The following is a 57057-nucleotide window of genomic DNA, read 5'->3' on the forward strand; positions in this document are numbered from 1 at the left end:
TGTTATAATTCGCTTCATTGTGTCGCCTGGCGACCTCTCATTACGTGAGCGAGAGACGATGTTTGATAATTTAACCGACAGATTGTCGCAAACCCTGCGCAATATTAGCGGCCGTGGACGGCTGACAGAAGACAATATTAAGGACACCCTGCGTGAAGTTCGCATGGCACTGCTGGAGGCTGACGTTGCGCTGCCCGTAGTCCGTGAGTTTATAAATCGCGTCAAAGAGCGTGCGGTGGGACAGGATGTTAATAAAAGTCTTACGCCCGGTCAGGAATTTATAAAAATTGTTCAGAATGAGCTGGTCGCCGCGATGGGATCGGAAAACAACACGCTCAATCTGGCCGCACAGCCACCTGCCGTAGTGTTGATGGCAGGTTTGCAGGGTGCAGGTAAAACAACCAGCGTTGGTAAACTGGGTAAATTCCTTCGTGAAAAGCACAAGAAAAAAGTGCTGGTTGTTTCTGCTGACGTATACCGTCCCGCGGCAATTAAACAGCTGGAAACGCTGGCTGAACAGGTTGGAGTCGACTTCTGTGCCTCCGATCTGAGCCAGAAACCCGTTGATATTGTAAAAAATGCACTACAGCAGGCGAAGCTGAAATTTTACGATGTGCTGCTGGTTGATACCGCGGGTCGTCTGCACGTAGATGAAGCGATGATGGACGAAATCAAACAGGTTCACGCCGCGATTAACCCGGTTGAAACCCTGTTTGTGGTTGACGCCATGACCGGTCAGGATGCTGCCAACACGGCGAAGGCGTTTAACGAAGCGCTGCCGCTAACGGGGGTGATACTGACCAAGGTTGATGGTGATGCCCGTGGCGGTGCAGCGCTGTCAATCCGTCATATTACCGGCAGACCGATTAAATTTATGGGGGTTGGTGAAAAAACGGAAGCCCTTGAGCCGTTCTACCCGGACCGCATCGCCTCACGTATCCTCGGTATGGGCGATGTACTGTCGCTGATCGAAGATATTGAAAGCAAGGTTGACCGCGCCCAGGCAGAGAAACTGGCCAGCAAACTGAAAAAGGGTGACGGTTTCGACCTGAATGACTTCCTGGAGCAGCTAAAGCAGATGCGTAACATGGGTGGTATGGCCAGCCTGATGGGCAAACTGCCGGGGATGGGACAGCTGCCGGATAACGTCAAGTCGCAGATGGATGACAAAGTGCTGGTACGGATGGAAGCAATGATCAACTCCATGACCCGCAAAGAGCGCGAAAAGCCAGAAATCATCAAAGGCTCCCGTAAACGTCGTATCGCCACCGGGTCAGGAATGCAGGTGCAGGATGTCAACCGCCTGTTGAAGCAGTTTGACGACATGCAGCGAATGATGAAAAAAATGAAGAAGGGCGGTATGGCGAAGATGATGCGTGGCATGAAGGGGATGATGCCGCCGGGCTTCCCCGGTCGCTAAATCAGTCACGCGAATTAGATTGCTTTTTGCGCCAAAATGAGTAAAATTTTCGGGCTTTTTATATTGCATCCGGGCCCCGTTCCCTCAATGGGGCCCGGTTGTTTTATTCACTAAAGAGGATGTTATGGTAACAATTCGTTTGGCACGTCACGGCGCTAAAAAGCGTCCGTTTTATCAGGTAGTCGTTACTGACAGCCGTAATGCTCGTAATGGTCGCTTTATTGAGCGCGTTGGTTTCTTCAACCCGATCGCATCTGGTCAGGCTGAAGCACTGCGTCTGGATCTGGACCGCATTGAGCACTGGGTTGGCCAGGGCGCTACTCTCTCTGATCGCGTTGGTGCGCTGATCAAAGAAGCTAAGAAAGCAGCTTAATCTGTCACGGTGGTCAACATGAGCAAGCAACTCGCCGCGTCGTCGCCCATTAACCCATTAATTATGGGAAAGATGGGATCGGCCTACGGTATCCGTGGTTGGCTCAAAGTGTTTTCCTCCACCGAAGATGCCGAAAGCATTTTTGACTATCAGCCATGGTTTATTCAACGGGCGGGTCAATGGCAGCTTATCGAGCTGGAAGGCTGGAAGCGCCACAATCAGGACATGATCATCAAAGTCAAAGGCATTGACGATCGTGATACTGCGGGTCTGCTGACTAACTGTGAAATTGTCGTGGATTCTGAGCAGTTGCCTGCGCTGGACAACGGTGACTATTACTGGAAAGACCTTATTGGCTGCCAGGTGGTTACCCCCCAGGGCTATGAACTCGGTAAAGTCACAGAGCTGATGGAAACCGGTTCTAACGACGTTCTCGTCGTGAAGGCGAACCTGAAGGATGCATTTGGTGCGAAGGAGCGGCTGATTCCGTTCCTTGATGGACAGGTTATCAAGAATGTCGATCTCACTACCCGCACTATTCAGGTAGATTGGGATCCTGGTTTTTGAACCCCGAACAAAGCAGTAATACGCCGGTACAGTCGATGTGGATAGGCATTATCAGCCTGTTCCCTGAGATGTTCAGCGCGATTACCGACTACGGGGTAACTGGCCGGGCAGTAAGAAATGGCCTGCTCAGCATCCAAAGCTGGAGTCCTCGTGATTTTGCTCATGACCGGCACCGAACCGTGGACGAACGTCCTTACGGTGGCGGACCGGGGATGTTGATGATGGTTCAGCCCTTACGGGATGCCATCCACGCAGCAAAAGCAGCGGCAGGAGAGGGCGCTAAGGTGATTTATCTTTCGCCTCAGGGGCGCAAACTCGATCAAAATGGGGTTTGCGAGCTGGCGACCAGTCAGAAGTTAATTCTGGTGTGTGGTCGTTACGAAGGGATTGATGAGCGCGTAATTAAAACCGATATCGATGAAGAATGGTCGATTGGTGATTATGTACTCAGCGGTGGGGAGCTGCCAGCAATGACGCTGATTGACTCGGTCGCCCGGTTTATACCCGGCGTACTGGGGAAGCAGGCGTCAGCCGAAGAAGATTCGTTTTCCGACGGACTGCTGGATTGCCCGCACTATACCCGCCCTGAAGTGTTGGAAGGAATGGAGGTTCCGCCAGTTTTACTGTCGGGCAACCATGCTGAAATTCGCCGTTGGCGCCTGAAACAGTCGCTGGGCCGTACCTGGCTCAGAAGACCTGAACTTCTGGAAAACCTGGCTCTGACTGAAGAGCAAGCAAGGTTGCTAAATGAGTTCCGTGCTGAATTCATCCGGCAACATAACGATGATGGGCAGCCTGACACGAGTCGCGGCGCCTGAATATCAGTTTACCCAGGATAAGAGATTAAATTATGAGCAACATTATCAAGCAAATCGAACAAGAGCAGATGAAACAGGACGTACCTTCATTCCGTCCGGGTGATTCCGTGGAAGTGAAAGTATGGGTCGTTGAAGGTTCAAAGAAACGTCTGCAGGCATTCGAGGGCGTGGTTATCGCTATTCGTAACCGCGGTCTGCACTCTGCATTCACTGTTCGTAAAATTTCTAACGGCGAAGGTGTTGAGCGTGTATTCCAGACGCACTCACCTGTTATCGACAGCATTACTGTTAAACGCCGTGGTGCCGTACGTAAGGCCAAACTGTACTATCTGCGTGAGCGTACCGGTAAGTCTGCACGTATTAAAGAACGTCTGGGCGCTAAAGCAGCATCCTGAGTTAATAGTGAATAAGGGGCTGGCCGAAAGGCTGGCCCCTTTTTTTATGGTGCGATTTATCAACGGGAGATTAACCCTGAGTGGCTTTAATCAGCTCAACTACCAACGGTGAGACTTCCTTTCGAAGTGCCGCACGTTCAGACTGAAACAGGGTGGCGACGAAGTATCGATGATCGGGCAGTTCGATACCGCGCACATCCCCCTCTCGATCCCATGCACTGATACGCAACGGAAAATTCTCCAGTTCAGCGATAAAATCCGGGTTAACACCAAAATTGCAGTGATAGCCTTCGTACGTACTGAGTTTGCCATAAGCATGGGCAATGACGGTGCTTTTACCGATTACGATATCACCGGTCTTTTCTACCAGGGAGCAGCTTAACGGTATAATCACCAGACGCCCTTCGCTGTCGGTCTCTGCGTGAGCTGCATCGGCCCAGCCCATGACATTGCGGGCATATTCCACCATGGCGTACTGAAAGCCACCGCATGAACCAAGAAACGGCACGTTATTCTCACGGGCATAAGTGATAGCCAGAAATGCGCCATGATCGTTTTGGTAGGGGCTTCCGGGCACTACCCAGATGGCGTCAAAACGCTTTAAAACGGCGGAGTTGGTGATGGATTCAGTTGGTAGCCACTCTGCCGTCACGGGCAGGTTCAGGGAGGCAGCGGCCAGTTCAACAGAAGGGGGGATAGACTGGTGAGCAATCGCAGCTGAACAATAATCACCAACAAGGGCAAGGCGGACGGGGGCGGTCATTTTTATTTCCTGTTCAGGTAAATAAGGAGGCTACAGTATTCATTACAGGTTAGCAATATTACCCTTTTTTCCCGATCCACCGCCTGCCTCCATATCGGAGAAGCACTGATAGCCTGAGACATAATCGATGGCCAATCGGGCATTAAAAAGTCCGGGCCTTCTTGCCCGGACTTTATCATTAGCGACCACCAACTGTTACGACATGCGATTGACTACCATCTGCAAATGCTCAGTCAGGCCTCGCTTTAAACGTCCCGTAAACGGGCTTTCCGTCATTCGGCAAGCCAGAGTGAAGCGGCATCGACCGGATTCCAGGTTGGGGACATTGCGGTATGTGCCACCCGGCAGATCCACACTCTGTTGTTATACAGAACCTTATCGCCGATCCTGTAGGCTGTGCCTAAAGCCCACGCAGGATAATGTGCAGAAGCATGAGTGGTAAGAGACAGTGTATTGCTTTGATCTGACAGACGCCCCTGGGTATCGCGGGCGATAACAAAATAGCGGTAACGGGTATCAGGGGATAGTCCTGCATCATGATAAGTTAGCTGAGAGGCGGGTACTCTCACCAGTGCATTGATGATACTGTCGCCCTCTCCGCGGTAAATACTGTAATCCTGTATCGCACTCGTGCCGGAAGATGTTCCCCATGCCAGGCTGATACTGTTATCGGTTACTGACACTGAGTGTAAATTACGCGGTGCCGTTGGCGCGGAGTCAGGTACTTCGGGGGTTGTGGTCTTCGCCGTGATGCCCGCAGATCGTGCAGACTCAAGGCCGTTACTGTCAACAGCGCTCACCGCGTAGCTGAACTGAGTATCTGGCATAAGCCCGGAATCTGTATAGCTGGGATCTGTACTGGTATTTAGCAAACTGCCGTCACGGTAGATACGATAACTTTTTACCGGGGCATCGAGCCTGTTCCAGGTCAGGGAGATACTGTCAGTAGTGGCACTGGCTACCCTCAGTCCCGCAGGAGGGGGGAGGATAAGCTGGCTTTCGTCGTCAGCGATTTCACCATTAACGGTATATGTTAGTGGGATACGGGCGGGTTCGATGGTTCGGCTGGCGATCACATTGCCATTGCATACCAACCTGACGGTTCTTATTTCATCAGACTCTGCAATATTAATGTGGAATTTATTCATGGCGTTGCTGGTAAGGCGGATATTTTCCAGCTTAAATCGCTGAATGTTACTGCCAGTTTCTACCCATAATTGGCAGTCAGCATCGTCAGTTACATTACTATTATCGGCGTAGATAAAACCATAGGCTCCGTGCATGGCAGGATAAATATAGCCAGGCAATACCTCCTTGGGATCGTAATAACCTACCAACGTGGTGACGGGCACGCCAAAGGATTCAGGCTTATGATTGCGGGTGATATCTTTCAGTAGCGCGATTTCACGCCAGCCGTGTCCTCCTGAAATGTAGTGTTTACTTTCACCATAAGGTATACGCATATTCAGGCCGTTTACATGGACCGTTACGGGAAGTACTGCGTTATTTTCAATAGTAATGACCCGCTCCCCACTCACCTGCGATGTAACGGGAAAGTGGATATCTCCTGCCCAGTCATTTTCTTTCATCACGATGCGCACGACGTCGTTGCTGGTAAGATAACCCACTAAATCGTCCTGACTCACAGCATTATTAGAGGCAACCGTGCTGCTCATGTTCATATCGACGATGATGCATTCGGTCCATACTGAAGCATTGGATATATAACTTCTTCTGAATCCTCCTGGGATGGGGATAGCCTGGCCATTAATGTTCAGCTGACTGACCCATAGAGCGCTGCTCCTGACTGTGATAATCCGCTGATTATTAGCCTGTGAAGCTGGAGGCACATTCACTGAGTGAGCCCAGCTGCCGTCGCGCATTTCTACCAGAACCATGTCCGAATGGGTAAATAACTGAGTGAGTGCATTTGCACTCAAATCGCTGTTAGCGGCGGTGGTTGCGTTGATTATATTTTGCTTGAGGGCATAGGGTTCCATGCGCCGGGTGATGCTGTTCCATTTTTTAAAGCCCGTGCTGGAACCGGGGGAAAATACCGCTTTATTTTCCAAAAAATCCTGAATAATCTTAGCGACATAAGGTGTGTAAAGGGTAAAGCGGTTCAGTGAACACAGTGGTTCACCACCCGACATGGCGTCAAATCCGAAAGATCTTCCATGAAAAGGTGCCTGGCAGTGTGATGCCATGCAGGATGACTGATGATCAACTACCGCCCGGAAATTGGGTATGAAACGGTTCAGATCCTTGTCCCAGCCCCAGGTGGAGTTGGGTGCGTCGGCAGACCGGTGAACCGAACCGATAAACCCGCCAACGAAATGTCCTAACCCGTAATTATGGCCAACTTCATGGCTGAACTCATTGCCCAAAGACTCGTCAAGCGTCGCCGTACCGGGACCACCGTAACCACCGTGTACCTGGAGACCATTGCTGTAAATGCCGCGGCTGTTATGAGCGGTTACCTGAGCAACAGTATAAGGCGTCCATTCACCTTCGCCTGGTGAACTGTTGATGCCATAATTTGCATGATTGATACCAAGAGAAATAAGTTCTCTGGTAATACGTTGCCACATGGTTCCCTGGTGCCAGGCCCCAATGCTTGGGTCTGAGGTGGTCAGTAAGGTTCCGTCAGGCAACATGACTTCCGTCAGATGAAGCGACTGATAATTACTGACTGTCAGTCTGGATAGCGGCACAGTCTGAAAATATTCCCGGTGTGCCTGAGGATCCTTTGCAAAGGCATACTCATCGCGAGGTGTGGTCAACATGCCGATGTCGATAGTGTGAATCAGCAACTCACCAGGAGCACCAACGTTTATATTGTTTAGTTTTCCACTTTGGTTACTGCTGTCAAACTGCATGCTGATACCTGGTTTGATCCACAAAGCAGGAACTTTAGCGCTCCAGGTATTTTCAGCATAGATAATACCCTGATTAAACAGTTCAGCATCCAGGATCCACTGGCCGGATATAAATTTAAATTTCCCGTTATTTTTATCTGAGATAACCGCGCGCCGACCACTGAAGATAACATTTGAAGTAAAGACCGCAGTAGAGCTGATATAAACTACCTTTCCTTCCAGAGCTGGGTTATTTGGTAAGTAAATATCCCTTGTCCAGTGACCATTCCCGGTACGGATTTCAATGAAGGTATGTTGCTGCAATAGCTGTAAGAGATAAGAAGCGGAAGGGTTATTCAGAGCATTAATTTCAGTGTTACTGGTAATAGTATGGGTGCTGCCGGGTAGAGGCGTGAAATCAATATTATCAGGTATATTGTCGATATGGTAAGTCGTGTTGGGTAATTCTTCAGGCTTTTGTAATTGAATAACCCCAACGGTTTCACCATCTACACCGGTGACCGTCAGGCGTAAGGTTTCTGTATTATTCAGCGGTTTGACCAGTACCAGTGTTTCACGGTGTGCAACCAGATGGGGCTGTGGATCGCTGGGTACAGGTGTGCTGGGAATAATCTGGCTTTGTGCAAATTTAACGTTGGCAGCCAGAGAGCCTTCTAAATCATTGTTATTATTGCTGTTATTGAAAACCAGTTTTTCACTTTTTATCCCGGAAAATTTACTGAACATTCCTTCACTTATTATCATGACTAATCCTTAATGTAAAATTATCTCAACTGGTTCTTACTTATTAAAAAAGTAAGTAAGAACATTTTTTCATGGCTATGAGAAACATTGTGATGATGCATGCTTATTTTTAATTCCTGATCAAAATTAATCAATTTCAAAAATTTTCATCCCGTATCAAAAAAAGCATTCCCATGAAAGTTAAGGCTTATATTTAATGATTCGGTATGATGCGTTTTTTAGCATGGTGAAATGCGTGATAAGAGTCTACCGGCTTAAAATGGCACTATTCTGGCCACCTTAATAAATTACGGTAGCGAATTGCAGATAAATAACTGGAGAATGAAACCTGCTCGCCATGCAATACTTTTCCGGTAAAGAGGCCAATACCGGAAGTAATTATGTTTTATGGGGATGTTGATGGCGGTGAAAATGACAGACAGCTGTGTCGACAGGGCCCTGGCCAGGACGATTAATCCATGTTTAATCGTCATAAATTCATCACCACATTTCATTGCCAGGCGGCAGCTGGCAATGTTTCCGTTGCGGTGAGAATTTCTACGACATTCCTCTCAGTACTTTGCCCTGCAAGGTTAAGCAGGTAGTGAACAGCCTTGCTGGCAATCCTCCTGGCACTGCACGTTACTCAACAGGCCAACTGAGCAGTGATTTTTTTGAGCCGGTGTTACACACTGGGATTCAGATATTAGAAAGTAAAAAAAAGTTGCCACTCAGCAACAAATTTTCATTTAGGTGTAATGTAAACTTTACATTGATATTTTTTATTTTTTCTTTGTAAATTATTGATATATGTTATTTATTTTATAAATATCCTTATGTGGCAATAAAATTTGTACGTGTACAGGTTTATGTCTGTACCTTTTATGATACAGTTTTCGTCAGCTTACCAGGGGCCAACCTGAGTAGAAAAAGATAAACAGGATAATGACTATGCAAAAAGACGCGCTGAATAACGTACACATCGCAGAAGAACAGATTCTTATTACTCCTGAGGAGCTGAAGAAAAAATTTCCTCTTTGCGCTGCCCAGGCGGAACAGATTGCCGCTTCCCGTCAGGTGATTTCTGACATTATCAGTGGCAAAGATCACCGCCTCCTGGTGGTGTGTGGCCCCTGTTCCATTCATGATACCGAAGCTGCCCTCGACTATGCCCGTCATCTGAAGACTCTCTCCGGGGAGGTAAAGGATCAGCTGTTTATTGTTATGCGCGTCTATTTTGAAAAACCCCGCACAACAGTCGGCTGGAAAGGGCTGATTAACGATCCCTACATGGACAATTCATTTGATATGGAAGCGGGTCTGCATACAGCACGCCGGCTACTGTTGGATCTGGTAGAGATGGGGCTGCCGCTGGCAACCGAAGCACTCGATCCTAACAGCCCGCAATATCTTGGCGATCTGTTCAGCTGGTCTGCCATCGGTGCCCGCACGACAGAATCCCAGACTCATCGTGAAATGGCGTCAGGATTATCAATGCCTGTGGGTTTCAAAAATGGTACTGATGGTAGTCTGGGCACGGCGATCAATGCCATGCGAGCAGCTGCGATGCCACACCGCTTTGTGGGCATTAACCAGAGTGGACAGGTGTGTCTGCTGCAAACTCAGGGAAATCCTGATGGTCATGTGATCTTGCGGGGGGGGAAATGTCCGAATTACGGCCCTGAAGATGTAGCTCAATGTGAAAAAGAGATGAGCCAGGCGGGACTCCATCCCTCCTTGATGATAGATTGCAGCCATGGCAATTCTAACAAAGACTTCCGCCGCCAGTCCGGCGTGGCCGAGTCTGCCGTCGCGCAAATTAAAGACGGCAACCGTTCAATTATTGGCCTGATGCTGGAAAGCCATCTCCATGAGGGTAATCAGTCTTCTGAACAACCACGAAGTGAAATGCATTACGGTGTTTCTGTGACTGATGCCTGTATCAACTGGGAAACAACGGAGAGCCTGCTGCGTGAAATCAATCAGGACCTGAGGGGAGTGCTGGCGGCGCGTCTGTCGCAAGAGGATTAATTATGGTGGCTGAACTGACCGCACTACGCGATCAAATTGATGAAGTTGATAAGGCGCTGCTCGATCTGCTGGCCAGGCGGCTACAGTTGGTTGCCGAAGTGGGTGAGGTGAAAAGCCGGTATGGATTACCCATTTATGTCCCTGAGCGGGAAGCCTCGATGCTGGCTTCCCGCCGCAAAGAGGCTAAATTGCTGGGCGTTCCACCCGATTTGATTGAAGATGTACTGCGTCGGGTCATGCGTGAGTCGTACTCCAGCGAAAATGATAAAGGCTTTAAAACGCTGTGTCCTGGGCTGCGTTCCGTTGTTATTGTTGGCGGTAAAGGCAAGATGGGACGTCTGTTTGAGAAGATGTTAGTTTTGTCAGGATATCAGGTGAAGATACTTGATAAAGAGGAGTGGGCTCAACGGAATACTCTGCTGGCAGATGCCGGTATGGTGATTATCAGCGTGCCAATCCATCTGACAGAAGAGGTGATTGCTGCACTGCCGACGTTACCGGATGACTGTATCCTGGTCGATCTGGCATCGGTAAAAAATAGCCCGTTGCAGGCAATGCTGGTAGCACACAGTGGGCCGGTGCTCGGTCTGCACCCGATGTTCGGCCCTGACAGTGGCAGCCTCGCCAAACAGGTTGTGGTGTGGTGCGATGGCCGACAACCAGAAGCCTACCAGTGGTTTCTTGAACAGATTCAGGTATGGGGTGCCAGGCTGCATCGCATCAGTGCTGTTGAGCACGACCAGAACATGGCGTTTATTCAGGCCTTGCGCCATTTTGCGACTTTCGCTTACGGGTTGCATCTGGCTGAAGAGAATGTACAGCTTGAGCAGCTTCTCGCTCTGTCGTCGCCCATCTACCGCCTTGAACTGGCGATGGTGGGAAGATTGTTTGCACAGGATCCGCAACTGTATGCGGACATTATTATGTCTTCAGAAAACAATCTGGCACTGATTAAACGTTACTATCAGCGTTTTGGCGAGGCGATAAAATTACTGGAGAAGGGCGATAAACAGGAATTTATCAACAGCTTCCGTAAGGTAGAGACCTGGTTTGGTGAGTATGCACGCCGTTTCTTACTGGAAAGCCAGACTCTGCTGCGTCAGGCGAATGACAGCCGTCAATAAGGAAAATTGGTCGTTCGCAAATCAGCGTTGTGGTCATTTTTCTTTCACAGTCTTAACCGTCCAGCCCCCAATTTGGGGGCTGTTGCAGGTCTGTCTGCCAATCAGATAGCGTTGGCTTATCGGCTGTCTCGGAGATTACTCACTGCTATTTGTGTTACCGGCACCGCTTGGCTTACGGCGTTTACCTATATTTTTGGTATCGCGATGACGTTTTTTGATACGGGGCTTAGCCGCTTCACTGTTTTTTTCTTTCTTCTCTTTACGTTTTGCCAGTGCTTTCTTTGATGGCTTACCGTTCTGTTTTTCACTCGGGGCACGGGTAGTTGGCCGTAATTCGTCAATGATCCGTGCTTTCAGAGGCTCATTGATATAGCGACTGATTTTACCCAGCAACAGGTGGTCGTGTGCTTCCACCAACGAGATGGCTTTGCCTTTTTTACCGGCGCGGCCGGTGCGACCGATGCGATGCAGGTAGGTATCCGCCGTGCGGGGCATATCAAAATTAAAGACGTGGCTGACGTCATCAATATCGATACCGCGGGCAGCCACATCGGTAGCGACCAGCACATTCACACGACCATCAACTACCCGCTTGATTGCTTCATTTCGCTTATATTGTTCCAGTTCACCTTCCAGATAACTGGTACCGATCCCGGCATCACGCAGCCAGCCACACAGTTCGTGAACCCGCTCACGTTTACGCACAAAGATGACCGAGCGGGTGACCTCAGGCTGCTTGAGCAGATGGATCAACAACGCGGTCTTGTGTGCCGTATCGTCAGCGCGGTAATACCACTGCTGAATTTTTTTGCGTTCACGACGTGCGGGATCGGCTTCAATCTCAACGGGGTCGTTCAGCAGGCGCTCGGAAAAGTCTTTGATTGCCTCGCCTTCAAGCGTGGCGGAAAATAACAGCGTTTGCTTACGCCAGCGGGTTTCAGCAGCAATGGTTTCGATATCATGAGCAAACCCCATATCCAGCATACGGTCTGCTTCGTCAAGGATCAGCGTTTCAACTGCCCGGCAGTCAAAATTTTCTTCTTTAATATATTGCAACAGGCGGCCGGTGGTGGCGACCACCACATCCTGGTTCTCACTGAACACCTCAGCATGATTCATATAGGCAACGCCACCTGTGATGGTCGCAATGTCAAGATGAGTATGTTTTGCCAGTTCGCGAGCCTGATCTGCAACCTGCATGGCCAGTTCGCGGGTAGGTGTCAGCACAAGAATACGTGGCGGGCCTGATTTTTTACGCGGAAAATCGAGTAAATGTTGTAATGCAGGCAGCAAGTAGGCGGCCGTTTTGCCTGTACCGGTTGGTGCCGAACCGAGAACGTCACGACCCTCCAGTGCAGGCGGGATTGCAGCGGCCTGAATGGCAGTAGGGCGGGTAAAGCCCTTTTCCTGCAAGGCATCCAGCAGGCTTTCATCAAGTTCTAGTTCGGAAAAAGTGGTTACAGTCATGGTCTACCTCAGCTTGGGGCGCTGATTATAGACAGAATGAACAGGATCTTCATCTGTTTGTGTGCCCTGAATGACTTTTCCTCAGACATCAATTGTCCTATGCTAGCGCCGTTTCCTTTGCAGGCCAGTAAAATGTCTCAACAGAAAGTGGCTCTCCGCGCCGACGGTTTTACCTTTAAACAATTTTTCGTTGCCCACGATCGTTGTGCAATGAAGGTCGGTACTGATGGCGTGCTGCTGGGTGCCTGGGCTCCGGTTGCGGGCGCCCGGCGGATATTGGACATCGGCACCGGTAGCGGCCTTATTGCGCTGATGCTGGCACAGCGAACCACACAGGACGTGGTTGTTGATGCTGTTGAGCTCGACGAGCAGGCTGCTGGTCAGGCGCAGGAAAATGCGGCGGCATCCCCCTGGGCCGAACGGATTAATATCTGTCAGGCTGATATTTTGCCGTGGGCGAAAAATTGCGAACATCGCTACTCGCTCATTGTCAGCAATCCACCCTATTTTAGCGCGGGCGTTGCGTGTGCGACACCTGAACGGGCGGCAGCACGTTCCACCGCCGGGCTGACGCACGATGCGCTTCTGACATGTGCTGGCGAACTGATCGCCGAAGATGGCTATTTTGCGGTGATTCTGCCTGAACCCGCAGGCAATGCGCTGGTTGCGATGGCAGAGCAGCAAGGCTGGTATCTGCATTTGCGTACCGATATATCTGACAATGACCGACGTCCAGCAAATCGTGTACTACTGGCGCTTTCCCCTGTACCGGGCGAACCGTTTATCGATCGCATGACCATTCGTGGGCCAGATCGACGTTATTCCGAGGCGCATTGCAGCCTGACGAGAGATTTTTACCTGTTTCGTTGATTATGGCACCAGTATTGTTGGCGTTGCTTTACTGAACTTCTGCGGATAGTCCAACGTATAGTGCAGGCCACGGCTCTCTTTCCTTGCCATGGCACAGCGAACAATCAGTTCCGCAACCTGAACCAGATTACGCAGTTCCAGCAAACTGTCGGAAATATGAAAATGAGCGTAGTATTCGTCCATCTCCTGCTGAATCAGGGTAATACGACGCCTGGCGCGCTCCAGACGTTTAGTGGAGCGAACTATCCCGACGTAATCCCACATCAACAGCCGCAGCTCATGCCAGTAGTGCTGTATTACCATTTGCTCATCTGAATCATCCATCCGCCTTTCATCCCAGTCCGGCAGTGCATAAGATGATGTCACGGTTGGTAAATAGTGCTGAATATCTTCTGCTGCCGACCAGGCATAAACCAGACACTCCAGCAATGAGTTGGAGGCCAGACGGTTGGCACCGTGTAAACCGGTGCAGCTGACTTCTCCTGCGGCATAAAGACCACTTAAATCGGTTCGGCCCTGCTGGTTGACCATCACTCCGCCGCAGGTGTAATGGGCTGCCGGAACAACAGGGACTGGCTCTCTGGTCAGGTCAATGCCGAGAATTCGCAGTTTCTCGCTAATGGTCGGGAAATGGGCACGAATAAATTCGGCTGATCTGTGGGTGATATCAAGAAACATGCAATCTGCACCCAGACGTTTCATTTCGTGATCAATAGCACGCGCCACGATATCACGGGGAGCGAGTTCGGCGCGCGGGTCGTAATCAGGCATAAATCGCGTGCCGTCAGGTCGTTTTAATAGCGCTCCCTCACCGCGCAGAGCTTCCGTCAACAGAAAGTTCGGCGCATCAGGATGAAACAGGCAGGTTGGATGAAACTGATTGAACTCAAGATTTGCCACACGGCAACCCGCACGCCACGCCATGGCGATGCCGTCACCGGTAGCGACATCCGGGTTCGTGTTGTACCGATAAACGTTGGCTGCTCCGCCCGTTGCCAGCACAACAGCGCGGGCACGACAGGTTTCTACCTTCTGGCGTTTTCGGTTCCAGATATATGCACCAATGACGCGCCGTTTACCCGGCAGACAAATTCGGTCAGAGGTAATAAGGTCAATCGCATTGCGGTGTTCGAACAGATGAATATTAGGATGACGTAGCGCCTGAACGACCAGCGTATTTTCCATTGCGCGGCCAGTTGCATCTGCACTGTGCAGGATGCGACGGTGGCTGTGGCCGCCTTCACGCGTAAGGTGGTAAGCATTTTCGTGGCTTTCTTTATCAAACGACATGCCATTATCGATCAACCACTCCACGCAGTGCCTGGCATTACGCGTGATAAATGAAACGGCCTGACGATCACAGAGGCCGTCACCGGCTGTCAACGTGTCCGCGCTATGTGACTCTGTGCTGTCGCGTTGGTCAAAAACGGCGGCAATACCCCCCTGAGCATAAAAGGTGGCACTTTCGTTCACCGGCCCCTTACTCAGTACGGTAACCTGGTTTTTGTCGGCCAGTCGGAGTGCCAGTGAGAGCCCGGCGGCACCACTGCCGATAATCAAAATGTCACAAGTGTAATCCGAAGAAGAGTTCATTTTGTTTAATTTACTAAACAAGTTGTGTGTGGAGCATACCACCCAACTTTTTTTGGTAAAAAGTCTTTTTGTTATTTTTTAAGCCTGTTGGCTGCAATCATGGAGATAGAGGTCCAGAAATCAGGCAGGTTTCTCATTTTTTGGTAAAAAAAGGTTTAATATTGCGAACAGCTTTAAATGCGCGTGATTTAAAGATGAAAAAACAGGCTTCATGGGGTAATCTGCGGCGTTAATGAGAGGCTATACGCCAGGGGATAATCATATTGAAGACGCGTTGGCCCCTGACAGCACAAATCATAAAAACGACCGCGGGTTTCATCTCACCCTGCATCTGCAATATAAATACAACAGCGCAATGGAACTTCACATATGATAATCACTCTAAGCGCAAGCTTGCTCGACAGATATAGGGTGTTGTTGGGTGTTGGGAGTCGCGTGGAAATATATTGGGGGAGACATTACCTCGGATGAGCGAGCAGTTAACGGATCAGGTTCTCGTAGAGCGAGTTCAGAAGGGAGATCAGAAGTCATTCAATTTACTGGTTGTACGTTACCAGCATAAAGTGGCGAGCCTGGTTTCCCGCTATGTCCCTTCGGGAGATGTGCCTGATATAGTCCAGGAATCATTTATTAAGGCGTATCGTGCGCTGGAATCATTCCGTGGCGACAGCGCTTTCTATACATGGCTCTATCGTATCGCCGTGAATACGGCCAAAAATTACCTTGTGGCTCAGGGGCGCCGTCCACCTTCCAGTGACGTGGACGCTATCGATGCTGAAAACTTCGAAAGTGCCAGTGGATTGAAAGAAATTTCGAACCCTGAGAACTTAATGTTGTCTGAAGAACTGAAACAGATGGTCTTTCGCACCATAGAGACATTACCTGACGATCTTCGTATGGCAATCACTCTACGTGAGCTGGACGGTCTCAGCTATGAAGAAATAGCGGCTATCATGGAGTGTCCGGTAGGCACGGTGCGTTCGCGAATTTTTCGTGCCCGTGAAGCTATTGATAATAAAATTCAACCACTTATCCAGCGCTAGCAATAGCGTATACAGGAAGGGTATTGAGGCATGCAGAAAGAGCAACTTTCCGCTTTAATGGACGGCGAAACTTTGGATAACGAAGTTTTGTCCGCACTGTCTAAAGATGTCGGGCTACAGCAACACTGGGAAAGCTATCACCTCATCCGTGATACCCTGCGTGGCGAGATTGGACAGGTTATTCATTTTGATATCTCAGCCCGAGTGGCGGCAGCGATTGAAAATGAGCCGTTGAACAAAACCTCCCGGCTAATCCCTGAGCAGCAACCCACACCAGAACGTTACACTCACATGCCTTTCTGGCATAAAGTGCGTCCGTGGGCTGCTCAGATAACTCAGGTGGGCGTTGCGGCCTGTGTTTCTCTGGCGGTGATTGTAGGCGTGCAGCATTACAACCAGCCTCAGAGTGCACAAACACAGTCTGACTCTCCGGTGTTTAATACGCTGCCAATGATGGGACAGGCTTCACCTGTGAGCCTTGGCGTGCCGTCTGAAAATGTAATCAGCAGCAATGCACCTCAGCAGGTGCAGGAACAGCGTCGCCGCATTAATGCGATGCTTCAGGATTATGAATTGCAACGTCGCTTGCATTCTGATCAACTCCATTTCGATCAGAATACAGGTCAGCAGGCGGCTGTTCAGGTTCCGGGTAATCAGTCGTTAGGAATTCAGCAGCAGTAATGAAGCAGCTTTGGTGTGCCATCAGTCTGATGGCTGGTAGCCTGATACATTCCAGCGTTGCCCTGGCGGAAACCACCCCCGGGGCTTTATTGCAACAAATGGAGCAGGCCAGCCAGTCTCTCAGTTATGAACTTGCCTATATCAACGTCTCAAGACTTGGCATCGAATCACTGCGTTATCGACATGCTGTGTTGAATAACCAAGTCTACGCCCAGCTTTTGCCTATGGACGGTCCACGTCGTGAAATTATTCAGCGTGGCAATGAAGTCAGCTACTTTGAGCCAGGTCTGTCGCCCTTCACCCTGACAGGAGAGCACATTGTTGATGCACTACCTTCACTGGTGTATGCGAATTTCCCGAAGCTCGCCGCCTTTTATGATTTTGTCCCGGTGGGACGAACCCGCATTGCCGATCAGGTGTGTGAGGTAATAAGAATTGTCGCGCGTGACGGTACCCGTTACAGCTATATCGTCTGGCTCGACACTGATACACGTCTGCCGTTGCGCGTCGATCTCCTCGATCGCGATGGTGAAACGTTGGAACAGTACAGGGTGGTGAGCTTTGCCGTCGATGATGGCGTGCAGAAAATAATGCAGGGATTGGAAAAGGTAAATCTTCCTCCCTCCATGCCTCTACCCAGCAATGAAAAAGTCAATTTTAGCTGGACGCCTGGCTGGCTGCCGGAAGGGATGAAGGAAGTGATGCAGAGTCGCAGACAGATCCCCTCACTGAACAAACCCGTTGAGTCACGCCTGTATTCGGATGGATTGTTTAGCTTCTCAATTAACGTTACCGCGGCAGATAAAAACAGCAATTCTCAGCTCCTGCGCACCGGGCGTCGCACGGTCCAGACTGCAGTACGTGACAATACAGAAATCACGGTGGTTGGCGAATTGCCCCCATCTACTGCCAAGCTTATAGCGGATGGCATCAACCTGAGATCGGCACAATGATGAGAGAATGGGCCACGGTGGTTTCCTGGCAGGACGGCATCGCAACACTGCACTCAGAAATGAAAACCTCCTGTAGCAGCTGTTCAGCGCGGAAAGGCTGTGGCAGCCACATGCTTAATAAGCTTGGACCAAAAAACGCTCACGTGATGAAAATCGCCAGTGCTGAACCTCTTAAACCGGGGCAGCGCATTGAAGTGGGTATTGAAGAGAAAAGCTTACTGAGTTCGGCGGTGTTGATATATATGACACCTCTGCTAGGGCTGTTCCTCTGTGCAGGTCTGTTTCAGATGCTGTTTCAGAGCGACCTTGCTGCCGCTGCCGGGGCTGCCCTGGGTGGATGCGGAGGCTTTATCGTGGCAAAAGGTATTTCAGCCTTGTTAAGTAAATCAGCCTCCTTTCAGCCGGTGATCCTCAGTGTTTCACTGCCACCAGATGTGTTAAACGTCCGCTCTTGATCTGCTTTCAGTTTGCTGTCGCTGTTGGGGTAGCAAACTGTTTCTCGCTTCTCTCTGTCCCACATTTTTCAAATGTTTATTAACCTGCGCCGGCATGAAGTGGTTTATTAACTGCGAATATGGGCAACTTCATTTCCCGTCTCTTTTGAAAATGTATGAAATTTTCTGACACATATTGTTTTAAATTTAACAACATCGTAGCATGCATGCTCTCTGGTGATAATGATTATCATTAGGATTGACTGTGGGGGTGTTATGTCGTTGTTTTTGGCGAGATGTGGAGTTTTTTTCGCTGGCCTGATGTTGGCCGGAAGTGCGTTGGCCGCACCATTTGTGGTGGAAGACGTCAGCGGGCGCAAGGTAGAAATTAAATCAGAAGTTAAAAGGGTTATTCTTGGCGAAGGTCGACAGATTTATCTGCTGGCGGCATTTGATACCCAGGATCCTTTTAAACGTGTGGTTGGATGGCGCGATGACCTGCCAAAGGCAGATTTCGACAGCTATCAAAATTATAAAAACAAATACCCGCAACTTTTGAAGCTGCCAACTTTTGGTGGCGCAAAAGAGGGAACGTTTAACGTAGAACAGGCATTGACGCTGCACCCCGATCTGGTGCTGATGAATCTTGAGTCAAAAGCGGCAACAGACGAAGGAAAGTTGATTGAAAAGCTCGATCGGTTAGGCATCCCCGTCGTCTTTATTGATTTCCGTGATAAGCCCTTCGAAAATGCTGATAAAAGTATCAGGATAATGGGACAGTTGCTTGGCAAGCCACAACGCGCAGAAGAGATCATCGCATTTCGTAACAAGCAGATAGCGATTGTACAGGACAGGCTCAGGAATTATCACGGCAAGAAACCAACGGTTATGCTCGACCGTGCCGGTGGCTACAGCGATGAATGCTGTATGTCATTTGGTGATGAAAACTTCGGCCGTATGGTGGAAGTGGCCGGTGGCATTAATATCGCCAAAAATCTGATCCCAGGTACGTTTGGCACCCTCAATCCTGAACAGATTATCAGCGCCAGACCCGATGTAGTCATTGTGACGGGCGCCAACTGGAAAAATTACAATACGGCGAACGGTTGGGTAGGTGTTGGGCCCGGTGCGGACCTGACGCTGGCAAAACAGCGACTGACTGCATTGATGGCTCGTCCTGCGTTCAGAACACTGCCGGTTGCCACTAACGGAAATGCCCATGCAATCTGGCATCAGTTTTATGACAGTCCGTATAACTTTATTGCAATACAGGTCATGGCGAAATGGCTGCATCCCGATCTGTTTGCCGATATTGATCCTGATGCTACGTTCCGTGAGTTCCATCAGCGCTTTCTGCCGCTGGATTACCAACCTGGTTACTGGGTGACGTTGCCCGCTAAACCTTAATCTTGTGGTCGGTATGTCTACGGTTTGACTTGCTTTTAAGGCTGCTTTGGCAGCCTTTTTAGGCTTAAAATCATGGCAAATGGCACGGGTCTTATCCAAATGAAGACAAATGAATATTTCACCTCCTTTTCATGTCCTGATACCGAATCTGATACGTTCTGATATATGTGAATTCTTTCGTGATGGGGGCTAACAGTGTAAGATGCGTGCTCATTAACGGCGGGTGGATGTAAGCCGATGCTAATGGCTGTTTCCATCGCGAGAATTAAATCGTACGTTTTAAGCGAAAAATCCATATAAATGAAGCACATAAGAAATTTTTCTATCATTGCTCATATCGATCATGGCAAATCGACTCTTTCCGATCGGCTGATCCAGATTTGCGGTGGTCTGACCGAACGTGAAATGGCAGCCCAGGTTCTGGATTCAATGGATTTGGAACGTGAACGCGGTATTACTATCAAGGCGCAAAGCGTGACGCTCGACTATCACGCGCCAGACGGTGAAACTTACCAGCTCAATTTTATCGATACGCCCGGCCATGTGGACTTCTCCTATGAAGTTTCCCGTTCGCTGGCGGCCTGTGAAGGTGCACTGCTGGTGGTTGATGCCGGTCAGGGGGTTGAAGCACAGACGTTGGCCAACTGCTATACCGCGATGGAAATGGATCTGGAAGTGGTACCGGTGCTCAACAAGATTGACCTTCCGGCAGCCGATCCCGATCGCGTTTCCCAGGAAATCGAAGATATCGTTGGTATTGATGCTACTGATGCGGTGCGCTGCTCGGCTAAAACCGGAGTAGGTGTGCCGGATGTGCTCGAACGCCTGGTCCGCGATATTCCTGCCCCCGAAGGTAACCCGGAAGGGCCGTTACAGGCGCTGATCATTGACTCCTGGTTTGATAACTACCTCGGCGTGGTTTCTCTGGTTCGAATCAAAAATGGCACCTTGCGTAAAGGCGATAAGGTGAAAGTGATGAGCACCGGACAGACTTACAATGCCGATCGTCTCGGGATCTTTACACCTAAACGTGTTGATCGTGATGTGCTGAACTGTGGCGAAGTAGGCTGGCTGGTCTGTGCAATTAAAGACATTTTGGGCGCGCCGGTGGGGGACACGCTGACGCTGGCCCGTAATCCTGCGGAAAAAGCGCTGCCGGGCTTCAAAAAAGTGAAGCCACAGGTTTACGCCGGGCTGTTCCCCATCAGCTCTGACGATTATGAAGCTTTCCGGGATGCATTGGGTAAACTTAGCCTTAATGATGCCTCTCTGTTTTACGAGCCAGAAAGTTCCACCGCATTGGGTTTTGGTTTTCGCTGTGGTTTCCTCGGCCTGCTGCATATGGAGATTATCCAGGAGCGGCTGGAACGCGAATACGATCTGGATCTGATCACCACTGCGCCAACGGTGGTTTACGAAGTGCTTACCACTTCCCGTGAAACGCTTTACGTTGACAGCCCGGCCAAGTTACCCCCACTCAATAACATTGAAGAATTGCGTGAGCCTGTTGCGGAATGCCATATGCTGTTGCCGCAGGAATATCTGGGTAATGTCATTACCCTCTGCATCGAAAAACGGGGTGTGCAAACCAACATGGTCTATCACGGTAACCAGGTTGCGCTCACTTACGAGATCCCGATGGCGGAAGTGGTTCTCGACTTCTTTGACCGGTTGAAATCCACCTCTCGCGGATATGCTTCGCTGGATTACAATTTCAAACGCTTCCAGGCTTCCGATATGGTACGTGTCGATGTCCTGATCAACAGTGAGCGCGTCGATGCTCTGGCATTGATTACCCACCGTGACAACTCGCAATATCGTGGCCGGGATCTGGTGGAGAAGATGAAGGATCTTATTCCTCGTCAGCAATTTGATATCGCGATTCAGGCGGCGATTGGTAATCACATTATTGCCCGTTCTACCGTGAAACAGCTGCGTAAAAACGTACTGGCTAAATGCTACGGCGGCGATGTCAGCCGTAAGAAGAAGCTGTTGCAAAAACAGAAAGACGGTAAGAAGCGCATGAAACAGGTGGGTAACGTTGAACTACCTCAGGAAGCGTTCCTTGCTATTCTCCATGTCGGTAAAGACAGTAAATAAAGCCAAAAGGCTGCGAGGGAACTGTAATGGCTAATATGTTCGCCCTGATTCTGGCGATAGCAACATTGTTCACCGGTATTATTTGGTGTGTGGATAAAATTAAATGGGCACCGGCCCGAAAAGCTAAAGCGGCTAATGCGACCAGTCATACGGATGGCGCTGATAAAATGGCAGCAAAACAGCCGGGTTGGATTGAAACGGCAGCCTCTGTTTTTCCTGTGCTGCTGCTGGTGTTTGTCGTGCGGTCCTTTATCTACGAGCCTTTTCAGATCCCGTCCGGCTCGATGATGCCGACGTTGCTGATAGGCGACTTTATTCTGGTGGAAAAGTTCGCTTACGGTATTAAAGATCCAATCACTCAGACCACACTTATTCCAACCGGTCATCCTGAGCGCGGCGATATTGCGGTGTTTAAATACCCAAAAGACCCCAGCGTGGATTATATTAAACGTGTCGTTGGTTTGCCTGGCGACCGTGTTACCTATAATCCGCAGAATAAAACCGTAACCGTCAATCCGGCCTGTGCAACAGGGAAAAGTTGCGGTACGGCGTTGCCAATCACTTATTCTGAGGTTGAACCCAGTAATTTCATTCAGACTTTCAGCGGTTTTGATGGCAATGAGGTAGGGAATGGTTTCTATCAGATGCCTCAGGGAGAATCAATGCGTGGCGGCCTGCGTCTGGCAACCCGTAACGAAACTTTAGATAATGTGACCCACCGGATCCTGCTGGTCACACAGGCACAAAGTCAGGCAAGCTCCTATTATCAGCAACCAGGTCAGCCAGTATCGAGCTGGGTTGTGCCCGTCGGCATGTATTTTATGATGGGCGACAACCGTGACAACAGTGCAGATAGCCGTTACTGGGGCTTCGTTCCTGAAAGAAATCTGGTGGGTAAGGCAACTGCTATCTGGATGAGCTTTGAGAAGCAGGAAGGACAATGGCCAACCGGTGTCCGCCTGAGCCGAATTGGCGGCATCCATTAATCGCCTTCTGAGGTTATTTAAGCAAAGGTGGCCCTCACGGGCCACTGCACACGAAACAGTCTCGTGTTGGCGAGTCCAGCCCTGTTCCGTATGCAGAACAATTTACGCATTCAGACACTGGTAACACATGAACCCCATCGTAATTAACAGGCTACAGCGAAAGTTGGGCTACACTTTTATTCAACAGGAACTGCTACAGCAGGCATTGACTCATCGTAGTGCCAGCAGCAAACATAACGAACGGCTTGAATTTTTGGGGGACTCGATCCTTAGCTACGTTATTGCAAATGCGCTTTATCACCGATTCCCTCGTGTGGATGAAGGGGATATGAGCCGTATGCGTGCGACGCTGGTAAGGGGAAATACCCTGGCCGAAATGGCCCGTGAATTTGACCTTGGTGAATGTCTGCGCCTGGGGCCGGGAGAGCTGAAAAGCGGCGGTTTTCGTCGTGAGTCAATTCTTGCGGATACCGTTGAGGCGTTGATCGGCGGTGTATTCCTGGACAGCAATATTCAGACGGTTGAGAAACTGATCCTCGACTGGTATGCCAGCCGCCTGGAGCAGATCAGTCCCGGCGATAAGCAGAAAGATCCCAAAACGCGTCTGCAAGAGTATTTACAGGGTCGACATTTGCCGTTGCCCTCTTATCTGGTGGTGCAGGTGCGTGGCGAAGCACACGATCAGGAATTTACTATCCATTGTCTGGTAAGCGGCATGGCGGAACCGGTTGTTGGAACCGGCTCAAGTCGTCGCAAAGCCGAGCAGGCAGCAGCTGAACAGGCGCTGATTAAGTTGGGGCTTGAATGAGCGAACAAACTACCCATTGCGGCTTTATTGCTATCGTCGGCCGCCCGAACGTTGGAAAATCCACGTTGCTGAACCAACTTCTCGGTCAGAAAGTGTCGATTACCTCACGCAAACCGCAAACTACCCGTCACCGTATTATGGGCATCCACACCCAGGACGAATATCAGGCGATTTATGTTGATACGCCGGGTCTGCACATCGAAGAAAAACGGGCAATAAACCGCCTGATGAACCGTGCGGCATCCAGCTCCATCGGAGATGTTGAGCTGGTGATATTTGTGGTGGAAGGGACACGCTGGACCGCCGATGATGAGATGGTATTGCACAAGCTTAAAGGCAGTAAAGCGCCGGTATTGTTAGCCATCAACAAGGTTGACAATATTACCGATAAAACCATTCTGCTACCGCACATTCAGTTTCTCAGCCAGCAAATGGCCTTTATCGATGTCGTGCCTGTGTCTGCCGAAAGCGGTAAAAATGTTGATGCTATCGCCAGTATTGCCCGTAAATGCCTGCCAGAAGCGGAACATCACTTCCCGGAAGATTACATCACCGATCGCTCCCAGCGCTTTATGGCCTCGGAAATTATCCGCGAAAAGCTGATGCGTTTTCTTGGTGCTGAGCTACCTTACTCCGTCACTGTTGAAATTGAACGCTTTGCCACCAACGAACGTGGCGGCTATGACATTCACGGTCTGATTCTGGTAGAGCGTGAGGGCCAGAAAAAAATGGTGATAGGTAACAAAGGTGCCAAAATAAAAACCATTGGCATTGAAGCACGTAAGGATATGGAAGAGATGTTTGAAGCTAAAGTACATCTTGAACTGTGGGTGAAAGTGAAATCTGGCTGGGCAGATGATGAGCGAGCCCTGCGTAGCCTGGGCTATACAGACGATCTCTGACCTGATGGAAGGCTGGCAGCGCGCATTTGTTCTGCATGGACGCCCTTACAGCGAAACCAGCCTTCTGCTCGATCTTTTTTCCGAAAATTATGGCCGCGTCCGTGTTCTTGCCAAAGGTGCACGGGGCAAACGTTCAGCACTGAAAGGCGCTTTGCAACCTTTCACGCCGCTGCTGGTTCGTTGGGGCGGTCGTGGTGAGGTCAAAACCCTGCGTGCCGCTGAACCCATCTCTCTGGCGCTTCCCCTGTCTGGTAGCACGCTCTACTGTGGACTGTATGTTAATGAATTGCTGTCCAGAGTTCTGGAGCAGGAAACCGCTTTTACCGCGCTTTTTTTTGACTATCTGTACTGTATTCAGGCGTTGGCGGCGGCAGTATCTTCACCTGAACCCGTTTTGCGACGTTTCGAACTTGCCATGCTTGGGCATCTGGGTTATGGCATTGATTTTCTGCACTGTGCCGGAAGTGGTGAAGCCGTCTGCGATGAGATGACTTACAGCTACCGACAGGAAAAAGGTTTTATTGCCAGCTTGGTGGTAAATAACAACACCTTTTCCGGTCGCCAGCTTCGGGCATTGTCGGAACGAAACTTTCCTGATGCAGATACCCTTCGCGCGGCAAAAAGGTTTACCCGCATTGCCCTCAAGCCCTATCTGGGTGGGAAACCGTTAAAGAGTCAGGAGTTGTTCCGCCAGTTTGTACCAAAAAAGCGGGTGGATACACCGCCAACATCAGAATAGAAGGGTAGGTGTTAGCTGCGGTGCCGTGAAATAATGTACTCCGTTATAACCAAACTTAATTTTGAGGGACTGTCATGGCCGATTTATTGTTAGGCGTCAATATCGATCATATTGCTACCGTTCGTAATGCACGCGGTACAAGCTACCCCGATCCGGTGCAGGCGGCATTTGTATCAGAACAGGCTGGCGCAGACGGTATTACCGTTCATCTTCGTGAGGATCGCCGCCATATTACTGACCGCGATGTGCGCATCTTACGCCGGACTATTCAAACCCGCATGAATCTGGAAATGGCGGTAACTGATGAGATGCTGGATATCGCCTGCGACATCAAGCCGCATTTTTGCTGCCTGGTTCCCGAAAAACGTGAAGAAGTGACCACTGAGGGGGGGCTGGATGTCGCTGGCCAACTGGATAAAATCACGGTTGCTGTATCGCGTCTCTCCGAAGCAGGCATTTTGGTTTCGCTGTTTATCGATGCAGATCACCAACAAATTGACGCCGCAATGGCATCTGGCGCCCCCTATATTGAAATTCATACGGGTGCTTACGCTGATGCGCCAGAAGGCCGCGAGCGGGATGCGGAATTCAGACGGATTAAAGATGCTGTATGTTACGCACATGGCAAGGGGCTCAGGGTGAACGCCGGACATGGTCTGACCTATCACAATGTACAACCCATCGCGGCACTGCCCCAAATCCATGAACTGAACATCGGTCACGCCATTATTGGACGTGCAGTGATGAGTGGTCTGGCCGATGCCGTAAAGGAAATGAAACAGTTAATGCGTGAGGCGCGCAGTTAATGGCGATCCTCGGCCTTGGTACTGACATTGTGGAAATCGTCCGTATTGAGGACGTGATTGCACGCTCCGGCGACAGACTCGCCAGGCGGGTATTAAGTGAAAATGAGTGGGCGCAGTATCAGGCACACCAACAGCCTGTGCGCTTTCTCGCCAAGCGTTTCGCGGTGAAAGAAGCCGCAGCGAAAGCCTTTGGCACCGGTATTCGTGGAGGTCTGGCCTTTAACCAGTTTGAGGTTTATAACGACGAAGCCGGGAAGCCGGGACTGCGTTTTTTTCGCCACGCTGCCGATCTGGCGCAGAAACTGGGTGTCGCCAGTGTCCACGTCACGCTGGCGGATGAGCGATACTATGCCTGTGCTACGGTAATTATCGAAAGCTGCTGACCAACAGGGCGAAAGCCGTTTCGCCCCAACCCTGTCAGGATACCGCATGGTGCATCAGCACAAATTTTTCCCACAGCAATTCCCTGCTTTCAGTATGATCCGGGTCGGTAATAATGGTGTTAACAATAGGGCAGACCTGCTGACAGGTTGGTGTATCGTAATGCCCCACGCATTCTGTGCAGCGATTGGTATCAATCTGATAGAAGTTGTCACCCATTGATATCGCCTGATTTGGGCATTCTGGCTCGCACATATCGCAATTAATACAGCGTTGTGTAATTAATAAAGCCATTTCAATAGGTTACCTTTTTAATCTTTTAAAAACAGTGTCTTATTGGTCTTTTATATTCTTTACGATGATCAGCTTGCTGTGTATTTATCCAGTATCGAAAACACCGGTAAACTCAGTTTAGTAGCACAAAACAGCAACACAAGCTGTTTTTCATCGCCTCAAAACTCTCATCTGCGTACCTGATGCCCGGAGGGCCAAAAGACAAGGAATTTTAATGGCGCGCACTGTAACACAAACACCGAGCTATCCCAATAACGACGCGTTTTTAACCGCATCTGAGAAGTGGGAAGGGTGTAAACCGCCTTATATAAGCTCACACATGAAAATCTGTGTTGCTGCCGCTAAAGTTATACGTGCGCATCTCGGCCAGTCCCGGCGCTCAAAGTATGAAAGGGAGAGTTATCTCCGCATTGATTTCAGCAAGGCTGGAAAAGTTACCTTCTACGCTGAATTCCCAAAAAAAGATGGCGCCTGATCGCTGTGGAACATCACTCCAGCTGGCTTGCCACGACTTTCCCACGCCATTTCCAGCGCTTTGATGGTCAGTCTGCGGTCCGGTGAGAACGACATTGCCCAGCCCACTGGCTTTCTTGCGAACAGGCCGGGAACAACGGCGAGGTGCGCCCAGCGTTTGCCTGTCCGAATATACGTCACGTCGCCGCACCATACCTGATTTGGCTCTGTTACTGCGAACTGTCGTTCAGGGTGATTCGGGATAGCGATGTGTTCATGGCCACCACGTTTATACCGGTGGTGGGCTGCTGACAACTCACCAGCACCCGCCCTTTCATCAGTCTGACGGCAAACCAGCGCCCTATCTGATAGCCTCTCTGGGTTGCCATGGTAACGATGCTCTTTGTCGCGGCCGAACCGTGGCTGATGCTACGCAACCTGGCTGCGTAATACAGTCCGTCTGCCGTCTGGTTTTTCAGGACGGTTTTTCCAGTATTTGTATTTGTAGCTGCTGCGATGAACCCCCAAACACATGGTAGAGAGTGGCTACAGGATAACGCGCCCTGAGTTTCCCACTTATTGAGAACTGTTCAGGGGGGGTGACATCAAGATTGCGGTAGTCTTTTTTAATATTACGTTTATATTTCAATGCGTTGTGGTTTTTTTCTCAGTTCGCGTATTTCAATTTGTTCCGGGGTAATGGGAGCGGCTTTTGCTGTTTTTCCCTGCCGCTCATCACGTAACTGTTTCACCCATCGCGTCATGGTGGAAAGGCCGACACCCATAGCGCTGGCTGCATCTGCAACGGTGTAGGTCTGGTCAATGACCCGTTGGGCGGATTCGCGTTTAAACTCTGCGCTGAAACTTCTTCTTTTCATTGGGAGACCTGTATTGTTCTGAGATGAGCATATCACCTCTGTTCAGGTGACCAAATTCAGTGTGCCACTACAAGATGGCCTCTCAATATGGTTTTATCGTTTATTGGTATGTCTTATTTGTTTTGCTATTAATGTGCCTTTCGGATATTAATGCCTGAAGCCTCGTAATACCATCTGATGGCTTCTTTTATTAGTTCATCAGTTGCATCAATGAATTTTTCTGGTTTTTTTTGCGCGATAGGCTTGAGGATTAGAGGTATTTCAGTGCAACCCATAATGAAAGTATTTACACCTTTTTGTTCGAGGTTTTCAACATATGAAGCCATGGTGTCATAGGCTGCTTGATAATTTCCTGCCTTATAGTTAATGATGCTGTTCATTATATTTTTCTGATTTATATCATCGGGGATAATACAGCTTATGCCTTCTTTCATTAACTTATTCTGGTATAGCTCTGTTCTGACTGTTGCCGTTGTTGCAAGAATTGCCACGCTATCCCTTTTATCAGAAATAATTTTCTGACAGGTGATATCGATGATGCTCAGGAACGTTACAGGGGTAGAGGCTCTGAGATCTTCATACCAGAAATGTGCTGTATTACATGGCATTATGATGCATGATGCTCCTGCATCTTCCAGTATTTTCAGTGAGTTAAGCATCCCCGGAAGTGGCGAAGGCCCATCATGAATAATGCTTTCTGTCCTGTCAGGTATTCCCGGAAGTGACGCGATAATCACGGGGATATGCTCCTGGTCTTTTTTTGCTGGAGTGTGTGAGACTAATTTAGAGAATGCGTCCGCTGTCGCACCCGGCCCCATTCCACCAAGAATTCCTATAATATTTTCCATAGCCCCCCCTTAAAAATAAAACCGATCATCGCACAAGGCGCCATTCATGTAATTGCAGAGTTTCTCAGCGTCATGCTAAAATTGCATAGGGGTAATTTCATTTGCTCAGGGTGGTAAAATGTTAAGTAATATTGAGTTGAAATGGTTGCACGACCTTGTTGCACTGGACGAGTACAGAAGTTTCACGTTGGCGGCTGAAAAAAGGAATATATCGCAGTCATCTTTCAGCAGAAGAATTCAGGCGCTGGAGTCAGCAATAGGATTCGAAATTTTTGAAAGAAGTTTTAACCCATTACAATTAACTGCAAAAGGCAAAAATTTTATCGTTTATGCAAGAAATCTCATAGATGACATGGAATTCCAGATAAACAAAATAAGGGGGATTGATAGTACCAGACAGAGGATTAATGTCGCGGCTGCTCATTCATTGTCTTTGTTCGTTCTGCCCCCAATTATTGCTGACTTTTCAACCTCGACAGACAAAATTTTCTTTGTGGAATCGATAAATGTTGACGAGGCGGTTCATAATTTAAAGGAAGGTAAGTGCGATTTTATCCTCTCTTTCTATAATGAAGATCTGATGACCGCTCCCTTTATGCATCATCAGGTACTTGAAACTGAGCTCCACCTCGTATCTTCCTGTCATGCTAATGGTCGGCCTGCTTTTCCGCTCGGCACAGGGCCGGTGCCGCTGATGAAATATACCGATGAAAGCTATATGGGGCGTCAGGTCAATCAGATGCTTGATAAGGAGCCGGCCCTGTCGTTCACTCTTTCATTTGTGTCTTCAATGAGTGATCTGCTCAAACGCATGATAATTAATGGTAACGGTGCAGGCTGGCTGCCAGATTATTCCATTGTGCATGAACTTAAAAACCGCGAGCTGGCGATTCTTGACGATAAATATTCTGTCAACATGGGCGTTTATCTTTACCGGACCAGCTCAAGGCTGAATCTCTCTTCCGAACGTTTCTGGCAGTACATGAAAGCCCGCTAGCTTGCGCCACCTGGCTCTCTCATCATGCTGCCGGATACGCCGGTTTTGCCAGATTCTCAACGGACAGAACCTTATCAGGCAGTGATTCTTCCATCAGCTGCTTCTCGATGATGACTTCCCGGATGCTTTTACTGCTAAATAGCGGTTCCGAATAGTAGATCACTGGGTAACAAGTGGTGATTGCTTCATTAATTCTGACGACAACTTTGAAGCGTTGATAGCACCGGCTTTGGTTGTGGAAAGCGGGCAATCCCTTGTGCCACAGGGCTTATGCAATGTGTAGCGGTATCAGGAGCAGCTATTTAGTGCGGCAGATTTTACCCACCAGGTCACCGTTGTGATGGCCAATGTATGGATTGAGATAAGTCAAAATCCCGCTTGAGTTCATGACGTAACCTCGACATACCTCCACGTTCGCGGTAGTTCTGTGGAGGCAGTCGATGTTCAGGTTGTCCATCGCGTTGACCAGCAACGTCATGGGTTCAAACATCGCCTGTCCGATTACCGGCTCCATGACGTTAAGCTGCAACTGACCGGCTTCTGATGCCATTGAAACGCAAAGCTCGTTTCTCATTACCTTAAAGCAGACCTGGTTTACAACTTCAGGAATAACAGGATTCACTTTTCCAGGCATAATCGATAATCCCGCCTGTTTTTCAGGAAGGTTGATTTCATTGAGTCCTGCACGCGGTCCCGAAGATAGTAACCTGAGAGCGTTACAAATTTTAGATAGCTTGAATGCTAATCGTTTAAAGGCGCTCTGAACAATCACATATGCACTACAGTCTGATGTTGCCTCAGTGAGATTTTCCGATGCGACCACAGGCAATCCCGTTACCTCAGCCAGTTCGGCGACAGCCGCCTGTTGGTAGCCCGGAGCCGTATTCACCCCAGTGCCTATGGCTGTAGCACCCAGGTTAATTTCCAACAGAAGTTGCATGGTATAACGGATTAGCTTTTTCTCTTCCTTTAGCGCTGTTGAAAAGGCGGAAAACTCCTGTCCCGGCGTCATGGAATAGTATCCTGCAGCTGCGTGCGGTCCATCTTCAGTACAGAGGTAAACTCAGATGCTTTACGGTCAAAACCATGCCGAAGTCGCTCCAGTGCTTCTGGCAACCTTTCGCTTTCACGATACAGGGCGATGCGAAAGCCGGTAGGGTAAGCATTACTGTCAGACTGGGATTTGTTGACATGATCGATGGGATTAATGATGTCATAGCGCCCCTTAGCAGAACCCTTCTGTTGTAGTGCAATATTCGCAATCACCCCATTCACATTCATGTTAAAAGACCTTCCCGCTCCGCTCTGAAACACATTAATTGGAAACTGTGACACATAGGATTTATCAGCAATAAATTCGTCGCATGCGCCGACGGTCGCGGTAGCAATTTCGGCAGGTAACATGCCCAGCGACTGATTTGCCGTGGCAACCGCTTTTTTCACCAGAACCATAGAGCGAATAAATTCCTGGCAGGACAAAGTTTTAACGCCGCTGTACGGAAATTTTCTGCCGTCCTGAGCGTACGAATGGAATGCCGTAAAACGCCTCACCACTTAATTCACGGAAACCCTGCAGATCTTCTTTAATACGAGTTTGCATGTTCATAGTATATTTGCCGTATTTAATCTTTAAGTTTTACTTGCCGATTCACGATAATCAGGACGATTTGGCTTGTTCGCTGGTTGCAGCATACTTGTCAGCCTGTGCCGCTTTTTTCTTGCTTTCTAAACGCGAGATGACGGCAGTAGAAATACTGTTGCCAACTACGTTCGTCGCGGTGCGGCCCATATCCAGGAACTGATCGATACCAAGAATAAGAAGGATGCCGGCCTCGGGCAGATTGAACATAGGGAGCGTGGCGGCAACTACCACCACCGATGCTCTGGCGACGCCAGCCATACCCTTGCTGGTGACCATCAGCGTCAGAAGGATTAGAACCTGTTCGGTCAGACTGAGATCGATGTTATAAGCCTGAGCGATGAAAAGGATGGCGAATGACTGATAAAGCATTGAGCCATCCAGGTTAAACGAGTAGCCCAGGGGGAGAACGAAGCTGGTGATTTTCTTGGGCACGCCAAACTTATCAAGCGCGTCCATCGTTTTAGGATAGGCAGATTCGCTGCTGGCCGTTGCGAAAGCGAGTGCGACGGGCTCACGAATGAGTTTTCCAAGCCCGAAAACGCTTTTACCAAGGAATGCATAACCCACGATGAACAGTATTCCCCAGAGTATGGCAAGGCCGACATAGAACAATCCGATCAGCTTACCGTAATCATAAAGCAGGCCCAGACCTTCAACCGTAATGGCAGAAGAGATGGCCGCAAATACCGCGACGGGCGCAAAACTCATCACATAATCAGTGATGCGGAACATGATACGTGCCAGATCTTCAATGAAAATGGCCACCGGGCTTTTACCGTCACGGCAGATAAAGGACAAGCCTGATCCAAAGAAGATGGAGAAAATAAGGATCTGAAGAATCTCATTATTGGCCATTGCCTCAGCGAAGCTGCGGGGAAATATATGGCTGATAAATGTTTTTAGTGAGAATCCAGACGTATTCAGGCCTGTGGATACAGACGTAGTGGGAACTGACAGGTTTAGTCCCGCACCGGGCTGGAAGAAATTCACCATAAACATACCAATCAGCAGAGAAACCAAAGCTGCTGAGATAAACCACAACATAGCCTTCAGGGTTATGCTGCCGACTGAGGATGAGCCCCCCATCGAAACGATGCCTGATACGATCGTAGCGAATACCAGAGGAGCAATAATCATTTTAATCAGTCGAAGGAATACGTCGGTAATGATGTTCATGTACGATGCAAGCTCCTTAGCCTGCTCGATTGATCCAGAATACTGATGACATCCCCAGCCAACTAAAATGCCAAGCACGATAGCGATGACTATCTGCTTCATTAATTTTTGCCTTTTCATATTGACCTCTTGATATAATTTTAAAGTCTGCTGTTCTTTAGCAGACCCACGGCATGGTTTCGGTTACAAAGCCTTAAAATTAAATTTACTTTTTTTTAAACGTAAAATAAATGCAATTGGAAAAGGCCTTATGCAAAAAATGCATAGCCGTTTTTATGTGCATAACATGCTGATATAAATAGATAATATCTGTTTATAACTATTTCATATGACTAAATGTCAGGTTTGAGGTAAGCGTCACATTTTATGGAGGGACATTACAGGGAATATATTTATAGGTGCAGAGGTAATTAATTAAAAAAATTTATCATTTGGGGGCTGTAAATTCTATTTATATAAAAATTGCAAGAAATTATAAACTGCTAATTATATAATCTGAATATATCAAAAAAAATAAATTTATATTTACATACATCATGGTGTATTAAACTATAAAGACCATAAAAATGAAAGCATATATTTTTTCCTTTTGTGTAGAAGCAAATTTATTGAATTTTTGTCTGCCATAACGAGTGGTTGAATTATATATAACTATAATATCCCCGCTATTGATAGTACAAAAAATAACCTTGCATGTCGTTTTTAATTTTTATAATCAATAGATTATTTAAATTGTGGGTGCGTGAAAATTTAGGAAATGATTCATAAGATTCAATGAAAGCCCCTGTTTTTTTACTGTGATAGAGATATTGAATCATTCAATATTATAAGCAATTGTTAACAACAATTTATCTAATTGCTCAAATATTCTCATAGTACGTTGCTTTAACTCTGAGGATTGCCTGGCGCGTAGCCTAACTCACCAGCTATCGCGCTAATACTTTTTCCTTCAAGAAGGTGTAAGATAACAACCTTTTTTTGCTCGTCATTCAAAGCTGGCGGGCGGCCAAAACGCTTACCCGAAGCTTTTGCCCACGCAATACCAGTATGCGTACGCTCAAGCAGCAGATTCCGCTCAAATTCAGCGACGTCAGAGATTACCTGCATTGTCATCTTTCCAGCCAGACTGGTAAGGACTACTCCTCCCGGCGTCAGGCAGTGGACCCATATTTCATGACGGTGAAGAAGCCAACAGACAATCTGACAGGTATGCTGAACACCCTTAAAACCTTTAATGGCTTTACGTTCAGCGCTTCCACAAATGTCAAGGCAGCGCTGGAATCCTGCCGCCTTGACGTGAAGTTTTTTCCATAGGTGCAGTCGGATAAAACGGCCCGCACCGTAGCCAGCCTCAATGCTTCTTTAGACGACCTGACGACGCATGCCGGACGGCTGCGGGGACAGGTCAATAAGCAGCGTCAGGGGATGCAAAAACTGATTCTCAGGCATAAAACCGATATCAATAACTTTGGCGTACGCTGGCTATCGTTATCCGGTTGACATCATGAGGGAAGGTGACAGATGCAGGTTGAAGCTGCACCATGAAGACTTTGATGGCTACGTCAGCCAGCATCTTAGCGACGGTGAACGCAATGCCTTTGCCATCGTTCTATTTATGTACGAGTGCCTGGCTAAGAAGCCAGATCTGCTCCTTCTTGACGAGCCGATGTCATCGTTTGATAAGAACAAAAAGTCTGTCATTCTGGAAGTGCTGTTGCGCCGCAATACCGGTGACTGCCTGAAAAAACGAGACGGTACTGATGCTGACTCATGACGTTGAACCCATTATTGATACGCTGAAGTCCGTCAGAAAGCTGTTCAGTCATTTGGTTACGGCTTCACACCTCCGCTACAATGCAGTCTGCATCACCGAGCAGCTCATTGGTGAAAGTGATATCCGCACTTTTGCTCAGATCTGCCAGTCCGTCACTGACTCTGACAGTGAAGACGTCATCAAACTGATCTGTCTTCGCCGGCATTATGAAATTATGGACGACCGCGGTGATGCCTGTCAGGTACTCTCAAACCTGTTTCATCACCGGGAAACGTCAACCGACAGCCGGGAATCCGTTTCATTGTTAAAAGGCCGACATTGATGGCACTGGCCGAATCAGCGACAGTGTAGTGTTGATAAATAACCAGTTGAGCGTATTCGCGTTTGAACTCAGCGATGAAATTGCTTCTTTTCATTGGATCACCTGAATGGATGTGAGCATATCACTTTCGTTCAGGTGGCAAAATTAAGTAAATCACCACCACAAGACAACCATAAAGCTGTAGTACGCTATTTACTCGTTGATGCGGAAAAGAACCTCAATTTATTCAACGTTCAAACATACTCATGTAGTTCTTAACAAACTTTTCCCGGGGCGTTGTCATAGCTTCAAGATCAGCGACAACACCATGTCGCAATGGCGGCAAGTCCATACCCCGGGCCTGAGCAATCGATCTGACACATAACTCTGCTTTAGCTGCGCTTCCGCGTTTGTCCGGCATCGCATTGGCCGCCCACCAGTGTATGTTTGCCAGGTTTTTGATGAATTTTGAATCCGACAGGTGGGGGTCCAGAGCTTTGTTATACAGGCCGTTGACATGCTCCATGATTGCCTCGACATCTGCTGAATAGGTATGCCGTATATAAAAGGGTTCCCCCGATTCCATATGACTTAATGTGGCGTAATGCTCATCGTGTCGGTTTGCATGGGGGTCTGTACTCATCACCACCGCCGATAAAGCAAGAGTATTTCCATCCAGGTTTTCTCTTAAAGGGAATTCCTGGTTGGGTGTTTCCGTATCGTTGTAGCAAAGTTCACCATCTGTGCGGTGGCTGAATCTGTCTTTAATATATTCATACTGATTTGCAAGGGGGGTTGTCGCGGTGCGGTAGTACGATGGATAGCGTTCTTCGCCAAATGTTTCGTAATCGCCGCCAGAAGCGGCAACACGCCAGTCTCTCGCTTTATCCCACAGCGCATCAAATGTGCTCACATCACCATTTGCTATTTCCTGGCCAATATGACGACTCGCCTGCCAGAATGACTGACCATATGCCATTTGTGATGCGGTATGCTCTTGATTGTACTGATTGTCCGGCCATCTTGCGACCCCAATCAGACACTGTTCATTGTAGCTCAATGAAGAACTTTGTGGACCACTCAAACCGGTATGTATCCGGTGACTGGAAACATCCATTTCGCTGCTTGCCCGGCCAGAATGTACTGATTCCGCATAGTAATGACGGGGAGAAGATACCTGAGGTTTGGACGATATACAGCCCATTTTTTATTCCTTATAAATACTGAGGGATATACTCCTGAGTGATTATTTAAAGAATAAAGTTCCATCCCGCAAAAAAATGAATCGCCACGGATAATCCAGACACTTCCGGGCCGTTGATAATATTGATTTCACCCCGGTGTGGCTACTTTTTGGAGAGAATCCGTCAGTCGTGTCATTGCCTCAATACCATCTTCCATTGCCGCACGTTCGACTTCCGTCAGCGGTATTTCCTGCAACATTCTTATCAGGTTTTTTTCCCTCTCGATATTGCGCTTCAGAGGAGTTCCTGGGCAGATAAAATGAGCACTTTGCACACGCCATCCGGTGCGGGCACTGTGCAAAAATCGTAGCTGCACAAACCGTGACCCAGGTCGTAATAACGCCAGGGTTCCCCGGTTTGGGAAGGCCTGCCAGAATTGCATTCTGGTCGGGCAACACAGAAACCATACGGCGGCTACGTTCAAAGTAACCGGCTTTCCCGAGCGAGGCGGCAAGCCTTGTTGGCGTGATCTCAACATAATGGCGAGTGGATTCCGGTGAAGCATGGTCCTGCCATTTCTGCAATTCAAAAACAGCAAGCGGTTCCCGGGCATTATAAAGCTGGCTGGCAATTGTCGCTCTTGCACGGCGGCTGGTGATCCTGCCTCTGGCATCCTGCTCAGGTATGCCCGCCTTTTTACACAACAACGGGACGAGTGATTTATTAATGTAGCTTCCGTGCACCCGTCTCGCCGGTGCATAAAAAAATGCACACTCTCACCAGTCTTTGGATCTTCCTGAAGCGTCTGCAGGCTACGAACCTGTTCCCAGCGTTCGATATAGTGTCCAACTACAGGATCAACCGGTTTTGTGAATGCCGCGCATGTCTTGCTGACGGCACATCAATCAGACAGATGCGGGACGTATTGTTTTCTTCTTCCGGTGTCTGCCAGCGGCCACACTTAAGCAACGCATACCAGCATGCCTCAATACGTGAGGGACGGAGTACCGAAGTATCTCGCCATCGCTCACACCAGGAGAGCCATTCGGCCTATATGTCAGGCACCGCATTGTATTCCCGGGGCGGCCGGCGGCGTTCTGACACCCGATGATCAAAACCCTCATCAATAATCCCTGATGATGCCAGTATGCGCGACAGCGTGGCGGAGGCCTCGCGGAGATTAGCCGGCTCCACAGTAGCTATGTATCGCAGCCTGTCCACACTGATACGCTCTGGATGCGGTTCATGCTGAAGCCGCATTGCCAGGCACATGGCATTCCTGACGCTGTTAATCAAAGTGCATTCGCTGATCGGTATGCATAGCCGCAGCGGTGCGCCCGTCGATGCCAAAAACCCCTCAGAGGAAGCGTTCCTGCTCGGCCAGCAGGTGAATAAAGCAGAGAAGGAAGCGGCGGAATTTATTGAAAGGATTATGAAAAAAGGCAAAAAATGAATGTGTCATTTCCGGCCTTTTTCCATATGTGGGCAGAGCGTATGCGTTGGGACGTGCCGGACTGTCACTGGCTGGCCAACCGTGGCGATCTGGCCGTCCTGCGCTGCTTTCGTGGGTTCGGAAAGTCAACCATCCTTGCGGTTTATAACGCCTGGCGTTATCACCAGAACCGCGATTACCGCATCCTGCACCAGTCAGAGTCTGATGGTACCGCATACAAAACCAGCCGTGACACGCAAAATGTTATACGCAATCACCCGCTTACCCGGGGCATGTTGCCGGATAAACAGGGAACGATAGAGCAGTGGTGGGTTGACGGCGTGTCGGATTTCCGTAACGCCAGCATGTATGCCCGGGGGATCCTCTCTAACGTCACGTCAGCGCGCGCAGATGAATGCCAGAATGATGACGTTGAAGTGCCAAAAAATATCACCACGCCGGAGGCGCGCGAAAAGCTTCGCTATCGTTTGGAAGAGCAGACGCACATTCTGGTACCGGGCGGACGAAAACTCTTTATCGGCACACCGCACACGCATGACAGCATTTATGATGAGCTGGAAAACATGGGCGCAGACTGCCTGACTATCCCGCTGTTTTCGCAGGCTTACCGCATAGAAGAAGACGCCGCCACGCGTACCCACTACGAATTGCCGTTTACCCCTGAATTCGTTTTCATCGGGATCCATAAAGGCGCAAGGTTACTGCAACAGGACGTTGGCGGAATATTACCCGGGCATAACTGATGAGTATCAGCGTGTAATAATGTCGGGTGAACTGCCCAGCGCCGCCCAGGTTCGAACATATATCGGTCGCTGGGATTCATCGAATTACTGTTACGCATTGAGCCAGGAAATTCCGGCGGGGCCGATTACCGCATCAGTTTATCGTGCGCAGAGTGACAGTGCGTCAGGCATTGGCATGAGTCTGATATCTGTTGAGGTCGGAACGCTGGCAACATCACCAGTTACAACGAGCTTGGGCAGCACGGGGACGCGCACGGCGGCCAGAGCTGCAATAAACACAATGGATTACAGTACGTCGAGCATCTTTTATTCAGACGGAACCAGCGTTGATTTAATTCCCGTCAACGATGCGGTATCTGTCCCACTTGCTTCCCGGCAGTGGGGAGGCCGTTATATCACATCTGTTAAGTTAATGAGGTAATTATGTCCGATGCAGAAAACATAACAGTTACAGAGTCCTGGGCTGTTGTTTATGAGGGTACGGACGAACGCACGATTGCATGTGTGTCCGGTCAGGGCGAAATCTGGCAGTCTGCCGCTGAATCGGTTAATACCGCGATTGGATTGCCGATCGCGGGCCGGACCGTGCGGGGCAGCGGGCGCATACTCGGGCGGGCGATATACGGTACAAAACACGCTGTTTTTATAGTGCTGTGATCGCGTTAAAACGCCTGGTGGTGTGCAGTGCTGCAATCATCGCCATCGTCTGGGGGTACGGCCACATACGTTATCGGGCTGGCTGGTATGCACATGCTGATAAAGTTAACGCTGACGCAAAGAAGCGAAAGGTACGGGCCGTTACCGCAGTGCAGGTTACTGAAAATGCCGCTGCTACAGCCAGCACAGAAAGCCGGGTTGTTTACCGGACTGTATACAGAGACGCGGTGAAATATGTTAACAATCCGTTGCGCAATGTGTGTGAGTTCGATCCTGATGCTGTGCAGTTGCGCCAGCGCGCCATCGATGCTGCCAACCATATCCCCGGATTTGATGCAGCCACCGTGCCGGATAAGTGATGCAGGCACAGACAGCGACGCAGATTTGCAGGCCGATACGGTTACGGCAGAGTGCGTCCGGGAGCTGCGTACGAATATATACAGGTGGCAGGGCTGGTATAAAGCCATTGATATACAATAAGTTAAATATATTGATCTGTATTGTCGATCAATGAGATCTGATTGATCGACAGCACCAATTGGACCGGAGTTTTAGCTGGGCTTATTTTAGACAGGCAAAAGGAGCAACATCATGAAATGGACGCGTAGAATTACCTGGCTTGCTATTCTCTCTGGCTGCATTGCATTCTGGTCTGCCATATTCATCCTGCTGTACCGTTTTTTCTGACACTCCTTTTTCCTGCGCACCAACACCAGGCCCGGCGAAAGCCGGGTTTTTTCGTTGCCCTTTATACTGAAGACGCTATGATTACGTGTAACGCGAAACGGTATGTAAGGATTGCATATGAAGAATATTGAGATGGAAAAAAAACTGGCTGATGGCGGGTTTACTTCAAAAGAAATAGCCCTTCTGAAAAATCGAATAGAAAAAGATAATACCACCTGGCATGAGCTATTGGTGGACCTGAGAAAAAGATTTCTGGGTGGTATGGTTTTTTTGTTGGTGGCATTTTTTCTTATGGGAAGTGATTTTTTCATGAGAAAAGATAGTGATTTGCTATCGATGCTATTGACATTGATTTTTACCTCCGTCGTTTTTTGGTTTGTCATACCGTTAAAATTAGGAGGTAAGGCGTTTTTATTTATAAGAAGAAATAGTCATTTTTGATTTTCGTCATAAATGGATTTTATTGTCATGGCATCACTGCCCATCTCAATGATAAGGCTTGTACGTGACATATTTTTAATGTTTCGCACATAATCCGCTCTGAGATAATGAAAGAGCCTCCATGCTTCGGGTTTTAAAACCAGTCGGCTCATCCCGTAACCTGATAAGAATAAATCTATGTAGCTGCAAGCCAGTCGTCCAGTTTTTTCGTCAAATCCTAATAGTTTGGCGGTATAAATATAGCCATTTTCTAAAAAACCAACAAAATTATCGTTCCCTGATTTTATGTTTTCCATACTTTTCTGAAAGGCATTCATTCCATGAAGAGTTAGCATTCCAGAAAAGGCTATGCCGATAATATTTCCAGATGCAATTGAAGCTGCAAGCAGACTGCCACCTACTACAACCTGAATTCCATAGATGGCTACCCCGACACCATTAATAATATATCCCCAGACGCCATTCTCCTGTTTAAGTTCAGCGGTGGCTACAATTTTTGCGCCTTTATGATTAAGCTGTCTGTCCTGCCCATCAAGATATTTTCGTTCAAGTTGCAGATTGCTAACGGACTCCTGACACTGTGACTCATTTCGGGCAGTACGAATCATCTTTAACTGATTTGAGATAAACTCCTGAACATTAATTTTAAAGTCGTTTCGAACGGTGATACTGCGGAGATGGCGAAACCCCACCCGCTCGGTTGTGCTCATAAGCTTGCGGGCTTCAAGGCTGGCCATTGTGAGGTAATAATCAGAAAAGCGTTTCTTTGCTAAGTAGTTATCCATAACTCGTCCTTGTGCTGTATGCGAGGTGGCTAACTGGCCTCCATTGCTATGCAGAGCAGGGACAATATCAGGCTGCCAACTACCCACCGTTACTATGTTATTTAGCGGCTGAATTGTAAACAGTTAAGTTATGTCGGTTAAAGATTACTTGCAGAGTAATTTTAAATTTAACCTGTTTTTATACAGTATTTCAGGGTGAGTTCTGGGCGGCAACGACAGTAACTTTATGATGATTTATCGGGGTGAACAGCTTGAGAACTATCAAGAGGGCGGCGGATTTTGGTTTGGCCGGACATACGCGGGTTGCTTCTGGCTTGAGCTTGAACGGCCAGCGTCATTAGCGACCGGAATAAACTACCTACAAGTGCTTGAGAGCTCCCGGGCAGGGGGGGGGATTTCGACGATGAATTCACGTTAACAACGTAATTCATTTTCAGGAAATGGATTAGAAATTGTTTCACTTCGTTACAAATAGAAAAGCCCCGGATCGAAAATCCAGGGCTTTTGTGCAGTGTATGTGCATTTCACGTACACTTTTTTGTCTTTACTAGGTCTGCGTTCTGTCTGGTCAGTGTCCGTAAGTGACTGTTTTTATAGTCTCTGTCCGGTTGCAGTCCTGTCAAAAGTGGGCTGGCGGGAGTTGAACTTATGCGGCAGTGGACTGATTTTAAAAATAAAGCAATTTAGCTTTTAAGGTTCTAACTACCAAACGTACTACCAAAATGTTTTGGTAGAAAATTACACATTGCCGGGGAGGGGCTTATTTAGTCTCTGCTAAGAGTAACACATAAAGCTGTTATGCTTTTACATGTCCAGCCTGTCCACTGTCCTTATATAATATTAAAAATAAAAAATATTATATTTATTATATAGATAATACCTCTCCAAGCGCGTTCGTTTGTGGACAGAGGTATGGACAAGGGGTGAACAGCGCTGTCCATACTTTGCCGTTTGTTGGGCCAAATTTATGTTTGGCGGGGTGCGATATCGGATCGGTAAAGTTAGGGCACTACGTTTTGCTTCGTGCTTTCGTCGGTCGATAGTCGGACGCCGTCCGAAAAGTTGCCAGAATGGGAAAGGGCAACCCTCCCCGGAAATGCTCCAATCTGAGCGAGGGTTGTTGTACGGGCTTTTACACCTCAACAATTCTCAACATTTTTTGTTTGGCAAAACCCGCACATGCGCAAGTACGCCGGGGAATGGGTGGCGTGAGACCTAAAAGTGTCAGTGGGAGTGGTCTTACTGAAAGAGTGAGGTAGGCGGTAAGGCGTTGCCGCTTTTCTCCCCGTCGGGATAGCCTCCTGAGCATTTTGCTACTTCCGCTTTGCTGGTGCAAGGTTGGGTAGAGCGGATGATTTTATTGCTGTCTCTACGCGAGGGTGGCAACCTAATCGGCCATGTCTTTTACGATCTGTCCGTTTTCTTTCATGCGATATATTTTATTATTAGTAGTAAAAGAGAGCCCCATATTCCTACCGTAACTGACAGTAAAAACTTTATTTTTTTCTATACAGTTTTTTGGAGGTTTCATATCCTCAAAACAAAGTCTGTCATATTTCCCTTCTTCTTTATAACCATCACCAAAATCCCAAAAGACAACAGTAAAAAAACCATCAGTGTCAGACTGGGGGACTTTATGCTTATTTTTGAGCATATCCTTGTTTTCCTGCCACCAATTTATTCTCCCTTTATCCGTAAAAGGAAATTTTTTCACTAAAATATAGCTGTGATTACCGTTTTCGTGTACAGCGACTATTTCTACCGTACGCAGTGACAGCCAGAGTACGCAGGCTAGTAGCAGACAAGCGAAGAACGCCAGCGCGAATAGAGTTGTCTTATATTTAACTTTCACTACGGCCCCCGTTAATCTCTACCGTGGCTTCCATATTGGTCATGAATGGCTTGAAGCCAAACTGATTGTACCGCTGGAGCACAAACCAGATACGGAAGAAATGGAACTGGCTAAATTTTGTGTTCAGAATATCATCGCTATCCAGACCAAAGTGATCCTGAACCTTATAGTGTACCACTGCCTGGTAACGGTCATTTTCAATATGTAGTGATTTAATGGTGATATGTGTTGCCCAAGTATCATGAACGGTAATACCCATGCCGTTAAAATTATCCTGAAATCTGTCAAACTTAGGTAATCGTCCTTCAAGAATGGCTTTTGGTAGTTCGCTTTTTTGATTGGTTGGGTAATATTTTTTATCCCAATCTATATAGGTATCAAACGCGTCTTTCAATAACAGACGTGTACTATTTTCCTTTGAGTTATCCCTGATAATATGCTCTTTCAATGCCCGGTCCAGCGATATATCACGGAAAGGCGTACCATTGCCGTGCTGCATGTGAGTGATCATCTTTTCAATCAGGTGACTATACGGCCCGTAAAGGGAAAATTTACGGGATAACGAGCGGAATTCATCAAACAGCATTGCGGCACACTGCTGGCGGGTAATCTTTTCACCCTGGCCGCGCAGATTGCAGCAGAACATGGACTGGGGACGATCCAGTGAAGAACGCCGGGTCAGCGTGTAAGGATCAACCCGGTCAGAAATGTAATCCAGCCGATACCGGGATTTTAACTGTGCTTCGGTCAAATCGCCGCAGCGCATATCACTCGCGCCGTAGTCGTCCATCCACTTCTGCGTCTTAAATATCGTACAGGGAAACTGTAGTGCAGCCATCGTTATACATTCCTTGTGTAATGGTCCGTTGCGTCTTTACAGGGAATGATACGCGCTGGTGGGCCGGAGTGTAAACGTTGAGCACTCTCTACACGTAATTTTTTGCAGATTCCGGGCAGGGGGGATAACGACTTTAAATCACAGTCTCTGACACACCAGTGCCTGCATTTTCTGTGCGAACCTGAGCGCGAACCTCGCGTAGTGAGGTAAGAAAAACCTTCAGCCGCATCAGGTCAGGAGTGTCATTCCGGTGGAAATTTCAGGACTGGAAACAATAAATTCAGGTATAAAGCTTTCCTTTTTCTCGCGCAGAGACTGTCAGAAAACCTTCGTGACGCTGCGTTTTTTACTGCGTAGTGACCCCGAAAAAATCTTCCGTGTCCCGCCTGTGGGCTGGCGATTCCGTCTAATCGTCGGAATTAATCAAAATCAATCAGTTATCAACGTTTACAGGGTGAGGGCTGAATAATGCGCGTTATACGGGCAGTGATGCAACGCTGGGGAGAATGGGCGGCGTATGAAGAAAACCGCTCTGCATGGCCTGCTGTCTGCGCCACCTTCCGGGGAGTGCTGGCGGGTAAATCATCTTTGCGTCCGTCCTGTAGTGACGATGACGGCCTGATAATCGACGCCTGTGTATCGAGGCTGCACATCGCTGGGCGCGATGCAGAACGCGAGGTGCTCTTTGCTTACTACGTCCTGCGCCTGCCTCTGCGCGATGTGGCAAATTTGCTCGAAACCAACTGTATGCAGGTTCGCAATCTGCTGTCCGGGGCTGAGAACTTCGTTAACAGCGGTCTGGTGACGCTGGGCGTCAGGCTGGATATGGATCTGGTACTGAAAGCCACCGGGCAGATGGAAGCGCCTGCATTTCTGCTGCGCGGTTTTGAGGATGTTTCTGGTCGTGTGCGGGGGGTGGGTTGATGGTCCAAATCTGGATGATGAATTCCTACCCAGTAGGAAATTACCGTTAATCAGGTAGTTATCCGACTCCCTCCAATGGAGGTTTTAGGAGAAATCAATCAGTTACCTAATTTGCTAATCTGTGCAGATTTGCATAGTCAGCCTCCCATGCCACCAGCCAGAAAGCAAAGTTAACCTATCTTATTGAATATAAAGAAAAGAACGAATTACGTTCTTTTGATGCCGGGCAGGGGTATCGTCTGCCCGTCATTTTTTGCACATTCACCATTACGATCGGGAAATCACTTCGCCCTCGATGTAGTCCGCTGGTGGCCTGTCCTCACGCACAACGGTGAATGTGCCGGGAAGGCGGTAACGAACGACCAGGCTGTTAATGTGCCCAAACGGACCGCGCCCCTCGTTGATCTTAATCCGCTCTAACTGCCCGTCCTTTACCATCGTGTCGAGCGTACGCCGGACAGAACGGTACCGCGTCGGGTCTTCCCTCTGCACGTCAAAGCCGTACAGCGCCGACGCTATGCCCGCCACATCAAACGGCGGTTCGCAGGCCTCCAGCCGGATCGCGTCAGCCTGCTCTTTTGTCTCCGGCCTGAACAGCGCCAGTATGGCGGTTTTGCGGTTGGTCTGTCTCATGATGGGGGTTAACCCTTAATGTACAAGTCAGGTTTGTACATTAGCAGAGAAGCTTTTTAATGTACAAACCTGATTTGTACATTAGCAGAGAAGCTTTTTAATGTACAAACCTGATTTGTACATTAAGCTGGGATGGCGAATCAGTGCCGATTTGCATATTTATCGCCGTAGCCACCAGCCCGGATAAATCATCTTTACTGGATGGTGGTTTTACCAATGGGGGAGAACAGCTAAGCAGTTATTCTTGCTTTGCCTCTCCCCGGTAAATCGCACGTTATCCCCTGTTCAGGGATTAGCTCTTTGACCCATTCCGGCGCTGGAGTTCGTTACGCGCAACGCTGACAAGTTGCCTTATTTCTTCACCTGCCTTTGTACCGATCTGCTCAACCTGTGCCAGCGCATCGAGAGAGGAAAGCAGGGGATTATCTCCACTCCCTTCTGTCTGTCGGCGGGCTATCTCTCCGCGTGCTGCTGCCACCAGAAAGCCCGCTGTTGATTCTCCGTCAAGCTTAACCACTTCGATTTGTTCCAAAACGTCATGCGGAATGCGGATGTTTTTGAGTTGTGACTTGCTGTTTACATTACCTGTGGCCATTAAGCCCCCCGGTTTTATCGTTAGTGTGTAAACAATACAGCATAAGGTGTGTATTTAAAACACTTGACTTAAATACACACTTAAAATTAAAGTAAATACACACCTTGTCCACAGATTAAACACAGGTTAGGTGCAAAAATAGCGAAGCCCCGCGAACGTCGGAAGCGCAAGCAGGGCCTCTTACCAATAACATTATCGGAGGTAATGCTATGGCTAACGCCAATAGTAACACACTCGCTCACCCCAAATTTATATGGCGCTTCCACTCGCCACGCACAAACCAGCGCATAACGATCATCGCATCCACCGAAGCAGAGGCGCGTTCTCGTCTGAGCAATCCTGCTTACCTGTTCTCTGCCCGTATTCGTATTACTGAGGGCGTTTATCAGGTGCTAGCGCACCTGCACTTGTCTGGCGGGGAGGGGTGTAGTTTCCTGTTGCCGGATCTCTTTGCAGACCACCAGCAGGCCGAACATCTCGCCAGTGCTGCAGCGTTTAATTTCTCCTTCCTCGGCCATACCGGAAAAGTTACCTGTGAAGTAGTGGAGGTGTGTCATGCGTGATTTACCGCTTGATAACCCCGCACTGGAGGCGGCCGCCAGTAAAGCGCACCAGGCCGAAATTGTTCTTCGCCTTATGTCTCAGTATCCAAGTGCACTCGCTACCACTGAAACCGAAGCGCTGATCGGGCTGATTCTTCCGCTGGTGGGCAGCGCCGCCAGTTACCTGATTACCGAGCAGATGAAACAGGAGGCCAGTCATGCGTAACTACTATGCAACCCCGGCTGATGCTATCCGGCCAATCGCCGCAGTACTTGAGGCGGCGCAATATCTGTTTAACGATGAATACGGCAAAGATCTTGCGCATGACCTGATCGCCTGGGCGCAGGAAACCGCAGTACGCGCAACCCACACCCGGGCCAAATCAGGAGAGGCCGACAATGGTAAAGCTTAAATCTCTGCGTTCCGGCAGGCCGGAAAGCCTCGCTGTTATTGGAGTGAACATTTTCACCCATAAAAGCGAAGTACGCTTGCTTGATTCGGCCAGCGGCGACACGGATGCAGAACAGGCAGTAGCCGCGCTTTATGGTTGTGAACGGTTAGAGGACGGACAAATACAGGTGACAGATGCGACTAATCGCTGCTTTCGTCGGGCTTTTGGCAAGGCAGGTAAGCACAACAATGCCAGTAACAAAAAACGTAAATAGCCCCTCCACGGTAAGACGTAAAAAATTACCAGTTCCAATAACTATACAGCCTGCTTAAAGCAGGCTGATTTGTTTAGCGTTCGAATAGTTGTTTTATCACTCGCGTAAACACTTATTTGACGCAAGAGGATCACGCGATGGACGAACAGGTATTAACTAAATACGAAGTCATGGCAGCACTGAAATATAAATCTGTGAGCGGTTTTTACACCTTCTGTAAGCGCACCCCCGATTTCCCGAAAAGCTTCCCGTTAGGGTTGCGCCGTGTGGGGTGGGTTAAGCGGGAAATTGATGCTTATCTCGAAAAGAGAATGAACGAACGTAATGCCGTGGAGGGGTGAAAATGCCGCGTAAAACTAAAGTACGTATGAAAAAGACAGGCAAAGCTACATGTTCAAAAAGACGAGCACCAACATCCTCAGTGGTCTTTGGTATCGTGGATTTTGAGCCTGTTAAACACCCTCACTGTTCGTCTTTTGCCAGGACAATTGGAAGCGAAACCTTTCGTGACAGAGTGGACAGAGGCTATTTTTCAGGTAAACAGGACGTCAGATATTATTTACGTCCCATAACCTCCGGTGATTCTCCTACCGAAGCAACGCACGCTCTCATTCATTATTGCCCTAAACATGATTTGTACTTCAATGCCCGTATTCGTTTTTACGCTGGCGCTGAATTATTGATGGGTGCCGCTCAGTCAGATCTTTGGCGTTTGTGGATGCTACTTAGTGGGGCAAGTCTCGAATGGGTAGAGCTGGTGGCTAAGAGTCTGAACGAAAAGGGGGTAGCGGAAACCGCTTTTTATTCTCTACCCGCGGAGAATTTAGCCGAAGCGCAATGTCGTGGTGGCCTTGGAGTGGTTTACGAGGGTGAGATTATCCCCTCTAAAGAGGTTGTCACATGGCATTAATTCGTTATTCCCGTGGTGTAAAACGCGCCATAAAAACTGTAGAGCAGCGCAGTGCCACCAGCGAAGATGATTTTATTGATAAAATTCTGTCTGACGTGGCAAGCGCTAAATACCAGCAATTTTTCTGTGCGCCGGTACGAAAGGGGTCGCATCCGAAGGGCGCGAAAGATACTGGCTATCAGGGCGAGAAATACTGGCGCTTGTCAGCACACGTTGAACCGTGGCGGGTTGCACGGTTCGATTGTGACGGCTTCAACAACCTACAGACTTTCGAAGCCCTGAAAGCTTACCTGCAAAAGTTCAAAGGTTTTCTGTACACCACCACCAATTACACGCCCACCACTCCCCGGTGCAGGTTCGTTATTCTGCTTGATGCAGAGGTTAACCGTGACGAAGGGAAGCGCGTATGCCAGAGCATAGCCGCTGAGATTGACAGTTATTTGCAGGACAGCGCGGATCTTATCGGTGACTGGCAACCTGTTATCTTATGGGATGAATCGGTTTATCTGGCCGAACAACAATGTTATATGCCAGTCGCTGATCCAACCGGGAACCTGAAAACCAAAACCGGGGAAAAAGTGACGGACGCCATTACGCTGCGTTTTGACGGTGAACTTGCGAATGTGGCTCATTATTTGGCAATAGTGCCGGAAGAACCAAAGCGCAGACGGAGTAGTACCGGAAAAGTTTTACGTGACCACACCGATACGCCAGAAGCGGACCCGACCACCAGTGAGTATTGGGCGCTATGGGAAGGTATCGACCAGCATACTATGGATGATTTGCGTAGCGCGTTGTTTTCGCCGGGCATGATAAAAATCTCTGAAGGAGCGCGTAAACCGTGGCAGGCAGTTATCGCCAGCCTTTGCTATCTCAAAGGTACGCCTTATGAAGATGCCGCTTACCAACTGGCGCTGGACTGGTCAGAGGCTGGCGGTGCGGCGTTTGATATGGCTGTTTTTTCCAGGACATGGGAAACCTCCCGCGCAGACCTGACCAGCTACAAAGCGATTTTTGCTGATGCGCAGCGTAAGGGCTGGGAGAACCCTCAAACACTCCGGCCCTACACCGAAAAGGAGAAAACAGGTTTTTACATGACCGGGGACGGGTTGATGGAAAACTACGAGACAGGAAGCAAAGGTGCTAAAGGTATTCTCGTCCGTAAAATATCGGCTGCGTTTGCTGTTCGTGGACGCACCCGTGATGCTTACGGTGATAACTGGGGCCGGCTGGTGGAATTCTGCGATTTTGACGGCGAAACCAAGCACTATGTTGTACCGGATGAACATCTGCATAAGCAGGGTAGCGATGTTCCCCAGCGCCTGGCCGCGATGGGGCTATGGATCAACAGCGGTATGGCAAAGTCGCTACTGACTTATCTTAATATTACTTCCGCGACCAGACGCATTACCTGTACCGCAATAACAGGCTGGCATGACGGCAAAGTTTTTGTGCTGCCTGACCGATCTGTTGGCAAAGATGCTGATTCGGTGATGTATCAGCACAGGGGACGGGATAAATGCCAACTGGCACAGGCCGGAACCCTTACCGAATGGCAGCAGTATATCGCGGCTAAATGCGCAGGTAACAGCCGTCTGGTGTTCTCTGTTTGCGTAGCGCTGGCGGCTCCGCTGATGGATGTGACGGGCATGGATGGTGGCGTGTTCTCTCTCCTCGGCGCATCGACTAAAGGCAAGAGCACCGTCCAGCACGTAGCGGCTTCGGTGTGGGGTAAAGGCACAACTTCGGGCGGTTATGTCAGAACGTGGAACACTTCGCTGGTGGGGCTGGAGGTGATGGCGACGACCCACAACGATCTGCCTCTGATACTGGACGAACTGAAAGCCGTATCGCCAAAAATTGTTGGCAGCACCGCTTACATGCTGGCTATGGGCCGTGGTAAGGAGCGCGGGACAAAAGATATTACTCTGCGCGAGGTGTTGCAGTGGCGTACTCTGGTGCTGGCCTCCAGTGAAAGGCCGTTCGATAGTTATCTTAAAGCGGCAGGTGAAACGGTGGAGGCAGGGCAACAGGCGCGTTTTGTCGATGTTCCCGCTATCGTCAGTGAAACAACGGGGCTGTTTGATACTCTCCACGGTCTGGAACACACAGAAGAATACTCAAAGCAGTTTGCCGATGGGCTTAACCGTTCGGCGGCAACATACTACGGTGCGGCGGGTATTACCTGGCTGGAATATCTAACCTGTTCGGTACGTTCAAAGCTGATCGCTCGCGTTGACACTCTTCGCGAAGATTTCCGGCAGCAGTATCGCTCACAGAATACCGGCGCACAACTGGACAGGGTTATGGAGCGTTTCACCCTTTGCGCGGTGGCCGGGGAAGTGGCGACAGCGGCGGGTATCACTGGCTGGCAGGAGGGCGAGGCGTTTAAAGGTGTTGGTAGTTGTTTTCTGGCTTATGTCGCTGACCGTGGAACGCTGCGCGATATGGAAGGTGTCAACGGTATAGATCACCTTCGCCAGTATTTAAGCGCCAATGGTCCGGTGAACTTTATGCGAGATACTACCGACAGGGTGCGTGTACATGATGGTTATATCGCATTACTGGATGGTGGGAGCGCCAACCCACGCTTTGACAATCTTGATATCGGTGCACCTGAACAGGCAAACGAGGGCGTAGCCGAATGCTACTGGATCATACCCGAGGCCATGCAACGTATATTGGCGAACCATAATTTTAAAGCCACAATGGACACGCTGGAAGCTATGGGGGCGCTATTAAGTGCTAAGGGCAAAGACGGAAAAATCGACTATAACCCACGCAAGAATGATCCGGTTTTTAACAAGCGGCGGCGTTATTACCGCATAGATGCAAACGCGCTGTTTTCGTAAGCCAGCCCCCGGAACTACGCGGGGGCTTTACTATTTTTCCGCTGCTGGCCGTTTACCATATCCTTAACCCAGTTATAGATCGAGCCGTTTGGCGCTAACCCCGCGCCAACAGGTAAAATATCCCTCCCCGGTGGATGTAACTTCTGAAATTCAGGTGTTTCCTTCGGATAAGCGGAGATAAATGCACGGTATTTATCATCCACCAGCCGGGATAAAGCGGCTTTTGTTGGCTCGCTGCGTCCTTCGTTTTTATGGCGTTCGATAATGTCATTCGCCCAGGCTCTGCACCGAAGTTTGATTGCACCATCATATTTTTTACTACGGTTTATACCGCCTAATTGCCTGCGTTTTTTGGCCTCGTCGATATTATCAAAACCAGACATAATCTCGGCTTCCCTGTGTAACCTTAACAGCGCTTTGCCGGACAGGCGCGCCAGCGCGGCCAGAACGTCATTGTCGGGCGTTCTGAACGCACCAGACAGCGCAACGGCAGCTACAGCAAGATCCGTTGGGGAAGTCGCCATAGTGGTTATAAATTGCCATGTTTCGCTGGTGGGGTTGCCAAGTTCTCGTATGATTTCCGGGGAGGGGTAGATTAAGTCCAGCGCATCTACCGCACTTAGCGCTACGCAGATTTGCACATCGGTTAAGGTATGGACATGCTCAATACACCAGCCGGTTGGCTCGTCGTGCTGTTGTTCGTAATCATAGGCTAATAACGCTATGTGGACATTAACCAGTGTAAAAATAGCGTCACTGTGCATCTTCGCCACCGACTACACCTAAATGACGCAATGCAGCCCCCGCCATTTGATGACCGTTGGCCGCACTGCTAACAAACTCTCCCCACCAGTCCATCATTCCCCGGCGTTCTTCCAGATAAGTAGCGCGATTGTAGGCTGCCCGAATTGAGTTTTTTTCTCCGTGCGCCAGCACTGCCTCTATGGCATCCGGGCGAAAACTTCCATGCTCATTCATGGCCGTACTGACGATAGAGCGCATACCATGCGCGGTAAGCATGTCCTGATAGCCCATGCGCTTTAATGCGGCATTGGCGCTTTGGCTGTGCATGTGCGTTTTGGGGTTTTTGCGCCCGGGAAAGACATATTCCCTGTGGCCGCTGATGGGCTTCATTGCTTCCAGTATGTCCAGCGCCTGAGGACAAAGCGGTACCGAATGCGGACGATCCATTTTCATTGTGGCCGCCGGTGCGTCCCATTGCTTTTTCTTCCAGTCTATTTCGCTCCAGCGTGTCATAACGGCTTCACCAGGTCGAACGGCTGTAAGAAGCTGCCACTCTATGAGGTGGCGCGTAGAGCGTTCGATTTGAGCGATTGCCAGTGATTGCATAAGGCCGGGGAGGGCTTCCGGGCGTATCGTCGGGTTCTTCTCTTTCCTCGGCACAGGAAGGGCGCTTTTCACCGTGGTAAAAGGGTTGGCATCGGCCAGGCCGGTGTTCATGGCGTAATCCATGATTTCTTTTGTGCGCTGTGCAAGGCGGCGGGCTGTTTCCAGATTGCCGCGAGCAACGATCACGTTGAGCACGTCCAGCAGCACCGGCGCTTTTAGCAGCGTTACCGGGATATGACCTATTGCAGGGAAAATATCTTTTTCAAGGGAGCGCCACACATCGTCGGCGTAATCTTCCGTGACGTTTTTACGTTTGTGTTCGATCCAGCGCATGGCAATAGCCTGTAGCGTATTACTGTGTGTCTCTCTGAGGGCGTTTGCATCGGCTTTGCGCTGTTCTACCGGATCGATACCCTGCGAAAGTAGCGCTTTGGCCTCGTTCTTAACCTTTCGGGCCTGCGCCAGACTCACAGCCGGAAACTCCCCCAGGCTCAACATAGTGCGTTTACCGCTTACTGGCTTACGATAGCGGAAATACCACACCCGGCTACCTGATGCTTTCGCCATAAGTTCCAGTCCGTCACCGTCACGGTAGGGTGTGTCCTGTTTTTTGCCCGTGGCCGGGTCTGTTTTGGCTTTGGCGTTAGCAACCTCAGTAGGCGTTAAAGGGGTAATAATCTTAGGCATGGCGTAGTCTCCCTGCATACTGCCAAAAACCAGAGCGACATACTGCTAACCCCTGAGCGTCCGGGAATGGACACGCCCCGTCCCCGGTTTTCGTGCCTGTGGACAGTGTCTTTTTACCTATATTAATAAGTAAAATCATTTGTTTACGCGATTTTGGACAGCAGGACAGGCCGGACGCCCTAAAAAAGCATATAGGAAATAGAAAACAGGCTTTTTTATGTAGTAATGGTTTTTGGTAGTACGCATTTTTGCAGTACAGGTTAATCACTACCAAACATACTACCAAAGTTTGCGAGTTAAAATGATACTAAACGAATGCTAAAGGTATTAAAAAAGCCCTAAATCATTATAATTTAGGGCTTTTTATTTGATTTTCGATAGTTAGAGAACGCTATCGAATGCTTGTGTGGTGGAGCTGGCGGGAGTTGAACCCGCGTCCGAAATTACTACACCGTCGGCACTACATGCTTAGTCCAGTTTTTACATTCACCTGTTAGCTGCGAACGGACACGCCACTAACAAACTAGCCTGATTGGATTTAACGCTTCAACCCCAGGCAGGGCATCCACGCGATCTCTTTTGGGTTTGACCTCTCTTGATCCCCGTCCTAAGAGCGGAGGCTAGGGAGAGAGGACACCTTCAGTTTCTTAGGCTGATTAAGCTGCGATAGCAGCAGGTGCGTAGTTTTCGTCGTTTGCGACTATTTTTTTGCGGCTTTTAACGAGGCCAACCGCCCCTCGGCATGCTCCTTGGGCTTCGCAAATCCCGTCGAATCCAGAATCAGCCCCAAGTACTGTACAGAAGTCTAACAGAAAAACCTGTCGCTGCACCAGTGATTTAGCGATTAGCGTGCTTCATAATGCGCGCTTTGTCTAATTTCCACTCACGAGCTTTAATATCATCGCGTTTATCATGCTCTTTTTTACCTTTCGCTACGCCTATTTTCAGCTTGGCCCAGGCATTCTTCCAGTAAAGTGACAGCGCGACTACGGTATAACCCTCTCGGTTTACCCGACCATAAAGCGAATCCAGTTCTTTTTTATTTAACAATAACTTACGGTTGCGTGTTGGATCGCATACCACATGCGATGAAGCTACAGTGAGTGCCTGAAAAGTAGAGCCAAACAGATAAGCTTCACCATCCCGGAGCAAGATATAGCTGTCGCTGATATTAGCTTTACCGGCCCGAAGTGATTTGACTTCCCATCCCTGTAACGAAAGCCCGGCTTCGAACTCTTCCTCGATGAAGTATTCATGCCGTGCGCGCTTGTTCATGGCAATGGTCGCTGAACCGGGTTTATGTGTTTTTTTCTTTGTCATAGTGCAACTTAGTCTACATGAAGCGATGATTGATGACATCCCCTGTAACAACAGCGGCAGGGAAAAACGCTATTTTAGCAGAACGCTGGCGGCTTAGAATTTTTGTTTGATCCGCGGCAATGTTACAATTGGGAAATTATAAGATTAACAGGAAATGCTATGTCTCAGATTAGTCGTTCTGCGCTGGTACCTTTCAGCGCCGAGCAAATGTTCCGGTTAGTAAATGATGTTGACGCCTACCCGGAATTTCTCCCAGGGTGTACCGGTAGCCGCGTACTTGAATACAATGAACAACAAATGACGGCGTCAGTCGATGTGTCAAAGGCAGGCATCAGCAAAACCTTCGTGACGCGTAATACCCTGACAAATAATCAGAGTATAAGCATGCAGCTGGTAGAAGGGCCGTTCCGTAAATTAACCGGTGGCTGGGTATTTACGGCGCTGAGTGAAGAAGCCTGTAAGGTTGAGCTAAATCTGGAGTTTGAGTTCAACAGTGTGCTGGTAGAGCTGGCGTTTGGTCGGGTTTTTAAAGAGCTTGCCAGTAGCATGGTGCAGGCTTTTACCCTGCGAGCTAAAGAGGTTTACAGTGCCTGATATCTCAGTTGAAGTTGTTTATGCCCTACCTGAGAAGCAGTATCTGTTCACGGTGAATGTGGCAGAGGGCAGCACAGTTGAGCAGGCTATTAAAGCATCAGGGCTTCTTGAGCTGCGTGGAGATGTCGATCTCACCAGTAATAAGGTTGGTGTGTTCAGCCGGCCTGTGAAACTGCATGATGAAGTTCACAGTGGTGACCGTATTGAAATTTATCGCCCTCTGCTTGCAGATCCAAAAGATCTGCGTCGTCAGCGTGCAGAGCGTGGCGCAAAAAAATAAGGCGCATTACGCGCCTTACTGCTTCTTTTTGTCGTTTTTTCTGCACTGCTATTTCACTCAGCTTTTCTTGCTGCTCAGATTGGGTTTGTTATCAATATGAGCCAGCGTACCGTTGCTATCGAAAGTGAGTGTCAACGTTTGCTGAGTAACCGGTTCATGGCCTGGCTCCTGACGGAATACATAATACCAGACGTTGCTTCCGAACGGGTCACGCATCATCGGTGTTCCGAGGGTGTAAGCCACCTGCTGTTGGGTCATACCGGTATGAATTTTAGAAACGTCATTCGCAACAAGGTAGTTACCCTGGTTGATGTCTGGACGATAAACCACCCGTTCCAGAGTGGAACATCCAGCGGTCATCATAAGAAGAACCACCACCGCAGCAGTCAGCGTTTTACAGCGCATAAGTATCTTTATTCCTTTTAGGACCAACAATCTGGCTGTATCGAACAGTTATGACGATAACAGCGTAAGAAGCCGATAATAATAAACCTTTCCACAGTTTGAAACCTCTGTGAATTAAGCTTATGACCACAGGTGTCCTGAAAAGTGCGACTTCAGGCGGCTAAAAGCTCTTTTGCATTTGCCAGGGTGTTCCGGGTCACTTCACTTCCGCCCAGCAACCTTGCCAGTTCCTGGAGACGTGCACGTTTATCAAGAGAGCGCATCTGGGTTTCAGTTATCTCCCCATCAGTCTCTTTACTGACGAAAAAATGATGATGACCGCAACCAGCCACCTGCGGCAAGTGGGTGACGCACATCACTTGAGTGGATTTTCCCAGTTGACGCAGCATTTTGCCAACTACCGCTGCGGTGGGACCACTGATACCCACATCAATTTCATCAAAAATTAACGCAGGGGTATCCATTTTTTTTGCGGTAATAACCTGAATAGCCAGTGCGATACGTGAAAGCTCTCCACCTGAAGCCACTTTTGACAGTGGTTGCATTGGCTGACCTGGGTTGGTACTGACCTGAAAATCAATGCGGTCCGCACCTTCCGCTGTGAGGTGACCAGGGTTGAAAACGATGTTGATATTTAGCTGTCCATGCGGCATTGAAAGTGAATGCATACTTTCGCCAATAAGCCGGCTGAGCTCCTGTGCATAGTGAACACGTCGCAGGTGTAGTGTTTCAGCATGGTCAAGCGCCACCTTATGATGCTGTGCGACAACCAGTGCCAGGTCGTCCTGTGCGCTTTCCTGCTGATTGAGCAATTCCTGTTCTTTCAGTAATTGTTGATGAAAGAGCGGTAGTTCTTCCGGCGAAATATGGTGCTTACGCGCCAGAGTAATCTGGCGGGAGAGCCGTTGTTCCAGTTCATGTAGCCGGTTAGGGTCCAGATCCAGACGTTCACAATAATGACGAAGTTCACTGCTGGCTTCACTGATTTGTATTGCTGCTTCATCAAGCAGGGTACAGACACCAGTCAATTTATCATCCAGTGTCACCAGTTCACTGAGCATTTGCTGAGCAGCGTAGAGCTGATTCTGTAATGTGCTGTCTTCGCCATCAGCCAGTAGCATCAGAGCTTGCTGCCCTGTAGAAAGTAATTGTCCACTGTTAGCCAACCGCTTGTATTCTTCATCAATTAACTCATATTCACCCGTCTGAGGCGCGAATTCATTGAGTTCTTTCAACTGATATTGCAATAGTTCGCGACGTGCTTCACGATCTTGCGATGATTGTTGATGCTGAGCCAATAATCTGCAGCTCTGATGCCATTGACGATAGCTATCTGCCATTTCCTTTAACAGTATATTTTCTCCTGCATAGCCATCAAGAAGCGTTTTTTGATGCTCTGGTTTAAGCAACAACTGATGGGCATGTTGTCCGTGGATCTGAATAAGCAACTGGCCCAGTTCACGCAGCTGTGAAAGAGGAACGGTTGTACCATTTATGAAGCTTCGCGAGCGTCCGTCACTGTTGATGACCCGGCGTAACAGACACTCGTTGCCTTCATCAAGTTGGTTAGCAACCAGCCATTGCAAAGCTGAAGGAGTATCCTTCAGGATAAAACTGGCACAGATATCTGCTCTTGTGGCACCCTGACGAACCATATCTGCTTCAGCGCGGCTTCCCAGGCACAAACCCAAAGCATCAATTGCAATGGATTTTCCGGCACCTGTTTCGCCGGTTATTGCTGTCATGCCGGATTGAAAATCGATTTCGAGTTCGCGGACAATCGCAAAATTACTGATAGTCAGTTGCGCCAGCATAATATATGCTCCTGTATAAATACACAGATGTGATTTTTTATACAGTATATACTGGTTTTATAACCAGTAAAGTAGCTGAAGCCGATTTTTAAAACAATTTTTTTGACCAGTTGAGCTTTGAACTTAGCGTATTGAAATAGTTATAATTCTCAGGGTGAATCAGATTAAGGTGATCATCGCTTCTGCGGATAAGAACGTCTTCACCCTCCTGGATTGGTA

At 48.9% G+C, this 57057-nt stretch carries 59 protein-coding genes, 1 other RNA gene and 6 pseudogenes (1 of these 66 cut by a window edge); 40 read left to right on the plus strand and 26 right to left on the minus strand.

All coding sequences use genetic code 11. The annotated features are described in order from the left end of the window. The first annotated feature begins 58 nt into the window (after positions 1-58). The 5 genes from ffh (at position 59) to rplS (ending at position 3573) form a co-directional block, all read left to right on the plus strand. Complete coding sequence (gene ffh, locus EB241_RS16480; RefSeq protein ID WP_124234200.1) at positions 59-1420, plus strand: signal recognition particle protein; 1362 nt, start codon at positions 59-61, stop codon at positions 1418-1420. A gap of 124 nt (positions 1421-1544) precedes the next feature. Further along, positions 1545-1793, plus strand: coding sequence for a 30S ribosomal protein S16 (gene rpsP / locus EB241_RS16485; protein WP_124234201.1), 249 nt, complete (start codon positions 1545-1547; stop codon positions 1791-1793). 18 nt (positions 1794-1811) lie between these two features. Continuing rightward, on the plus strand, positions 1812-2360 hold the full coding sequence (rimM, locus tag EB241_RS16490) for a ribosome maturation factor RimM (protein WP_124234202.1): 549 nt from the start codon (positions 1812-1814) through the stop codon (positions 2358-2360). A 35-nt stretch (positions 2361-2395) separates the two neighbouring features. Continuing rightward, complete coding sequence (gene trmD / locus EB241_RS16495) at positions 2396-3178, plus strand: tRNA (guanosine(37)-N1)-methyltransferase TrmD (protein ID WP_124234259.1); 783 nt, start codon at positions 2396-2398, stop codon at positions 3176-3178. A gap of 32 nt (positions 3179-3210) precedes the next feature. Further along, positions 3211-3573, plus strand: coding sequence for a 50S ribosomal protein L19 (rplS, locus tag EB241_RS16500; RefSeq protein WP_124234203.1), 363 nt, complete (start codon positions 3211-3213; stop codon positions 3571-3573). A gap of 70 nt (positions 3574-3643) precedes the next feature. Here rplS and EB241_RS16505 read toward each other — a convergent pair whose 3' ends face one another. Next, on the minus strand, positions 3644-4336 hold the full coding sequence (locus EB241_RS16505; protein ID WP_124234204.1) for a CTP synthase C-terminal region-related (seleno)protein: 693 nt from the start codon (positions 4334-4336) through the stop codon (positions 3644-3646). 272 nt (positions 4337-4608) lie between these two features. Beyond that, positions 4609-7959, minus strand: a complete 3351-nt coding sequence (locus tag EB241_RS16510; protein ID WP_124234205.1) for a M66 family metalloprotease — start codon at positions 7957-7959, stop codon at positions 4609-4611. 930 nt (positions 7960-8889) lie between these two features. Here EB241_RS16510 and EB241_RS16515 point away from each other — a divergent pair. Together EB241_RS16515 and tyrA are read left to right on the plus strand one after the other, a co-directional pair. Further along, positions 8890-9969 carry a 3-deoxy-7-phosphoheptulonate synthase gene (locus tag EB241_RS16515; RefSeq protein WP_124234206.1) on the plus strand — a complete coding sequence of 360 codons (1080 nt, stop codon included), beginning with the start codon at positions 8890-8892 and terminating at the stop codon, positions 9967-9969. Between the two features lie 2 nt (positions 9970-9971). After that, positions 9972-11093: a bifunctional chorismate mutase/prephenate dehydrogenase gene (gene tyrA, locus EB241_RS16520; protein ID WP_124234207.1), complete on the plus strand. Its 1122-nt coding sequence runs from the start codon at positions 9972-9974 to the stop codon at positions 11091-11093. Positions 11094-11228: 135 nt separating this feature from the next. Here tyrA and srmB read toward each other — a convergent pair whose 3' ends face one another. Further along, complete coding sequence (gene srmB, locus EB241_RS16525) at positions 11229-12560, minus strand: ATP-dependent RNA helicase SrmB (RefSeq protein WP_124234208.1); 1332 nt, start codon at positions 12558-12560, stop codon at positions 11229-11231. Between the two features lie 132 nt (positions 12561-12692). On the opposite strand from srmB, the gene trmN reads away from it, so the two are divergent. After that, positions 12693-13430 carry a tRNA(1)(Val) (adenine(37)-N(6))-methyltransferase TrmN gene (gene trmN, locus EB241_RS16530; protein WP_124234209.1) on the plus strand — a complete coding sequence of 246 codons (738 nt, stop codon included), beginning with the start codon at positions 12693-12695 and terminating at the stop codon, positions 13428-13430. On the opposite strand, the gene nadB is transcribed toward trmN, so the two are convergent. After that, complete coding sequence (gene nadB / locus EB241_RS16535; RefSeq protein WP_124234210.1) at positions 13431-15023, minus strand: L-aspartate oxidase; 1593 nt, start codon at positions 15021-15023, stop codon at positions 13431-13433. Positions 15024-15490: 467 nt separating this feature from the next. Between nadB and rpoE the strand changes: the two genes are divergently transcribed. From rpoE to acpS, 12 genes are all read left to right on the plus strand, one after another. Beyond that, entirely contained in the window at positions 15491-16066 is a 576-nt protein-coding gene (gene rpoE, locus EB241_RS16540; protein WP_124234211.1) for an RNA polymerase sigma factor RpoE, read from the plus strand. 30 nt (positions 16067-16096) lie between these two features. Continuing rightward, positions 16097-16747 (plus strand): anti-sigma-E factor RseA, encoded by a 651-nt coding sequence (gene rseA, locus EB241_RS16545; protein WP_124234212.1) that lies wholly within the window; start codon positions 16097-16099, stop codon positions 16745-16747. Next, positions 16747-17700, plus strand: a complete 954-nt coding sequence (gene rseB, locus EB241_RS16550; protein WP_124234213.1) for a sigma-E factor regulatory protein RseB — start codon at positions 16747-16749, stop codon at positions 17698-17700. Before rseA ends, rseB begins: the two co-directional genes overlap by 1 nt. Next, positions 17697-18155: a SoxR-reducing system protein RseC gene (rseC, locus tag EB241_RS16555; protein ID WP_124234214.1), complete on the plus strand. Its 459-nt coding sequence runs from the start codon at positions 17697-17699 to the stop codon at positions 18153-18155. The genes rseB and rseC overlap by 4 nt, the downstream gene beginning before the upstream one ends. A 300-nt stretch (positions 18156-18455) precedes the next feature. After that, a complete protein-coding gene (locus tag EB241_RS16560; protein WP_124234260.1) occupies positions 18456-19541 on the plus strand; it encodes an ABC transporter substrate-binding protein in 1086 nt (361 codons plus the stop codon). Positions 19542-19841: 300 nt separating this feature from the next. Beyond that, complete coding sequence (lepA, locus tag EB241_RS16565) at positions 19842-21641, plus strand: translation elongation factor 4 (RefSeq protein ID WP_124234215.1); 1800 nt, start codon at positions 19842-19844, stop codon at positions 21639-21641. Positions 21642-21667: 26 nt separating this feature from the next. Continuing rightward, positions 21668-22627 (plus strand): signal peptidase I, encoded by a 960-nt coding sequence (gene lepB / locus EB241_RS16570; protein WP_124234216.1) that lies wholly within the window; start codon positions 21668-21670, stop codon positions 22625-22627. A 127-nt stretch (positions 22628-22754) separates the two neighbouring features. Further along, on the plus strand, positions 22755-23435 hold the full coding sequence (gene rnc / locus EB241_RS16575) for a ribonuclease III (protein WP_124234217.1): 681 nt from the start codon (positions 22755-22757) through the stop codon (positions 23433-23435). Beyond that, positions 23432-24337, plus strand: a complete 906-nt coding sequence (gene era / locus EB241_RS16580) for a GTPase Era (protein ID WP_124234218.1) — start codon at positions 23432-23434, stop codon at positions 24335-24337. Before rnc ends, era begins: the two co-directional genes overlap by 4 nt. A 4-nt stretch (positions 24338-24341) precedes the next feature. Then, positions 24342-25076 carry a DNA repair protein RecO gene (gene recO, locus EB241_RS16585; protein WP_124234261.1) on the plus strand — a complete coding sequence of 245 codons (735 nt, stop codon included), beginning with the start codon at positions 24342-24344 and terminating at the stop codon, positions 25074-25076. 74 nt (positions 25077-25150) lie between these two features. Further along, positions 25151-25882, plus strand: a complete 732-nt coding sequence (gene pdxJ, locus EB241_RS16590) for a pyridoxine 5'-phosphate synthase (protein WP_124234219.1) — start codon at positions 25151-25153, stop codon at positions 25880-25882. Next, positions 25882-26265 carry a holo-ACP synthase gene (gene acpS / locus EB241_RS16595; RefSeq protein ID WP_124234220.1) on the plus strand — a complete coding sequence of 128 codons (384 nt, stop codon included), beginning with the start codon at positions 25882-25884 and terminating at the stop codon, positions 26263-26265. Before pdxJ ends, acpS begins: the two co-directional genes overlap by 1 nt. Positions 26266-26299: 34 nt before the next feature. On the opposite strand, the gene EB241_RS16600 is transcribed toward acpS, so the two are convergent. Beyond that, entirely contained in the window at positions 26300-26557 is a 258-nt protein-coding gene (locus tag EB241_RS16600) for a YfhL family 4Fe-4S dicluster ferredoxin (protein ID WP_124234221.1), read from the minus strand. Positions 26558-26771: 214 nt separating this feature from the next. On the opposite strand from EB241_RS16600, the pseudogene EB241_RS16605 reads away from it, so the two are divergent. After that, positions 26772-27026, plus strand: a pseudogene (locus EB241_RS16605) (recombinase); the annotation flags it as partial. On the opposite strand, the pseudogene EB241_RS16610 reads toward EB241_RS16605, so the two are convergent. Continuing rightward, positions 27017-27888: pseudogene (locus EB241_RS16610) on the minus strand (IS3 family transposase); the annotation flags it as partial. The pseudogenes EB241_RS16605 and EB241_RS16610 overlap by 10 nt on opposite strands. 128 nt (positions 27889-28016) lie before the next feature. After that, the gene (cuyB, locus tag EB241_RS16615; protein ID WP_124234222.1) at positions 28017-28736 is read right to left on the minus strand and encodes a cysteate racemase; all 720 of its coding nucleotides are present in this window, start codon (positions 28734-28736) and stop codon (positions 28017-28019) included. Between the two features lie 118 nt (positions 28737-28854). Here cuyB and EB241_RS16620 point away from each other — a divergent pair, with 118 nt between their 5' ends. Then, the gene (locus EB241_RS16620) at positions 28855-29733 is read left to right on the plus strand and encodes a LysR family transcriptional regulator (RefSeq protein WP_124234223.1); all 879 of its coding nucleotides are present in this window, start codon (positions 28855-28857) and stop codon (positions 29731-29733) included. A gap of 22 nt (positions 29734-29755) precedes the next feature. On the opposite strand, the gene EB241_RS20970 is transcribed toward EB241_RS16620, so the two are convergent. From EB241_RS20970 to EB241_RS16635, 4 genes and pseudogenes are all read right to left on the minus strand, one after another. Then, entirely contained in the window at positions 29756-29896 is a 141-nt protein-coding gene (locus EB241_RS20970; protein WP_158612422.1) for a hypothetical protein, read from the minus strand. A gap of 147 nt (positions 29897-30043) precedes the next feature. Further along, a pseudogene (locus EB241_RS16625) lies at positions 30044-31339 on the minus strand (aspartate ammonia-lyase); the annotation flags it as partial. A 51-nt stretch (positions 31340-31390) separates the two neighbouring features. Further along, positions 31391-32671, minus strand: coding sequence for a dicarboxylate/amino acid:cation symporter (locus EB241_RS16630; RefSeq protein ID WP_124234224.1), 1281 nt, complete (start codon positions 32669-32671; stop codon positions 31391-31393). 740 nt (positions 32672-33411) lie between these two features. After that, a pseudogene (locus EB241_RS16635) lies at positions 33412-33739 on the minus strand (recombinase family protein); the annotation flags it as partial. Positions 33740-33865: 126 nt separating this feature from the next. Here EB241_RS16635 and EB241_RS21620 point away from each other — a divergent pair. Genes EB241_RS21620 through EB241_RS21630 form a run of 3 tightly spaced genes read left to right on the plus strand, consistent with a single transcriptional unit; the run spans position 33866 to position 34647 of the window. Next, positions 33866-34051 carry a hypothetical protein gene (locus tag EB241_RS21620; RefSeq protein WP_233592629.1) on the plus strand — a complete coding sequence of 62 codons (186 nt, stop codon included), beginning with the start codon at positions 33866-33868 and terminating at the stop codon, positions 34049-34051. Positions 34052-34079: 28 nt separating this feature from the next. Further along, on the plus strand, positions 34080-34325 hold the full coding sequence (locus EB241_RS21625; RefSeq protein ID WP_233592630.1) for a hypothetical protein: 246 nt from the start codon (positions 34080-34082) through the stop codon (positions 34323-34325). Beyond that, positions 34312-34647, plus strand: a complete 336-nt coding sequence (locus EB241_RS21630) for a hypothetical protein (RefSeq protein ID WP_233592636.1) — start codon at positions 34312-34314, stop codon at positions 34645-34647. Before EB241_RS21625 ends, EB241_RS21630 begins: the two co-directional genes overlap by 14 nt. Here the strand turns inward: EB241_RS21630 and EB241_RS16645 are convergent. The 3 genes and pseudogenes from EB241_RS16645 to EB241_RS16655 all read right to left on the minus strand — a co-directional run. Next, positions 34619-34741, minus strand: a pseudogene (locus tag EB241_RS16645) (IS3 family transposase); the annotation flags it as partial. The gene EB241_RS21630 and the pseudogene EB241_RS16645 sit on opposite strands and share 29 nt — an antisense overlap. 132 nt (positions 34742-34873) lie before the next feature. Further along, positions 34874-35830 carry a XopAH/AvrB family type III secretion system effector gene (gene xopAH / locus EB241_RS16650; protein ID WP_124234225.1) on the minus strand — a complete coding sequence of 319 codons (957 nt, stop codon included), beginning with the start codon at positions 35828-35830 and terminating at the stop codon, positions 34874-34876. A gap of 180 nt (positions 35831-36010) precedes the next feature. Further along, complete coding sequence (locus EB241_RS16655; protein WP_233592631.1) at positions 36011-36553, minus strand: site-specific integrase; 543 nt, start codon at positions 36551-36553, stop codon at positions 36011-36013. Positions 36554-37080: 527 nt separating this feature from the next. Between EB241_RS16655 and EB241_RS16660 the strand changes: the two genes are divergently transcribed. The 5 genes and pseudogenes from EB241_RS16660 (at position 37081) to EB241_RS16675 (ending at position 39791) form a co-directional block, all read left to right on the plus strand. Further along, a complete protein-coding gene (locus EB241_RS16660; protein ID WP_124234226.1) occupies positions 37081-37263 on the plus strand; it encodes a hypothetical protein in 183 nt (60 codons plus the stop codon). Continuing rightward, positions 37260-37979 (plus strand): annotated as a pseudogene (terL, locus tag EB241_RS16665) (phage terminase large subunit); the annotation flags it as partial. The gene EB241_RS16660 and the pseudogene terL, both read left to right, overlap by 4 nt. 450 nt (positions 37980-38429) lie before the next feature. Beyond that, complete coding sequence (locus EB241_RS20770; protein WP_148089651.1) at positions 38430-38663, plus strand: hypothetical protein; 234 nt, start codon at positions 38430-38432, stop codon at positions 38661-38663. Further along, entirely contained in the window at positions 38660-39022 is a 363-nt protein-coding gene (locus EB241_RS16670) for a hypothetical protein (protein ID WP_233592633.1), read from the plus strand. The genes EB241_RS20770 and EB241_RS16670 overlap by 4 nt, the downstream gene beginning before the upstream one ends. A gap of 445 nt (positions 39023-39467) precedes the next feature. After that, positions 39468-39791, plus strand: a complete 324-nt coding sequence (locus EB241_RS16675) for a hypothetical protein (RefSeq protein WP_124234227.1) — start codon at positions 39468-39470, stop codon at positions 39789-39791. Here the strand turns inward: EB241_RS16675 and EB241_RS16680 are convergent. From EB241_RS16680 to EB241_RS16695, 3 genes are all read right to left on the minus strand, one after another. Next, positions 39782-40576, minus strand: coding sequence for a DUF4225 domain-containing protein (locus EB241_RS16680; protein ID WP_124234228.1), 795 nt, complete (start codon positions 40574-40576; stop codon positions 39782-39784). The genes EB241_RS16675 and EB241_RS16680 overlap by 10 nt on opposite strands. A 1387-nt stretch (positions 40577-41963) precedes the next feature. After that, entirely contained in the window at positions 41964-42428 is a 465-nt protein-coding gene (locus EB241_RS16690) for a DUF943 family protein (protein WP_124234229.1), read from the minus strand. Continuing rightward, positions 42418-43266, minus strand: coding sequence for a YPO3983 family protein (locus tag EB241_RS16695; RefSeq protein ID WP_124234230.1), 849 nt, complete (start codon positions 43264-43266; stop codon positions 42418-42420). Before EB241_RS16695 ends, EB241_RS16690 begins: the two co-directional genes overlap by 11 nt. Positions 43267-43734: 468 nt before the next feature. Between EB241_RS16695 and EB241_RS16700 the strand changes: the two genes are divergently transcribed. After that, positions 43735-44190, plus strand: coding sequence for an antiterminator Q family protein (locus EB241_RS16700; RefSeq protein WP_124234231.1), 456 nt, complete (start codon positions 43735-43737; stop codon positions 44188-44190). 267 nt (positions 44191-44457) lie between these two features. On the opposite strand, the gene EB241_RS16705 is transcribed toward EB241_RS16700, so the two are convergent. Continuing rightward, positions 44458-44823, minus strand: a complete 366-nt coding sequence (locus tag EB241_RS16705) for a hypothetical protein (protein WP_124234232.1) — start codon at positions 44821-44823, stop codon at positions 44458-44460. Positions 44824-45115: 292 nt separating this feature from the next. Beyond that, entirely contained in the window at positions 45116-45418 is a 303-nt protein-coding gene (locus tag EB241_RS16710; RefSeq protein WP_124234233.1) for a YlcI/YnfO family protein, read from the minus strand. Positions 45419-45627: 209 nt separating this feature from the next. Here EB241_RS16710 and EB241_RS16715 point away from each other — a divergent pair, with 209 nt between their 5' ends. The 7 genes from EB241_RS16715 (at position 45628) to EB241_RS16745 (ending at position 50388) form a co-directional block, all read left to right on the plus strand. Then, positions 45628-45981, plus strand: coding sequence for a host cell division inhibitor Icd-like protein (locus EB241_RS16715; protein ID WP_124234234.1), 354 nt, complete (start codon positions 45628-45630; stop codon positions 45979-45981). After that, positions 45974-46186: a hypothetical protein gene (locus tag EB241_RS16720; protein ID WP_124234235.1), complete on the plus strand. Its 213-nt coding sequence runs from the start codon at positions 45974-45976 to the stop codon at positions 46184-46186. The genes EB241_RS16715 and EB241_RS16720 overlap by 8 nt, the downstream gene beginning before the upstream one ends. Next, positions 46179-46373 carry a hypothetical protein gene (locus EB241_RS16725; protein WP_124234236.1) on the plus strand — a complete coding sequence of 65 codons (195 nt, stop codon included), beginning with the start codon at positions 46179-46181 and terminating at the stop codon, positions 46371-46373. Before EB241_RS16720 ends, EB241_RS16725 begins: the two co-directional genes overlap by 8 nt. Beyond that, positions 46360-46626, plus strand: coding sequence for a hypothetical protein (locus EB241_RS16730; RefSeq protein WP_124234237.1), 267 nt, complete (start codon positions 46360-46362; stop codon positions 46624-46626). The genes EB241_RS16725 and EB241_RS16730 overlap by 14 nt, the downstream gene beginning before the upstream one ends. A 137-nt stretch (positions 46627-46763) precedes the next feature. Continuing rightward, entirely contained in the window at positions 46764-46967 is a 204-nt protein-coding gene (locus EB241_RS16735) for a helix-turn-helix transcriptional regulator (protein WP_124234238.1), read from the plus strand. Between the two features lie 2 nt (positions 46968-46969). Further along, positions 46970-47536 (plus strand): hypothetical protein, encoded by a 567-nt coding sequence (locus tag EB241_RS16740; RefSeq protein ID WP_124234239.1) that lies wholly within the window; start codon positions 46970-46972, stop codon positions 47534-47536. Next, positions 47527-50388 carry a DUF927 domain-containing protein gene (locus EB241_RS16745; protein WP_124234240.1) on the plus strand — a complete coding sequence of 954 codons (2862 nt, stop codon included), beginning with the start codon at positions 47527-47529 and terminating at the stop codon, positions 50386-50388. Before EB241_RS16740 ends, EB241_RS16745 begins: the two co-directional genes overlap by 10 nt. Positions 50389-50402: 14 nt before the next feature. On the opposite strand, the gene EB241_RS16750 is transcribed toward EB241_RS16745, so the two are convergent. The 4 genes from EB241_RS16750 to smpB form a co-directional block, all read right to left on the minus strand. Then, positions 50403-51161 carry a hypothetical protein gene (locus tag EB241_RS16750; RefSeq protein WP_124234241.1) on the minus strand — a complete coding sequence of 253 codons (759 nt, stop codon included), beginning with the start codon at positions 51159-51161 and terminating at the stop codon, positions 50403-50405. After that, positions 51142-52425, minus strand: a complete 1284-nt coding sequence (locus EB241_RS16755) for an integrase domain-containing protein (RefSeq protein WP_124234242.1) — start codon at positions 52423-52425, stop codon at positions 51142-51144. Before EB241_RS16755 ends, EB241_RS16750 begins: the two co-directional genes overlap by 20 nt. 407 nt (positions 52426-52832) lie before the next feature. Continuing rightward, positions 52833-53213: a transfer-messenger RNA gene (ssrA, locus tag EB241_RS16760) on the minus strand. A gap of 49 nt (positions 53214-53262) precedes the next feature. Then, on the minus strand, positions 53263-53745 hold the full coding sequence (gene smpB, locus EB241_RS16765; protein WP_124234243.1) for an SsrA-binding protein SmpB: 483 nt from the start codon (positions 53743-53745) through the stop codon (positions 53263-53265). Positions 53746-53904: 159 nt separating this feature from the next. Here smpB and EB241_RS16770 point away from each other — a divergent pair, with 159 nt between their 5' ends. Next, positions 53905-54339, plus strand: coding sequence for a type II toxin-antitoxin system RatA family toxin (locus EB241_RS16770; protein WP_124234244.1), 435 nt, complete (start codon positions 53905-53907; stop codon positions 54337-54339). Continuing rightward, positions 54332-54619 (plus strand): RnfH family protein, encoded by a 288-nt coding sequence (locus EB241_RS16775; RefSeq protein ID WP_124234245.1) that lies wholly within the window; start codon positions 54332-54334, stop codon positions 54617-54619. Before EB241_RS16770 ends, EB241_RS16775 begins: the two co-directional genes overlap by 8 nt. A 57-nt stretch (positions 54620-54676) precedes the next feature. Here EB241_RS16775 and bamE read toward each other — a convergent pair whose 3' ends face one another. The 3 genes from bamE to nadK all read right to left on the minus strand — a co-directional run. Beyond that, a complete protein-coding gene (gene bamE / locus EB241_RS16780) occupies positions 54677-55024 on the minus strand; it encodes an outer membrane protein assembly factor BamE (protein WP_124234246.1) in 348 nt (115 codons plus the stop codon). A gap of 152 nt (positions 55025-55176) precedes the next feature. After that, on the minus strand, positions 55177-56838 hold the full coding sequence (gene recN, locus EB241_RS16785; RefSeq protein WP_124234247.1) for a DNA repair protein RecN: 1662 nt from the start codon (positions 56836-56838) through the stop codon (positions 55177-55179). 88 nt (positions 56839-56926) lie between these two features. Continuing rightward, positions 56927-57057 carry the final stretch of an NAD(+) kinase gene (nadK, locus tag EB241_RS16790; protein WP_124234248.1) on the minus strand. 748 nt of this gene lie beyond the right edge of the window, so only the last 131 of its 879 coding nucleotides appear in the window; its start codon lies beyond the right edge, outside the window — the gene reads right to left on this strand; it ends in the stop codon at positions 56927-56929.

The organism is Erwinia psidii (assembly GCF_003846135.1).
Classification (GTDB): Bacteria; Pseudomonadota; Gammaproteobacteria; order Enterobacterales; family Enterobacteriaceae; genus Erwinia; species Erwinia psidii.

Bases quoted from the DNA above. Each gene is read 5' to 3' on its own strand.
- tyrA (WP_124234207.1), top strand. From the start codon at position 9,972: ATGGTGGCTGAACTGACCGCACTACGCGATCAAATTGATGAAGTTGAT.
- cuyB (WP_124234222.1), bottom strand. From the start codon at position 28,736: ATGGAAAATATTATAGGAATTCTTGGTGGAATGGGGCCGGGTGCGACA.
- EB241_RS16620 (WP_124234223.1), top strand. From the start codon at position 28,855: ATGTTAAGTAATATTGAGTTGAAATGGTTGCACGACCTTGTTGCACTG.
- rimM (WP_124234202.1), top strand. From the start codon at position 1,812: ATGAGCAAGCAACTCGCCGCGTCGTCGCCCATTAACCCATTAATTATG.
- recN (WP_124234247.1), bottom strand. From the start codon at position 56,838: ATGCTGGCGCAACTGACTATCAGTAATTTTGCGATTGTCCGCGAACTC.
- lepA (WP_124234215.1), top strand. From the start codon at position 19,842: ATGAAGCACATAAGAAATTTTTCTATCATTGCTCATATCGATCATGGC.
- EB241_RS16695 (WP_124234230.1), bottom strand. From the start codon at position 43,266: ATGGCTGCACTACAGTTTCCCTGTACGATATTTAAGACGCAGAAGTGG.
- EB241_RS16755 (WP_124234242.1), bottom strand. From the start codon at position 52,425: ATGCCTAAGATTATTACCCCTTTAACGCCTACTGAGGTTGCTAACGCC.
- EB241_RS16700 (WP_124234231.1), top strand. From the start codon at position 43,735: ATGCGCGTTATACGGGCAGTGATGCAACGCTGGGGAGAATGGGCGGCG.
- nadB (WP_124234210.1), bottom strand. From the start codon at position 15,023: ATGAACTCTTCTTCGGATTACACTTGTGACATTTTGATTATCGGCAGT.
- EB241_RS16725 (WP_124234236.1), top strand. From the start codon at position 46,179: ATGCGTAACTACTATGCAACCCCGGCTGATGCTATCCGGCCAATCGCC.
- EB241_RS16505 (WP_124234204.1), bottom strand. From the start codon at position 4,336: ATGACCGCCCCCGTCCGCCTTGCCCTTGTTGGTGATTATTGTTCAGCT.
- EB241_RS16730 (WP_124234237.1), top strand. From the start codon at position 46,360: ATGGTAAAGCTTAAATCTCTGCGTTCCGGCAGGCCGGAAAGCCTCGCT.
- EB241_RS16710 (WP_124234233.1), bottom strand. From the start codon at position 45,418: ATGGCCACAGGTAATGTAAACAGCAAGTCACAACTCAAAAACATCCGC.
- EB241_RS16630 (WP_124234224.1), bottom strand. From the start codon at position 32,671: ATGAAAAGGCAAAAATTAATGAAGCAGATAGTCATCGCTATCGTGCTT.
- rnc (WP_124234217.1), top strand. From the start codon at position 22,755: ATGAACCCCATCGTAATTAACAGGCTACAGCGAAAGTTGGGCTACACT.
- EB241_RS16515 (WP_124234206.1), top strand. From the start codon at position 8,890: ATGCAAAAAGACGCGCTGAATAACGTACACATCGCAGAAGAACAGATT.
- EB241_RS16720 (WP_124234235.1), top strand. From the start codon at position 45,974: ATGCGTGATTTACCGCTTGATAACCCCGCACTGGAGGCGGCCGCCAGT.
- trmD (WP_124234259.1), top strand. From the start codon at position 2,396: ATGTGGATAGGCATTATCAGCCTGTTCCCTGAGATGTTCAGCGCGATT.
- smpB (WP_124234243.1), bottom strand. From the start codon at position 53,745: ATGACAAAGAAAAAAACACATAAACCCGGTTCAGCGACCATTGCCATG.
- EB241_RS16680 (WP_124234228.1), bottom strand. From the start codon at position 40,576: ATGGATAACTACTTAGCAAAGAAACGCTTTTCTGATTATTACCTCACA.
- EB241_RS16745 (WP_124234240.1), top strand. From the start codon at position 47,527: ATGGCATTAATTCGTTATTCCCGTGGTGTAAAACGCGCCATAAAAACT.
- rplS (WP_124234203.1), top strand. From the start codon at position 3,211: ATGAGCAACATTATCAAGCAAATCGAACAAGAGCAGATGAAACAGGAC.
- EB241_RS16660 (WP_124234226.1), top strand. From the start codon at position 37,081: ATGGCATTCCTGACGCTGTTAATCAAAGTGCATTCGCTGATCGGTATG.
- pdxJ (WP_124234219.1), top strand. From the start codon at position 25,151: ATGGCCGATTTATTGTTAGGCGTCAATATCGATCATATTGCTACCGTT.
- ffh (WP_124234200.1), top strand. From the start codon at position 59: ATGTTTGATAATTTAACCGACAGATTGTCGCAAACCCTGCGCAATATT.
- rpsP (WP_124234201.1), top strand. From the start codon at position 1,545: ATGGTAACAATTCGTTTGGCACGTCACGGCGCTAAAAAGCGTCCGTTT.
- EB241_RS16600 (WP_124234221.1), bottom strand. From the start codon at position 26,557: ATGGCTTTATTAATTACACAACGCTGTATTAATTGCGATATGTGCGAG.
- acpS (WP_124234220.1), top strand. From the start codon at position 25,882: ATGGCGATCCTCGGCCTTGGTACTGACATTGTGGAAATCGTCCGTATT.
- rseB (WP_124234213.1), top strand. From the start codon at position 16,747: ATGAAGCAGCTTTGGTGTGCCATCAGTCTGATGGCTGGTAGCCTGATA.
- EB241_RS16705 (WP_124234232.1), bottom strand. From the start codon at position 44,823: ATGAGACAGACCAACCGCAAAACCGCCATACTGGCGCTGTTCAGGCCG.
- srmB (WP_124234208.1), bottom strand. From the start codon at position 12,560: ATGACTGTAACCACTTTTTCCGAACTAGAACTTGATGAAAGCCTGCTG.
- EB241_RS16510 (WP_124234205.1), bottom strand. From the start codon at position 7,959: ATGATAATAAGTGAAGGAATGTTCAGTAAATTTTCCGGGATAAAAAGT.
- EB241_RS20770 (WP_148089651.1), top strand. From the start codon at position 38,430: ATGTCCGATGCAGAAAACATAACAGTTACAGAGTCCTGGGCTGTTGTT.
- EB241_RS16740 (WP_124234239.1), top strand. From the start codon at position 46,970: ATGCCGCGTAAAACTAAAGTACGTATGAAAAAGACAGGCAAAGCTACA.
- era (WP_124234218.1), top strand. From the start codon at position 23,432: ATGAGCGAACAAACTACCCATTGCGGCTTTATTGCTATCGTCGGCCGC.
- xopAH (WP_124234225.1), bottom strand. From the start codon at position 35,830: ATGGGCTGTATATCGTCCAAACCTCAGGTATCTTCTCCCCGTCATTAC.
- EB241_RS16715 (WP_124234234.1), top strand. From the start codon at position 45,628: ATGGCTAACGCCAATAGTAACACACTCGCTCACCCCAAATTTATATGG.
- rseC (WP_124234214.1), top strand. From the start codon at position 17,697: ATGATGAGAGAATGGGCCACGGTGGTTTCCTGGCAGGACGGCATCGCA.
- EB241_RS16735 (WP_124234238.1), top strand. From the start codon at position 46,764: ATGGACGAACAGGTATTAACTAAATACGAAGTCATGGCAGCACTGAAA.
- rseA (WP_124234212.1), top strand. From the start codon at position 16,097: ATGCAGAAAGAGCAACTTTCCGCTTTAATGGACGGCGAAACTTTGGAT.
- trmN (WP_124234209.1), top strand. From the start codon at position 12,693: ATGTCTCAACAGAAAGTGGCTCTCCGCGCCGACGGTTTTACCTTTAAA.
- EB241_RS16770 (WP_124234244.1), top strand. From the start codon at position 53,905: ATGTCTCAGATTAGTCGTTCTGCGCTGGTACCTTTCAGCGCCGAGCAA.
- EB241_RS16675 (WP_124234227.1), top strand. From the start codon at position 39,468: ATGAAGAATATTGAGATGGAAAAAAAACTGGCTGATGGCGGGTTTACT.
- EB241_RS16560 (WP_124234260.1), top strand. From the start codon at position 18,456: ATGTTGGCCGGAAGTGCGTTGGCCGCACCATTTGTGGTGGAAGACGTC.
- bamE (WP_124234246.1), bottom strand. From the start codon at position 55,024: ATGCGCTGTAAAACGCTGACTGCTGCGGTGGTGGTTCTTCTTATGATG.
- lepB (WP_124234216.1), top strand. From the start codon at position 21,668: ATGGCTAATATGTTCGCCCTGATTCTGGCGATAGCAACATTGTTCACC.
- recO (WP_124234261.1), top strand. From the start codon at position 24,342: ATGGAAGGCTGGCAGCGCGCATTTGTTCTGCATGGACGCCCTTACAGC.
- rpoE (WP_124234211.1), top strand. From the start codon at position 15,491: ATGAGCGAGCAGTTAACGGATCAGGTTCTCGTAGAGCGAGTTCAGAAG.
- EB241_RS21630 (WP_233592636.1), top strand. From the start codon at position 34,312: ATGCTGACTCATGACGTTGAACCCATTATTGATACGCTGAAGTCCGTC.